The organism is Novosphingobium sp. (assembly GCF_965228995.1).
In the GTDB taxonomy this organism is placed as follows: Bacteria; Pseudomonadota; Alphaproteobacteria; order Sphingomonadales; family Sphingomonadaceae; genus Novosphingobium.
In genome coordinates this window covers 3592187-3649348 of record NZ_OZ245852.1, presented here as the reverse complement: position 1 = coordinate 3649348, position 57162 = coordinate 3592187, and the positions used below count along the sequence as shown (strand labels likewise).

Sequence of the window (57162 nt, the reverse complement as noted above, 5' to 3'; positions counted from 1 at the left end):
GATCGCGCGCCGCTGCGGCAGTCGCCGGGGCGTGGATATAGGCCGGCGCGGCATGCGATTGGCCGAGCCCGAAGTAATCGGGCGCCAGCAGAATATAGCCGCCCCCGGCAAACAGCGCGGCGGGGAGCAGCCCTTCCTGATCGCCCGGCGCGGAGGGGGAGGCAGTGCGGTCCGGGCTGGTGCCGTGGAGATACATCGCCGTGCCGCGGGGCGCCGCGCCGCCCAGCGTGCGATAGGGTACAGCCATCAGGCCCGAAGCCTCGACCGGCTGGCCCCCGGCCTGCGACCAGTAGCGCACGCGCAGCAGTTCTGCGCCGTCCGAAATCGGGGCGCGCACGGGCAGGGCCAGCATCAGGAGCCCGGTCAGCACCAGCCGGTTGTGCCCGCCGACCCGCTCCACCGCGATGACCGACCCGGGCGTCTTGCCGGTAAAGCGCAGGCCCGCAGGATCGGCATAGCGCGGCGGGGACAGGACCCACGCGGTGGCGCCCGCAAGGACGACAAGGGCGAGCAGGACATAAGCGAGCTTGCGCAGCATGGGCACGGCTCCGGCAGGCAGGGGGTCTGCAATGTTGAGCATTTTGCCCGCAGGGTGGCAAGCATGGCCGCATTCCGGCGCTTTTCCCCCGTGATCCACAGCCCCCGGCCTTGCCAGGCGTGCGCATTTGGGCGAATCCACCGCGATGCTCCCGGCGATCTTTGGCCTATCGGGCCTGACTCTCAGCGATGACGAGCGCGCCTTCTTCCGCGATGCCGATCCGGCGGGCTACATCCTGTTTGGCCGCAATGTCGAAAGCCGCAACCAGCTGCGTGCGCTGACCGATGAACTGCGTGCGCTCCACGGGCGGGAGCGCACGTTCATCTGCATCGATCAGGAAGGCGGCCGCGTCGCGCGGATGAAGCCGCCGGTCTGGGCCGCCTATCCCCCCGGCGCGGCGTTCGACCGGCTTTACGAGCGCGCGCCGATCAGCGCGATCGAAGCCGCACGCGCCCATGCCGAGGCGCTGGGGCTCGATCTGGCCGAAGCGGGGATCAGCGTCGATTGCCTGCCGCTGCTCGATGTGCGGCAGGATGGCGCGCACGATGTGATCGGGGATCGCGCCCTGGGGCACGAGCCGCTGCGGGTGGCGGCGCTTGGCCGGGCGATGCTGGAAGGCCTTGCGCGCGCGGGCGTCGGCGGCGTGATCAAGCACATGCCGGGCCATGGCCGCGCCGGGGTGGACAGCCACAAGGAACTACCGACCGTGACCGCGAGCGAGGCGGAGCTCGAGACCGACCTCGCCCCCTTCCGCGCGCTGAAGGACAGCCTGATCGGCATGACCGGCCATGTCCGCTACACGGTGTGGGATAATGCAAACCCGGCCACGCTGTCCTCGACGGTGATCCGGGAGGTGATCCGGGGGCGCATCGGTTTCGATGGCCTGCTGCTGACCGACGATCTCGACATGCAGGCGCTCGGCGGCGCAGTGCCGGACCGTGCGGCGCGCGCGCAGGCGGCGGGCTGCGATATCGCGCTCAACTGCTGGGCGAAGATGGACGACATGATCGGCATCGCCAGCGCGCTTGCGCCGATGTCCGCTGAAACCGCGACGCGGCTCGAACGCGCGCTCGCCGCCACAAGTGATTTCACCGCCCCGGTCGACCACGCGCGGCAGGCTGAGCGTACCGAAACGCGCGACCGATTGCTGGCATTGGCGGCGTGATCGAGGAAACCGCCCTTGCCGTGCCGTTGGCAGGCGATGACTGGGACGAGACCCCGCTCGATGTGCCGCCCGAAGCGCGCAGCGGGGAGCCGGACACGCTGACGCTGGCCATCGACGGCTGGGAAGGGCCACTGCACCTCCTGCTCGATCTGGCGCGGCGGCAGAAGGTGGATCTGCTCAAGATCTCGATCCTTGCGCTTGTCGATCAGTACCTCGAATTCGTGGAACGGGCGGGCGCGCAGCGGCTTGAACTGGCGGCGGATTACCTCGTCATGGCAGCCTGGCTGGCGTGGCTCAAATCGCTGCTCCTCCTGCCGCGCGATCCCGAAGTCCAGCCGAGCCCCGAGGAACTTGCGCTGCGGCTGCAACTCCGGCTCCAGCGGCTCGGCGCGATGCGCGAGGCCGGCGCCCGGCTGATGGCGCGCGACCGGCTTGGCCGCGATGTCTTCCCGCGCGGTGCTCCGGAGGGGCTGCGCATCGAACGGCAGGTGCGCTGGCAGTGCGATCTCTTTGCGCTGATGCAGGCCTATGGCCATGTCCAGTATCGGGGGCGGCCCGTGGTCCACATGGTCCGCGCGCGGCCGGTGATGACGCTGGAGGCGGCCATCGCGCGGGTCGAGGCGCTGATTGGCGCGGCGATCGACTGGACCGAGCTTAGCCTGTTCCTCCCGGAGCAGGAGCCGGGAGCCGATCCGCGCCTCGCCCGTTCGGCGCTGGCGTCCAGCTTCGTTGCGGCGCTTGAACTGGCCAAGCAGGGCAAGGTCGAACTGGCGCAGGAAGCGACGTATGCGCCGCTGATGCTGCGCCGGGGTCGCGGATGAGCCCGCAGGACGAGATCGAACGCGCGGTCGAGGCAGCGCTGTTCGCCGCCGAAGCTCCGATGAGCGCGGAAGACCTTTCGCGCCATCTCGGCGGCGCCGATGTCGGACCTGCGCTTGAAGCGCTCGCCGCGCATTATGCCGGGCGGGGCGTCGAACTCGTCAGGCGCGGGGATCGCTGGCACTTCCAGACCGCGCCCGATCTCGCGCACCTCCTGCGCCGTGAGCGCGAGGACGTGCGCCGCCTTTCCCGCGCGGCGACCGAGGCGCTGGCGATCATTGCCTATCACGAACCTGTCAGCCGCGCCGAGATCGAGGCGATCCGCGGTGTGCAGACTGCCAAGGGCACGCTCGACGTGCTGATGGAAGCGGGCTGGATCAGGATCGCCGGTCGCCGCGAAGGCCCCGGCCGCCCGACGATCTACGCGACGACGCCGGAGTTTCTTGCGCACTTCGGTCTCGAATCGCGGCGTGATCTGCCGGGGATCGAGGAACTTCGTGCGGCGGGGCTGCTTGATCCGGTCGAGGCGGTGTTTGCGGGTGAAGCGGACGAGGAACCCGATGGAGCGCACGACGAAACAAACGAAGCTTGACGAATCTTCGCGAGCTTGCTGGCAGTTTCGGCCAAGATGTCCTATCTGAAGGGACATAAAGGAGAATACCCATGGGCGCTCTGTCCCTTCCGCATCTGATCATTCTGGCGCTGGTTGTCCTCATCCTGTTCGGCCGTGGCCGCATTTCCGAGATGATGGGCGATTTCGGCAAGGGTATCAAAAGCTTCAAGCAGGGCATGAGCGAGGGCACGGATACGCCGCTCGTCCAGCCTCCGGTGCAGATCCAGCAGCAGCCGGCAGCCCCCGTCGCGCCTGCGACGCAGCCCGAGCAGACCGGCTCCGGCCCCGCAGCCTGATCCAGCACACACCACAGGGCTGATACGATGTTCGGCATTGCGCCAGACGAGATGCTTCTCGTCGTTATCGTGGCGATCATCGTCATCGGTCCAAAGGATCTGCCGCTGGCGCTGCGCACTGCCGGGCGCTGGATCGGCAAGATCCGCCGCGTTTCTGGCCACTTCCGCACCGGTCTCGAAACCATGATCCGCGAGGCGGAGATGGAAGAGATGGAGCGCAAGTGGAAGGAGCAGAACGCCGCGATCATGGCGGCTAGCCCCGCACCTGATCCCGCCGCCGGGCAGACTGCAATCGCTGCGATCGACCAGAACGATCCTCCGCCGCTCATGCAGTCGCTGCCCGCTCCCGTCGCTGTTCCGATCGATCCCGAAATCGCCGCCGTCGCGCCGACGGAACCTGTCGGCGAAATGCTCCCCATTGCCGAACGCCCCGCCCGCGCCCGCGGACCGGCGGAGGGGGCTGCATAATGGTGAGCGATATCGACGAATCGCAGGCCCCGCTGCTCGATCATCTGCTTGAGCTGCGCACGCGGCTGCTGCGCTGCGTCTATGCCATCGCGGTTGCGTTCGTGGTGTGCTTCTTCTTCGCCAACCAGATCCTTGGCATTCTGGTCCACCCGCTCGTGCTCGCGTTTCCGGCGGGCCAGGGCAAGCTCATCTACACCAAGCTCTATTCGGCGTTCTTCGTCGATCTCAAGGTCTCGCTGTTCGCGGCGTTCCTGATCAGCTTCCCGGTGATCGCCAACCAGCTCTGGGCGTTCATCGCGCCCGGGCTCTATGCGCGCGAGAAGAAGGCCTTCCTGCCCTTCCTGATCGCGACGCCGATCCTTTTCACGATGGGCGCGAGCCTTGCCTATTTCATCGTGATGCCCACAGCTTTCCGCTGGTTCATCGGCTTTCAGGGGGATCGCGGCGGCCTGCAGCTTGAAGCGCTGCCGGGGATCGAGGAATACCTCAACCTTGTGATGCAGTTCATCTTCGCGTTCGGGATCAGCTTCCTGCTGCCGGTGCTGCTCATGCTGCTGAACCGCGCGGGGATCGTCACCCGCGCGCAGCTCGTGGCGGCGCGGCGCTACGTGATCGTCGGCATCACCGCGCTCGCCGCGGTGATCACCCCGCCCGACGTGCTCAGCCAGCTGATGCTCGCGATCCCGCTGATGATCCTCTTCGAAGGCACGCTCATCGTGATGCGCTTTGCCGAGAAGAAGGACGCCGAGGAAAAGGCCAAGGCCGAGGCCGCGACTTCAATCTAGGTCAAGTTGACACGGTTGACACAGTCCTGAGCGGAATATGCGGCGGAGGGCTTCGTGCTGCGGGCCAGGCGCGCGCGATAGTGCCGCGCGGCGCGCGGCGCGCGGCGGATGCTGGGAAATTCACGAGGTTCAAGGAGCAGATGTGGCCCCATGCCATAGGACGGTGCGTGTAGGACAGCCCGTACCTGCGGGATGCAGGGTCAGAGCGTTGACCAGCTAACGCTGGTGATGCGCCAGCCGGACCCGGTTCGGATCAGCGCGAAGGTGAAAACGCCTTTTTCTTCGGTTGGCTTGCCATTGGCCAGAAATGTCTCCGTGGTGGGCACTACGGCATAGGCATGGTCATCGGTCACGTCGGTGGTGCTGGGCGCGGCGAGGGCGATGTGAAAGTCCGTCACCCCGTTTGCCTTGAAGAAGCGGTCGCCGTCCTTGATCCAGTCTGCGAACGAAGACCAGTGATAGGGGGCAAACGAATCCGTGATCGCGGCTGCCGGTGCAAAGGCGATCGCCGCCCTGCTCATCTCGCCTGAACTCATCCCTTCAGCAAAGGTCTGCAACGGTGCAAATACGGCTGGATCGACCTCCTCGGCCAAGGCCGGCGACGTGCCAGCCACCAGCAGCGAACCCACGATGAACAGCATTCCGATAGGCTTCATAATCCGATCCCCGGCTGAGAGGTGCCGCGACACCTGATCCTGACGTTCCCGGCCAAAGCGCCCGCCGCCTTGTGCCTCAATCCCCCCGCTTCACCCCGAAACCGTGCCGGGGGAAATGCACGTTGACCGCGCCGGTCAGCGCATGTTCGCGCCGGATGACGATGCTATCGGTGTCGCAGTGGAGCAGGGTGCCGCGGCTTGGCATCACGCCGTAGTCCACCGGGGCGACATCGACGGTGGTGCCGGGCGGGATGCCGGGCAGGTCGCTCGTCAGGTCGATGGCAAGCGGATCGGCCTCGCGCGCAATGGCGAGGGCCTCATCGGCCTCGATGTCCTCCCCGCCATGCTGTCCGAAGGCCCGCATCCGGTCCATCCAAGCCGAGATATGGGCTCGGCTGGCCAGCCAGTCTGCCATGCCGCCGCCAGCGTGGATGAACCACAGCATGTGATAGACGGCGAAGTCGGCCACGCTCCACTCGGCGCCGAACAGGTAGGGGCGGCCATCGCCAAGCTGCGCCTCCATTTCAGCGAGGAACCGGGCATAGCGCGCCTTCGCTTCATCGACCGGGGGGCGCCGCACTTGCGCGCCTTGCGCGAAATTGGCGCGGTCTTCGGCAAAGGCCTGTGCGCTGGCGGGATCGGCGAAGAAGCCGCCCATGTTCTCGGGCAGGAAGCGCAGGGTAACCGCCGCCCAGAACAGTTCGGTATCGACCCAGCGCGCAAGGGTCTGCGCGGCGAGGCGGTTGCCGGCCGGAAAGAGGCTCGGGCCGCTGCCCATGTGGTCCAGGTATTCGGCAATCAGCGCGGTGTCGCAATAGACGTCTGCGCCAACCTGCAGCACGGGAATGCGCCGATAGCCGCCGGTGAGCGCAATCGTCGCCGGGCGGGGCATGACCATCGAGACCTGCAGCGAGCGCCATGGCAGCCCCTTGGCGCCAAGGATGGCCCGGACTTTTTCCGAGAAGGGCGATTCCGGGTAATGGTGCAGGATCAGTTCGGCCATCGCTTTGGTCCCTACTTCTTGACCGGCTCAGCCCCCGCTGCGCCGCCATCTGGCTTGGCCGCATCCCACACCTTGCCGCCGCCGACCCAGGTTTCGAGTACCCTGGTCTTGCGGATTGCATCGGGCGCAGCGGTCATCGGATCGGTATCGACGAAGATGAAATCGGCGCGCAGGCCCGGGGCGAGGCGGCCAAAGCGCTTTTCGGCGAACCCGGCATAGGCGGCCTGCGCGGTATAGCCGGCCAGCGCCGTCTCGCGGTCCACGCGCTCCTGCGGCTGCCAGCCTTGCGGGGGCTGGCCGTTCTCGTCCTGGCGGCTGATCGCGGCGGCAAAGCCGGCCCAGGGGTCGGGGAGTTCGACCGGCGTGTCCGATCCGAACGCCAGCACCGCGCCGGTCGCCTTGGCCGAGGCCCAGGCATAGGCCCCCGCGAGCCGGTTCGGCCCGAGCCGCGCTTCGGTCATGAGGCGGTCCGAGGTTTGGTGCACGGGCTGCATCGAGGCGACAAGGCCGACCGATTTCGCCACGCGCGCGGCAATCGGCCAGTCGGCGGGGTCGATCACTTGCGCGTGTTCGATCCGCCAGCGGCGATCACCCTTGTAGGTCTGCGCAAGGTCTTCCATCGAGCCGAGCAGCACGGCATTCGCTTCGTCACCGATGGCGTGCACGGCGATCTGGTAGTTGTCCATCGCGGCGCGGCTCATCAGATTGCCGAGCTGGGTCTGCGTCAGGCGGGGAAGCCCGCGCGTATCAGGCCTGTCCGCATAAGGCGCCTTGAGCCACGCCCCGCGCGAACCGAGCGCGCCGTCCATATAGAGCTTCACGCCATTGAGGCGCAGCCGGTCGGCATAGAGCCACGGGGAGGGGCCGGGCCCGCCGATCTGGATCGTGTTCTCGATCCCGGCGCCATAGGCCATGATCCGCACGTAGAGCGTGTTGAGATCGCCTGCGCGGCGGAAGGTCTGCCAATCTTCCATGGTCGAGCCCATGTCGGCGACGGCGGTGAGGCCGCGCCGGTAGAACTCGCGCTGGGCGAGCGCGAAGGCGGCGTCATAATCGCGGGCCGTCGGCGGCGGAACATGCGCGCCGACGAGAACGGAAGCGTTGTCGACCAGCACGCCCGCCGGGCTGCCATCGGCAAGGCGGATGATCTCGCCGCCAGTGGGGGCCTGGCTCGCGGCGGTCACTCCGCCAGCCTTGAGCGCGGCCGTATTGGCCCAGCCGGCATGCCCGTCCGCTCGTTCGAGCCAGACGGGGCGGTCGCTCACGGCGGAGTCGAGTTCGGCAGCGGTCGGGAAGCGGCCAAGCTTCCAGCGTTCCTGATTCCAGCCGCGCCCGATCAGCCACGGCCGGTCCGGATGCGCCTTGGCATAGGCGGCGATCTTCGCCAGCGCTTCTGCGAGGCTGCCGGTTTCCGAAAGATCGAGCGTCAACGCGGCAAAGCCGGTGCTCATGACATGGACATGCGCATCGATCATGCCGGGCAGCATGATCCGCCCCATGCCGTCGATGCGGTACTGGAAGCCCTTCTTCGGGGTCTTCTCACCTTCGTGGATGAGCGCCTTCACCACGCCGGCATCGTCCATCAGCATGGCCTTGAAGCGCTCGACATGGCCGTCCGCGCCGATGGTCTGACCGGACACGTTGTCGATGAGGGTGTCGGCATGGGCGGGAGCAGCGACGAATGCCGCCAGCGCCGCCATAACCAACGGGCGCATCATCACGCGCCGCCTCGGCGCGGCAGGCGGCGGATCAAGGCGCTGGTATCCTGCCGGCCGCCACCCAATGCCTGCACATCGGCATAGAACTGGTCGATGAGCGCGGTGGTGGGCACGCTCGCCCCCACGCTGCGTGCTTCCTCGATCGCGAGGCCGAGGTCCTTGCGCATCCAGTCCACCGCGAAGCCGAAATCGAACTCGTCCTTCGCCATGGTGTGCCAGCGGTTGTCCATCTGCCACGATTGCGCGGCGCCGCCCGAGATCGCCTCGAACACCTTGTCGAGATCGAGCCGCGCCGCCTGCGCGAAGCGGATCGCTTCGGAAAGACCGGCAATGGCGCCCGCAATGCACATCTGGTTGGCCATCTTGGCTGTCTGCCCCGCGCCAGGTTTGCCGACATGGACCACGCGCTTGGCATAGGCGGCGAGCACCGGACGCGCCGCGTCGACGGCCTTGGCACTGCCGCCGCACATGATCGAAAGCGTACCCGCCTCGGCACCCGATTGCCCGCCGGTGACAGGCGCATCGACGCAGAGCAGTTCCTTGTCGCGGCCTTCGACCGCAATCTGGCGGGCGATGCGCGCCGAAACGGTGGTGTGATCGATGAACAGCGCGCCGCGCTTCAAGGTGGAGAACGCCCCGGTCGGGCTGAGCACGACGTCCGAGAGGTCATCGTCGTTGCCGACGCAGGTGATCACCACATCCGCGCCTTCGGCCGCTTCCGCCGGGCTTGCCGCCACGCGCCCGGCAAGCCCCGGGTTTGCGGCCTGCCACGCTTCCACGCGCGCCGGGCTGCGGTTGTAGATGGTGAGATTGTGCCCGGCGGCGCCAAGATGGCGGGCCATGGCCCCGCCCATCACGCCAAGGCCGAGGAACGAAACGTTGAGCCCTGAGGGCTGGGATGTCGGAGCTGCGTCGGTCATGCCCGGCGTTCTAGCCGCTTTGCCGCGCGCCGCCAGCCAGAATCGCGAGGGGTCGGCGCAAACGGCGCTTGCCGCCCATGGGGCGCGCGGGGTAGCGGCGAAGCCATGTCTCGCCCCTCCGGATTCGCCGCGCTCGCCATGCCCGTGTTCTGGCTCTGCCTGATCGGCGCGGTGACGCTGGCCCTGCTGCCCCAGCCGCCGGGCATTCCCGGCCTTGGTGACAAGTCGCAGCATATGCTCGCCTTCGGAACGCTCGCGTTTCTGGGCGCGATTGCCTTTCCGCGCTTCCCGAGGGTGCATCTGGCGGAGCGGCTATCGTTCCTGGGCGCGCTGGTCGAGGTCATGCAATCGATCCCCTCGCTCCACCGCGATTGCGATATCCGGGACTGGATCGCCGATACGATAGCCATCGTGGTCGTGCTGCTGCTGCTCCAGATCATCAATTTGCCGCGCCGGCCGCGCTGAACGCAACGAAGGTTCCCTTGAGGGCAGGTTTCGATTAGGGGCCGTAGCCCATGAACACGACCACCACCGCCTCCGCAATGACTGGCGCCTCGCTGTTGACCCTTGACGATGTGCGCGCCGCTGCTGCGCGGATCGCCGGGCAGATCGTGCGCACGCCCACGCTTTACAGCAAGACGCTGAGCGAGATGACCGGCGCGGAGATCTGGCTGAAGTTCGAGAACCTGCAGTTCACGGCAGCCTACAAGGAGCGCGGCGCGCTCAACGCACTGCTGCAGCTATCGGACGAGCAGCGCAGTCACGGTGTGATCGCCGCATCGGCGGGCAACCACGCGCAGGGGCTTTCCTATCACGGCACCCGGCTCGGCATGCCTGTCACCATCGTGATGCCGCGCACCACGCCGACGGTGAAGATCATGCAGACCGAAAGCGTCGGCGGCACGGTCGTGCTCGAAGGCGAGACCTTCGACGAGGCCTACGCCCATGCCCGCAAGCTCGAGGCCGAGCGGGGCATGACCTTCGTCCATCCGTTCGACGATCCGCAGGTGGCCGCAGGGCAGGGCACCGTGGCGCTCGAAATGCTGGAGGACGTGCCCGAGCTTGAAACGCTTGTCGTTCCCATCGGCGGCGGCGGGCTGCTTTCGGGCATGGGTACCGCAGCGCGCGCGCTCAAGCCTTCGATCGGGCTGGTCGGCGTGCAGGCCACGCTGTTCCCCTCGATGTATGCCAAGCTCAAGGGTCTCGATCTGCCTTGCGGCGGCGATACGATCGCGGAAGGCATCGCAGTGAAGGAGCCGGGCACGTTCACGTCCGCCGTGCTTAAAAAGATTGTCGACGATATCGTGCTGGTGAGCGAGCCGGCGCTGGAAACCGCCGTTGCGGTACTGCTGCAGATCGAGAAGACCGTGGTTGAAGGTGCGGGCGCAGCCGGGCTGGCCGCGGTGATGACGCACCGCAAGCGCTTTGCCGGGCGCAAGATCGGCCTCGTGCTGTGCGGCGGCAATATTGACACGCGCCTGCTCGCCAACGTGCTGCTGCGCGATCTCGCCCGCTCGGGCCGCCTTGCCCGCCTCAGGCTCACCTTGCAGGACCGGCCGGGCGCGCTGTTCAAGGTGGTCGAGGATTTCAACCGCCATCAGGTCAACATTCTGGAAGTCTGGCACAACCGGATCTTTACCTCGCTGCCCGCCAAAGGCCTTACCGCAGAGATCGAATGCGAGGCGCGCGACCGTGAGCAGATCGACCTGCTGGTCGCGAGCCTGCGTGCCAAGGGCTACGATGTGACGCAAGTCGAGCTCGGTTAAGCCTGTTTCCTCACATTTCGGGTCCGCCGCATCCCGTTTCGGTACGCCGCGCGGCCGCTTCTCGTTTCCGGGGCAAAATCGCTGCTGATTAACTACCTTTGATGGTTAATCGCTCTTTCACCAATCGCCGGGGTGAGGCATGTTGCCCTTGTCAGCGCTCCCGGATGGTCCGGAAGCACGACAATAGGATACCGCCCCGGCCGTGACTGCGCCCGTCCGCTTTCCCCGCTTCTTCGTGACCAGTCCGATGCCGTGCCCCTATCTGCCGGGGAAGACGGAGCGGAAGGTCTTCACGGAGCTCAAGGGCCCCAATGCTGACGAGCTCAACGATGCGCTGGGCCGCATCGGTTTTCGCCGCAGCCAGACCGTGGCCTACCGCCCCAGCTGCATCGATTGCACGGCCTGCATTTCGGTGCGCGTGGCGGCGAACGAGTTCGTGCCCTCCGCCACCCAGCGCAAGAACATGCGCCGCAACAGCGATCTCGTCGTCAGCGCGTGCAAGCCGTGGTCGACGCCGGAACAATTCGAGCTGCTCCAGCGTTATCTGGCGGCTCGCCATCCCGGTGGCGGCATGGCCTCGATGGACGAGATGGATTTCGCCGACATGGTCGAGCACACCCCGGTCCAGAGCTTCGTGATCGAATATCGCGAACCTGGTATCGACGGGAAGCCCGGCCGACTCGTCGGCGCATGCCTGACCGACCGTCAGGGCGATGGGCTGTCGATGATCTACAGCTTCTACGAACCCGATCATGCCGAGCGGCGGGGGCTTGGCAATTTCATCATTCTGGACCACATCCTTCATGCCACCCGGATCGGTCTTCCCTATGTCTACCTTGGATATTGGGTCGAAGGGTCGGCGCGGATGCAGTACAAGGTTCGCTACCGGCCGCTCGAACGGCTGGGGCGCGAAGGATGGGAACGCTTTGACCCCGATGAGCAGGCCCGCGCGATCGATCGCGCTGCGACCGCAAGGGGAGCGGACCGGCGAATCGCGGACGATACCGGCAAGGACGGGCTTGCCGCAGCCCAGGCGCAATACCGCCACATTTGAAGCACTGCGGGCGCTGCTGCCGGCCGTTCTGCTCGCCATTCTGCCGCAATTGGCGCACGCCCAGTCGCGTGAGGCGGATCAGGCGCTCGAGGACCTGATCCCCGATTCCGCGATGGACGACCCCAAGGCCTGGGCGAACCAGACCGACGCCGCCAAGGTTGCCGTACCTGACCCTGCCACGCTGCTTTCACCCGATGCGATTGCGCCGCTGACCGGCATTCCCGCGATCACTCTGGCCTGGCCCGATGCTTCGGAACTGCCTGCCATAACGCCGCTCACGCCCGATCCCGATATCGGCGCGGCGGCCGAGCAGGCGAAGGCCGCGGGCGAAGCGCTTGCCACCGATGTCGATCCGGGCAGCGGCCGCGGCATCGGCCAGATTCCGGGCGCGAGCATCTACCCGATCACTCCGCAGCTTGCGCTCGCGTTCCCGCCGGATGAAGAAATTCTGCCCGAGCGCGAGGCTGTCACGGCGCGGTTCGGCGCGCTTGCGACACTGCGCAAGTTTGGCAACGAAGAAGACAACCTCGCCCAGCTGACGCGCCGGGCGCGGCAGGATACCGATCTGCTCCAGCAGGTGCTCCGGGTCTACGGGTACTACGATGCCGAAATCTACCATAGCACCACCGGCTATGCCGCACCGGCTGAAGGCAGCGGACCCGCGCCGGCGATCGATCTCAAGAAAGTCGGCGTGCGCTTCGATGTGCGCCCGGGGCCGCGCTACACGTTTGCAAGCATCAGCCTGGGCGATATCGCCGCCGCGCGCGATGCGGATGCGCTGAAGCGCGCCTTCGCGCTCGCGCCGGGCGATCCGGTCAATTCCGACCGCATCGTTGCCGAACGCGATCACCTGATCACCGCGCTGGGTGAGGGCGGCCATGCCTTTGCCAAGGTGGGCGAACCCGATCTTGGGATCGACCATGCCCTGCGCACCGGTGATCTCACCTTGCCCGTCACCAGCGGCGGGCAATATGTGATGGGCGATATCCACAGCTCGCTGCCCGATTATCTCTCCTCCCGCCACCTTTCGCGCATGGCCCGGTTCCGGCCCGGCGATCCCTTCCGCAAATCGCGGGTCGATGATCTGAGGCAAGCGATCCTTGCGACCGGCCTCGTCTCCTCGGTCACGGTCACCCCGCGCGAAGTCACGCCCGCGGCGGACCCGCAGCCGGGCATCGCCGATGTGGACGTGACGCTGGCCAAGGCGCCGCAGCGCACGATTGCCGGGCTTATCGGCTATTCGAGCGGCGAGGGCGTGCGGGTCGAGGCGAGCTGGGAAAACCGCAACATGTTCCCGCCTGAAGGCCTCGTGCGGTTCCGCGGCGTGGCCGGTACCCGCGAACAGCTGGCGGGCGCGACTTACCGCCGCAACAACTTCTTCGGGCGCGATCAGGTGCTCACCGCCGATCTCTATGCCCAGACCCGGCGCACCGACGCGTACAATGCGCGTACCATCTCGTTCTCGACGGTGTTCGAGAAGCAGACGACGCTGATCTTCCAGAAGGCTTGGGTCTATTCGGCGGGTGTCGAACTGCTCGCGACCAGCGAATTGCCCGCCGCCGCCGGCTCGACCCGCACCACCTATTTCATCGGCGCGCTGCCCTTGCGCGGGGCTTATGATGGCAGCGACGATCTGCTCGACCCCAAGCGCGGCGTGCGCGTTTCGCTGCGGGTAAGCCCGGAAATCTCGGTGCAGAACGGGATGCGTTCCAACTACGTGCGCGCGCAGTTCGATGCGAGCGCCTACCAGCCCGTCAGCCACAGCGTCGTGCTGGCGGAGCGCGTGCGGATCGGTTCGATTCCGGGCGCCAACGTGAACAGCATCGCACCTTCGCGGCGGTTCTATGCCGGCGGCGGGGCCTCGGTGCGCGGTTTTGCCTATCAGGCAGTGGGGCCACGCGATGCGCTCGGCAATCCGAGTGGCGGGCGCAGCCTGTCAGAGTTCTCGCTCGAGGCCCGCGTCAAGACCGGGCTGATGGGCGGCGCGGTGAGCGTGGTGCCGTTCGTCGATGCAGGCACGGTGGGCACCACGGCCTCGCCCACGGTCAACGGCCTCAAGGTCGGCGTGGGCCTTGGCCTGCGCTACCAGACCAGCTTCGGCCCGATCCGCATCGACCTTGGCACGCCGCTCAATCCGGCCAAGGGCGATAGCCGCGTCGGCGTCTATGTTTCGCTGGGGCAGGCGTTCTGATGGCGAGCAGCCCGCCAGACGCGGTGCCGCCACCGGCCATGCCGCCGCGCCGGGGGGCGATCCGCCGTCTGCTCGGCTGGGGGCGCGGGCTGGTGCTGGCAGGGCTGCTGTTCCTGCTGGCGATGGGCGGGGCGGTGGTCGTGCTCGATTCCTCGCTGGGCCACCGCTTCGTGGCCGACCGCATTGCCGCGATCGAAGCCGCATCGGGGCTCAAGATCCGCATCGGGCGGATCGACGGCACGCTGTTCGGCGCGATGAGCCTGCACGAGGTGGTGCTGAGCGATGGCGAGGGGCGCTTCATGGTCGTGCCCGAAGCCACGCTGGACTGGCGCCCGCTCGCCTGGTTCGGGCTCGACCCGCGCTCAGGCCTGTTCAAAGGTCTCGATATCCGCTCGCTGGTGCTCAAGCGCGGGACGCTGCTGCGCGCACCGCAGCTGAAGCCGGGGGCTCCGGACGAGCCGATCCTCCCTGATTTCGACATCCGCATCGACAAGTTCGCGGCGGAAAACCTTGGCGTCGAGCGTAGTGTGATGGGCGAGCGTCGGCGCATCGATTTTGCCGCGCGCGCCGATATCCGGGGCGGTCGGGCCTTGATCAGCCTTGGCGGGCGGCTCGGCGGGCGCGACCGGCTGCGCCTGCGGCTCGATAGCGAGCCCGATCGCAACCGCTTCGCGCTCGACTTCATCTACAACGCCCCGAAGGACGGCCTGCTGGCGGCGCTCACCGGAGTGAAGCGCAATATTGCCGCGCGCGCGGGCGGCAAGGGCACGTTCCAGGAATGGCATGGCTGGGGCGCTGCCAGCGACAATGGCCGCAAGCTCGCCGCATTCCAGCTCGAGAACCGGTCCGGGCGCTACACGCTCGCGGGGCAGGTGTTCCCCGGCGATCTCTTCGGTGCGGCAGCGCGGCGCGTGAGCGGCGAGAAGCTCTCTCTCGTGGCGGAGGGTAGCGGCAGCGGCGGCGTACTGCGCGGCCGCGCATTTGCTGGCGGCGCGGCCCTCGCTGGCACGGCGCAAGGCGCGCTCGATCTCATCAACAACCGCGCCGAGGCGGTGAAGGTCCATGCTGTGCTCGTCCGGCCCGAATTGCTGCTGGCGGGCTCCGGCGTCGACATCAAGGGCGCGCAGCTCGATGCGACGGTCGACGGCCGCTTCACCGCACTTGCGATCATTCATGACCTGCGCGCCGCGCGGCTCGCCAGCGGGCCGGTGCTTGCGGAAGGGTTGCGCACCGCCGGCACTGCCCATTGGGACGGCAAACGCCTGCGCATTCCGCTCGCGCTCACGGCGCAGCGGCTGAAGACGGGGCAGGCGATGGTCGATCCGCGGCTGCCGGGCGCGCGGCTGACGGGCGATCTCGTGCTGGCGGGCGGCAAGCTGACCTCGGACCGGATCGACGTCACGATGAAGGGTGCGTCGGCGCGGTTGGCACTCGATGGCGATCTGGTGCACGGCCGCTATGCGCTTTCGGGGCCAGTCACGGTGCGCGGCATTGCACTGCCCAATCTGGGGCTGGCCGATGGCGACGCGCGGATCATGCTCGGCTTCGGGGGCGGCGGGCCGTGGCTGCTCACCGCCGACGGTGCAGGGCGCATGGCCCGGATCGACAACGCGACGCTCGCCAATCTCACCGGCGGCAATGTGCGCGCGCGCGGGGCGATCTCGCTGGGCGGCAACCAGCCGCTGATCGTGCGCCGGGGCGAGCTGACGTCTGCCAAGCTCACCATGGCGCTGCGCAGTTGGACCCAGGCGAACGGCGTCACCACGCTCTCGGGCCAGGGCCGCCATCAGGACTACGGACCTTTCACCTTCGATGCGGCGCTGGCCAAGGATGGCCCGCGCGCCACGCTCGTGCTCGCCAATCCGCTGCCTGCCGCCAGCCTCAAGGACGTGCACCTCGCACTCGCGCCTGAAGGCGACGGATTCCGCATCGAGACCAACGGCGATTCGCGCCTCGGCACATTCAGCGGCCAGCTCATGCTCACCGCGCCCAAGGACGGGCCGGTGCGGCTCGGGATCGAGCAGTTCACCGTCTACCAGACGAAGATCACTGGCGCTGTCGAGATTGCCAAGGCGGGCGTGACAGGCAGCCTTGCGCTTGCTGGGGGCGGGGTGGCCGGGACCGTCGATCTGGCGCCCGATGGTGCAGGGCAAGCGCTCAAGGCCGCGATTACCGCCAAGGCGGCGCGCTTCGGGGGCGATAATCCGATCGCGGTCGGCAATGCCGAGATCACCGCCGAGGGCCGCATCGAAGGCGGCGACACCACGCTTCAGGCCTCGCTCAAGGCCGAGGGGATCAGCGCGGGCAAGCTCTTCATCGGCCGCCTGATGGCGGATGCCGCGCTTGTTAACGGCTCGGGCAGCGTCACCGCGTCGCTCGCCGGGCGGCGCGGCACCAGCTTTGCGCTGCAGGGCACCGCCGCGTTCTCACCCGACAAGGTCGTCGCCTTCGTGGCGGGTGATTACGCCGGGCGCGCGATTTCCATGCCGCGCCGCGCGGTGCTGGAGCGCGAGCCTGGCGGGGTCGGGAGCGGCGAGGCTGGCGGATGGCGGCTCCAGCCGACACAGATCGATTTCGGCCGGGGCAGCGTGATCGCCAGCGGCCATGTCCTCGGCGGAGCGACCAAGCTCAAGGTCATGCTCTCGCGCATACCGCTTTCGGTGCTCGATATCCTGCTGCCCGATCTGGGTCTCGGCGGCCTCGCCTCGGGCGTGATCGACTACGAGAACGATCACCTCGGCGCGCCCTCGGGCCACGCTGCGGTCGAGGTCAAGGGCCTGACGCGTTCGGGCCTTGTGCTGACCTCAAGGCCGCTCGACCTTGCGCTGGTGGCCGAGCTCGATCCCGCGGCGCTGCAAGTCCGCGCGGTGGCACGCGAGGGGGCGGCGATGCGCGGCCGGGTCCAGGCGCTGGTGTCTGATCTGCCGCGCGGCGGCACCATGCTCGAGCGGCTGCGCGGCGGCACGCTCAAGGCCGAGCTGCGCTACAGTGGGCCGGCGGAGTCCCTGTGGCGGCTCGCGGCGATCGAGGTGATCGATCTCACCGGCCCGCTTGGCGCGGCCGCGAGCGTGACGGGATCGATCGACCACCCGGTTATCACCGGCGCGGTCGCCACGCGCGCGCTGCGGGTGCAGTCGAACCTCACTGGCTCCGATGTCCGCGATGTCGAAGCGCTCGGCAGCTTTGCCGATGCCCACCTCAGCCTCGCGCATTTCAGCGGGACTACGCCGGGCGGGGGCACAGTGAGCGGCAGCGGCACGGTGGACCTCTCCAACGTGACGACCCACGGCGTCGGGCTCGACTTGCGCCTTGCTGCCACAAATGCGCTGCTGATCAACCGCGACGACATGGCTGCCACGGTCACCGGGCCGCTGCGGCTGATCTCTGACGGCATCGGCGGCACCATCGCCGGGCGCGTCCATATCGACCGCGCGCGCTGGACGCTGGGCCGCGCCAATGTGGCCGAGCAGCTGCCCTCGATCACCACGCACGAGACCAACCTGCGCGCCGATATCGCCCCGCCGCGCGTGGCCTACACGCCGTGGAAGTATCTGATCGACGCAGCCGGCAGCGACCGCATCGACGTGCGCGGGCTCGGCCTCGAAAGCGAGTGGGGCGCCGATGTGCGTTTGCGCGGCGATACCGCCAATCCGCAGATCTTCGGTTCCGCCGATCTGGTCCGCGGGGGCTATGAATTTGCCGGGCGGCGCTTCGATCTCACTCGCGGGCGCATCCGCTTCGTCGGTGAAGTGCCGGTCGATCCCCGGCTCGATATCGTCGCCGAGGGCGATGCCAACGGGGTGAGCGCCAAGATCGCGATCACCGGATCGGCGCTGAAGCCCCAGATCACGTTCAGCTCGGTCCCCGCCTTGCCCGAGGAAGAGCTTTTGAGCCGCATGCTCTTCGGCAGTTCGATCACCCAGATCTCGGCGCCTGAAGCGGTGCAGCTTGCGTCCGCGCTTGCCAGCTTCCGCAGCGGAGGAGGGCTCGATCCGATCAACAAGCTGAGGAATGCCATCGGGCTCGACCGGCTGCGGATCATCAGTGCGGATGCCTCGATCGGCCGGGGCACTTCAGTGGCGGTCGGCAAGTACCTCGGGCGGCGCGTGTTCGTCGAACTCATCACCGACGGGCACGGCTACAGCGCAACGTCCGCCGAGTTCCGCATCACGCGCTGGCTGGTGCTGCTGGGCACGATCTCGACGATCGGCGACGAGAGCCTCAACCTCAAGGCATCGAAGGATTATTGAGGCAATCGGGCCAAACAAAAACCCCGCGCTACCTGAGCAGCGCGGGGTTCTGTTTCAGCCATCACGCAAGGGTCATGCCCCCGCGATGGTCTTCAGTTCCATGAAGTCCTTCAGGCCATAGACGCCGCCTTCGCGGCCATTGCCCGATTGCTTGTAGCCGCCGAAGGCACCGCCCTTGACGCCGCCCCACTGGTTGACCGCAACGAGGCCCGCGCGCAGGCGGCCGACAATGCCCTTGGCCGTCTCGACATCGCCGGTGACGACTGCCGAAAGCCCGTAGGCCGTGCGGTTGGCCAGCTCGATGCCATCCTCGATGCCGTCATAAGTGGTGATCGTGGCGACCGGGCCGAAGGTTTCCTCGCGGAAGATCGTCATGTCGGGTGTCACGTCGGAGAACACCGTCGGGCGGATGTAGTAGCCGCGATTGACGTTGTCGGGCAGGCCCGGGCCGCCTTCGAGCAGCGAGGCGCCCTCGGCAATCGAGGTATCGATCAGCGACTGGATCTTGGTCCACTGCGCCTTGTTGACCACCGGGCCGATATGCGCGCCGTCCTCGGCCGGATTGCCGACCTTCACCGCCGCGAAGTAGTTCTTCACGAAGGTCTCGGCCTCTTCCTTGCGCGACTTGGGGACGAGGATGCGGGTCGGCGCGATGCAGCTCTGGCCGGTGTTGGCGACCACGCCTTGCAGCGTGCCCGGCAGCGTCGCGGCAAAATCCGCGTCCTCAAGCACGAGGTTGGGCGACTTGCCGCCCAGTTCCTGATGCACGCGCTTCACGGTGTCGGCCGCGTTCTTGGCGATCTGGATGCCGGCGCGGGTCGAGCCGGTGAAGCTCACCATGTCGACATCGGGGTGCACGGTAAGTGCGACGCCGACGCCCAGGCCATCGCCCTGAACCAGATTGAACACGCCCGCAGGCACGCCGGCCGCATGCATGACCTCGGCAATGATCACCGCGTTCGAAGGGCATTCTTCCGAAGGCTTGAGCACGATCGTGTTGCCCGCGGCGATGCACGGGGCAATCTTCGCGCAGATCTGGTTGAGCGGCCAGTTCCACGGCGTGATCGCGGCGACGACGCCGATGGGTTCATGGACGAAGCGGGCGTTGGCGCCGGGAACCGGCGATTCCCATTCGAAGCCGTCAAGCGCCTCGAGCGTGCCGAGGATGTAGCCGATGCCCGCACCCACTTGCGCGGTGCCGGCAAAGCCGATCGGCGCGCCCATTTCTTCGCTGATGACCTTGGCAAAATCGGGAATACGCTTCTTGTATTCATCGAGAATGCGCACGAGCAGCGCCTTGCGCTCTTCCACCGGGGTGGCTGCAAAGGCGGGGAACGCGGCCTTGGCGGCGGCGACAGCCTTGTCGACATCGGCCTGGCTGCCAAGCGTGATCGCCGCGCAGGCTTCCTCGGTGGCGGGATTGATCACTTCGTGGCGCTTGCCGCCTTCGCTGGGGGTCCACGCGCCGTTGATATAGTGCTGCAGATGCTCACGCATCGGAGTTCTCCCGATATGGTTAGGTAGTCAAACGGTTAAGGGTTTATCCCCGACCTTGGCAAGTCGGGTACGCAATTGCAACGCATTTGGCGACGGGCGGGCCCCTGCCGGAAAAATCCGCCGGGAAGCGCATGCTAACCTTACAAATCTGCTGCATTTCCGTCAGAAAATAAGCATTTCGCACGGTGTTCCATAGGCGGCGCTAACCGTTTCTTTCCATCCTGCCGGTAAATCGGGTGCGATGGGTCTGGATCACAGCAGCCGCGGCCTTGGCACGCGATCGTCCGTGCGCAATTTGCGCACAGGATGGATCGCGCTTGCGACGTTCCTCGCGCTGATCGGCCTATCCGCGCTCCTTGTCGCCGTATTCGCCGGTTCGACTCGCATTGCCGACGAACTGGCGCGCGAAGATGAGCGCGTGCTCGTCCGGCGTTATCTCGACCAGCTCGGCAACTCGGTCGTGGCGGCGCAGAAGGTGCAGCTGACCTGGGACGACGCCATGCGCAATGCTGTGCTGGCGGACAACGAGGCCTGGGCGAACCACTTCCTCGGCGATTTCGTGTGGAACAACCTCGATACCGACGCGATGTTCCTCGTCCGGCCGGATGGGTCGCTAGTCCACGGCTGGGCGCAAGGGCGGCCGACCGATTCCGGCTATCAGGAAGTGCGCTGGCCGGTCGAGGATCTGATCAAGCAGGCCAAGCACAATGTGCCGCTGGGCGGCCGGATTGCGGCGATGAAGAAGCTGGCCGATATAGAGTGGCCGGTGGCGGATTCCGGTCAGCCGCTCAACCGCTGGGCGGCCATGCCCGTGCTGCGCCACGGCCGTCCGGCGTTTCTGTCCGTCGTCTCGATCGTTCCCGACAACAACTACAACCTGCTGAAGCGAGAGCCGAACTATGTTGCCACCTTGCGCTATCTCGATGGGTCGATCCTCGCGAAGATGGGCGGCGATCTGGTGCTGCGCGATATCAGCTTCGTGCCCGATGAAGCGCGGATCGGCTCCGCCAATGCCGTTCCGCTGAGCAGCGCACGGGGCGACAACATCGGCTGGATCACGTGGACGGCCAAGGTACCCGGCCCCAAGATTGTCGAGCGCACCGCGCCGGTGCTGGCGACTTTCATCCTGTTCTTTCTCGGTGTCGTGGCGGGCGGCTCGATCATCGTGCGGCGCATGCGGCTTACCGCCAATGAGCTGAAAGCCAGCGAAGCGCAGGCCCAGCACAATGCGCTCCACGATGCGATGACCGGCCTGCCCAATCGCGTCTATTACATGCAGCGTCTGCGTGCCCTGCTGAACGAGTTCATCGAGGGGCAGGCGAAGGGCAACCTCTTCGTCGCCTATATCGATATCGACGGATTCAAGCTGGTCAACGATACCATGGGCCACCATGTCGGCGATGAACTGGTGCGCCAGGTCGCGCACCGCCTTCGGGAGGCGCTGCCGCGCGAGTCCTTCATCGCGCGCTTCGGCGGTGATGAATTCGTGCTGCTCCACGCCAGCGAAGATGGCGCGCGCGCGGCAGACCGGCTGGGCAGCAAGATCATCCACCTGATGCGGAGGCCGTTCGTCATCTCGGGCAACACGCTCGAGGTTTCGGTCAGCTGCGGGATCAGCTGGGGGCCGGAGCAGAGCGAGGACCCCGGCGAACTGCTGCGCCGCGCCGATATCGCGCTCTACCGCGCCAAGCAGCGCGGCCGTGGGCGCTATCGCCGCTTCACGCCCGACATGGATGCCAGCGTCAAACTGCGCCGCGAAATGGAAATGGAGCTGCGCCTCGCGATCACCCGCGGCGAGCTTTCGATTGCCTACCAGCCGGTGGTCGATACCGGTACCGGCGTGATCAACGGCTTCGAGGCCCTGCTGCGCTGGAACCACGCCGAGCGCGGCGAGATCCGTCCGGACCTGTTCGTGCCGATTGCCGAACAGGGCGGCCTGATGATCCCGCTCGGCACCTGGGTGCTGCGCCATGTCTTCACCGAGTGCCGCGATTGGCCGGATTGCGACATCTCGGTCAATCTGTCGCCGCTCCAGATCATGGCGGGCGATTTCCTGCCGATGCTGGCGGGCCTGCTCGAAGAGACCGGCATGGACCCCGAGCGGCTGGTGTTCGAAGTGACCGAAGGCGTCATGCTCGATCGCAGCGCGCATGTGATCGGGGTGCTGCGCGAGCTCAATCGCATGGGCATCCGCGTCGCGCTCGATGATTTCGGGATCGGCTATTCCTCGCTCTCGTACTTGCGCTCGTTCCAGTTCGACCGGATCAAGATCGACCGCTCGTTCGTGCAGAATATCGAGCGCGACCGCGATGCGCACTCGATCCTTTGCGCGATCACCACGCTGGGCAAGACCTTGCGGATGAAGGTCGTGGCGGAAGGCGTGGAAACCGAAGTGCAGCGTCTGCTGGTGCAGGCGGCGGGCTGCGAACTGGTGCAGGGTTACCTGTTCTGGGCCGCGGTGCCGGCTGAGGAAGCGCGCGGCCTGCTGGTCGAACGGGATGCCGAGGCCGTGCTGCGCCGCGCGTCCTGATGGCCCTGCTTAGGGTTTGGCGTTCTCGGGATCGGGCAGGATCGTCATGTCGGAGGCCTGCCAGGCGGGCGCGACGCTCACGGTAAATTCGAGCCTGCTGTCGGCATCGATCCGGTGCGGCACGCCCGGCGGCAGCAGCACGACCGACCCTTGCGCTACATCCTGAACCGTGCCGCCGATGGTGACGCGGCCCTTGCCGGCGGCCACGACCATCACTTCGCTGCCTTCGCGCGTCACCGTCAGCGGGATCGCGGCGCCTTTCTGGAGCACGAACCGCGCGACGCTGATCGCTTCGGAATGCTGCGGCGCGGTGCGGCCGACGAGTTCCTCCACCGCTACCGGGGGGACGAGCGCGGGCTTCGGAGCGGCATTGCCGGCGGGGCGGCGAGCGGATTCGCCGCGCGTCAGCTCGGTGATCTCGCGCGCAAACTTGGGATAGAGCGCGGTGAGCTCATCGCGGTAGCCCGGTTCGTAATCGGCATATTCGAAGCCGGGCGAAAGCGTGTTGGCGCCGAAGCTCCAGGCCGTGGCGGGATCGCCGATCGGGCGCGCGCCCATCCATGTGCCGCGCGGCACCATGATCTGCGGCTCCTCACCCTTCAAGACATTGCTGCCCCAGATCCGTGTCTCGCCATGGCCATCGGGATAAAGCAGCAGGATCTGCGCCGGGCTGCCGCCGTAGAAATGCCAGAGCTCATCAGTGGTGAGCCGGTGCATCGCCGAGAAATCGCTGCGGGTGAATACCGCGTAGATCGCGGTATAGGCCCAGCGCTTGCCCTTGTAGCGCTCGGCCAGCGCGCCTTCGATCACGTCGTCGCTCTTGAAGGTCTGCAGGAACCACGGTCCTTCGTGGGGGATATTCTGCATGTGATAGTGATCGATGATCGCGCGCGCGGCGGGCGGCATCGGATCAACGGCAGCGGGCTCTGCGGCTGCGGCGGAGCACCACAGCAGGGCGACTGCGGCAAATATCGGTCTGATCATGGGGAAGCGTGTTGGCAAATCGGCAGGGACTTGCCTACTCGAAAAGTGCTGGCCGAAATCCGCTGGCCGAAATCCGCTGGACGTCTCAGCCAGCCTTCGCGGCGGTTTCGGCACTTGCCGTTACGGTGCGCGGATAGATGAAACCCTTGGCCGCGCTCGGGCGCAGGCCAAGCGAGCGGGTGGGGGCATACCACACGCGAACTTCGCTCCAGTCACCGGCGGCAGACACGTCTACCGCCATCACGCCGCGCTCGACCATGCCGGGGCGCGACCAGTTGGCGTGATTGATCAGGATATGGCGCTGGTCAACGACCTTGCTCACTACCGCGACGTGGCCATAGGGCATCGAACGCGTACCGGCGAAGGCAAGGACGGCTCCGGCCTTGGGCGCCTGGCCGCGCTCGTAACGGCCTTCGGCATGGCTCCACCAATCGCGCGCATTGCCGCTGAGCTGCACCTCGGAAACCTGCCGCGCGTATGTAACGCACTGGAGGCGGGCCTGCGCTGCGGAGGGCAGGGCGAAGACCGAAAGGAGTGCGAGAAGGGCTGCGACCACGTTCTTGTGCATGTGCAGCATCACTAAGGATTTGGGCCGATTCGAGGAGTCCGCCGGCCTTCCGTTCATCCTGCGGCCATCTCCGTTCATCCCGAGTCCATGTGGGGCTGTGGAAAAAATCACAGCAGAGCGGATGCGAGGGTTTCGGCGAGCGGCGCTGGCGCTCAGGGACTCTTCCACAGAAGCATGAGCGATCCGCCATGCAGCGCTTCGATAACTTCACGCGTGCGCGAAAGCTCCAGCGCGGTGCATCCATCGCTCCGGCCAATCCGGCCAGTGTTGGCGATCCATTCGGGCGACACGTAATCGGCGCCGTGCATCACCACAAACCGATCGCGGGCGTTCGAATTGCTCGCCTCCAGCCCATCGAGGCGCATCGATTTGCCATGCTTGCCGTCGTAGATTTCAGCGCAGTTATAGACCCCAAGCGACGAGCAATTCGAACCCGGCGTGTTGCTGAATATCACGGCATAGCCATCGTCGGCTGTGCCTTCTGAACCGACCCCGTGTGCACAGAGATAGGCCACGGTGGTTCCGTCCACCCGATCAAACAGGAAAAGGCGTGGCTTCGCCGAGTGGAGGTCAAAATTGACGATCGCCCAAAAGCGGGGATTGCTGCCGGGGCGGTTCTGATTGCGAAAGGCAAGCAGGCGGTTCATCGCAGGGATCACACCGACATCCGACGCCAGCTTGAGCAGAACGCTCTCGTCGTGGGCCGGCGTGGCCGCCAAGAAGTTCGCTGCCAGCACCGCAGGTTGAGCTTCCACCACGCGCGGCCACGCTGCGTGGACATGTGTGGTGTGCCCGGCGTCGCCCGGCCCTAGCACCTCGGTCGCGCCCAAGGTCCGGCAAAGCTTCTTGAAAGCCGGCACCTTTGTGTGGGCCGCGTTCACACCCACACCATCGATTACGTTGAAATCGGCTGAAATTCCCAGGTAATGGCGCGAATTGGCGGTGTGACTGCCTCCGACTATCTCGGAGATCGAGAACGTATAGGTCTCGGCAAGCTCCAGAATTCCGCTAAGCAATCGGGTATCGAGCGGGACAGTGCCGCCAATCGCAGTGCCATAATTGCTGCGTGTTGCGGGCTTTCCCGCAGCGGTGTCGATCATGTTCTGGCGAGCATTCGCCTGATCGACGACGCCCGATGGATGCACCGTGGCGAGCGTGATCCTGTTGCTCGCGAGAATTTGCGCGGCGAGCGCTGCGGCGGTCTGGGTTGCCGCCGACACAACAGGTTCAACGGCGGACAGCGGAGCAAGATCGACATCCGACGGCAGCTCGGTTTCGCCGTGGAATTCGATAACCTCCTCCTCCGGCTTCGGTATCTTGATCGCGCTGAATGTGGAAGTTGCACCGCCATCGTCCACGGGGGTCCCGTTGGCGATGATCGGTACGATCGACAGGTCCCAATTGCCGAGATTGATTTCCCGAAGCAGGTCCTTGGTCCGATAGGCGCTCGGGCGGACGTCCGGGTTGCTGTTGTTCATCAGCCAAGTGTTGCGGATCGTAACGTACTGAAGAATCCACGCCTTTTCATCGCCACCTTGTGCGGGTGGCTTCTCCGGAAACCGAGAGCGCAACAGCGGCAGGATGCTTCCGCTATGGATGAAGGAGTCGTAGATGACGAGCATCGACAGCGCCTGACTGAAGCCATTGGCGTCCGCCCATTTTCGTGCAGGCGTAAAGTAGGCCTTGTCAAAGAACGCATCCTGTGTCGCGCGCATGACGGGATCTTCGTCTCCGGCCCTCTTCAAAAGATCCTTGAATGTCGCATTATCCACCAAAGCGACCTGGCCAATTTTTGGAGCATAGGAACCCAGCTCGGTGGAGTACTTGCCGCCAGCCGCAACATACATCTCGACCAGTTGGCGTAGATTTCCGTATTCCGTTGTCTGCGAACGGCCGTAGGTGATCTGCCGGATCCTGTTCGGTCCGTCACGATAAATGCTGATCGCGCCATATTTGCCTGCCGGCGTCCCGGTTTCGAAAACATTTATGACCTGTTCGCAAATGCGACGTTGCTGGTCGGTGAGCTTGATCATGAATTCCTCCCTGAAGCTGCTGCCGACTGCCGCTTGCTCGAGCAAATTCTAGTTCAGGCGACGCGTTGTATGGTGGCGCAGGATTCAAGAATAAAATGAATCCATCAAAACTTCCTGATTCTCAAATAGAAAGAATCAAGGTCAGATATTTGTTTAATAAAATCCCAAATAAGTCATCTGTCAAGTAGATCGACCTTGCCTCACAAGTCAAAGCTTGGCCCGGACGTCCGCAGATTCCCCTCTGGATGGTTCCGGTTTCGCATATTGAACGGAGAAATTGTCAAAAATCTGTCTATTGCCAGCATGTTAGGCCGTAAGGTCATCAACCTCGCCATTTAGGCGTCCCTCAGTGATTGGACCAAACCGGTCCATTTCTGCGTCGGAAAGGTTCGAGATATCGACATATCCCTGTTCCTTTCCCCCTTGCACTGAGCCGCTTTGCCTAAAACCTTGTTGGCGCGATTTATGAGTTCGCCGCCCGGGGATTGCGTGCGGTCGCCACTGTCTCATTCGCCAAAGGAAAAGGGCGCCCGGACCGAAGTCCGGACGCCCCTTTCTAGCCAAGCGCTGACCCCTAGGATCAGGCGCTGTAGTACATGTCGAACTCGACGGCCGAGGGCGTGGTTTCCCAGCGCATCACTTCGGGCCACTTGAGTTCGATATAGGCTTCGATCTGGTCCTTGGTGAACACGCCGCCCTGAAGCAGGAAGTCGTGGTCGGCGACCAGTGCGTCGAGCGCTTCGCGGAGCGAACCGCAGACGGTCGGCACTTCGGCGAGTTCGGCCGGGGGCAGATCGTAGAGGTTCTTGTCCATGGCTTCGCCCGGGTGGATCTTGTTCTTGATCCCGTCGAGGCCGGCCATGAGCAGCGCCGAGTAGCACAGGTATGGGTTGGCCATCGCGTCAGGGAAGCGGAATTCCACGCGCTTTGCCTTGGCGCCCGAACCGTAGGGAATGCGGCACGAGGCCGAACGGTTGCGCGCCGAGTAGGCGAGCAGCACGGGGGCTTCGTAGCCCGGCACCAGGCGCTTGTAGCTGTTGGTGGTCGGGTTGGTGAAGGCGTTGAGGGCCTTCGCGTGCTTGATCACGCCGCCGATGAAGTAGAGGCACATGTCCGAAAGGCCGGCATAGCCGTTACCGGCGAAGAGCGGCTTGCCACCATCCCAGATCGAGATGTGGGTGTGCATGCCGCTGCCGTTGTCGGTCTTGATCGGCTTGGGCATGAACGTTGCCGTCTTGCCATAGGCCTGCGCGACCTGGTGCACGACGTACTTGTAGACCTGCATGCGGTCGGCGGTCTGGACGAGCGTGCCGAAGGTGAGGCCGAGCTCGTGCTGGGCCGAGGCCACCTCGTGGTGATGCTTGTCGCAGGGCAGGCCCATGTCGATCATGGTGCGGACCATCTCGCCGCGGATATCGACGCAGCTGTCGACCGGAGCGACCGGGAAGTAGCCGCCCTTGGCGCGCGGACGGTGGGCAAGGTTGCCGGCTTCGTAATCGCGGTTCGAGTTGGTCGGCAGCTCGATATCGTCGATCTTGAAGCCGTTGCCGTCGTAGCCGTCGTAGAACTTGACGTCGTCGAAGATGAAGAACTCGGCTTCGGGGCCAACGTAGACGGTGTCGCCCACGCCGCTCGACTTGACGAAGGCTTCGGCGCGCTTGGCGGTCGAGCGCGGGTCACGGGCATAGAGCTCGCCGGTCGAAGGCTCGACGATGTCGCAGCAGATGATCATCATCGGGGTGGCCGAGAACGGATCGACGTAGACTGCATTGAGGTCCGGCTTCAGGATCATGTCGGACTCGTTGATGGCCTTCCAGCCCTCGATCGACGAGCCGTCGAACATCAGGCCGTCTTCCAGTTCGTCCTCGCCGAGCACGGTGGAGACCATCGTGAGGTGCTGCCACTTGCCCTTGGGATCGGTGAAGCGCAGATCAACCCATTCGATTTCCTCGTCCTTGATGCGAGCGAGAATTTCCTTTGCAGTAGCCATCGCTGGTCCTTTAACTGGCCCCCGCCCATGCAGGGGCGCTCAGTGAACAAAAACGTGAGGTCACAAGTCTGGAGAAGCCGCCGGCCCGCAGCCACCCCGGTTGAAGTGTGATCCGCTTCTAAATGGCGTCGTTATCGCGCTCGCCAGTGCGGATGCGCAGGGCGCTTTCCACCGCGAAAACGAAGATCTTGCCATCGCCGATGCGCCCGGTCTGCGCCGCTGAGGCAATCGCCTCAACCACACGCTCGACCATCGCGTCTGCCACCACCACCTCGAGTTTTACCTTGGGCAGGAAGTCGACGACATATTCGGCGCCGCGATAGAGTTCGGTATGACCCTTCTGCCGGCCAAAGCCCTTGGCTTCGGTGACGGTGATCCCGGAAACGCCGATTTCGTGCAGCGCTTCCTTCACCTCGTCCAGCTTGAAGGGCTTGATGATCGCTTCGACCTTTTTCACTCGATCAATCCCTGCAGGCAAACCGGTTCATGGGCCTTGGCCCTGTCCGGCGGTTGGTATTCGTACGGAGCCCGATACCTGATGTGCTATCCAAGAATCGTGCCACGCGGGTACACCGCATCACTAGGACAGGAATGGGCGGCGCGAAAGCAGGAAATCCGCGGCTCCGGCAAGATTGCAAGGCGCGCGCACGGCTCTACATTGCGCAAGTTGCGCGCCTGTGGGTGATTGTTGCACAAGATTTGCGCAAGCCCTGCCTTATTTTTAGGCAGATAGCCCCTCCGTCAGCCCTGCGGGCTGCCACCTCCCCGTTTGTGCTTCGCAAAAATGGGGAGGACCTGAAGTGCCTCTTTATTGGTCCTCCCCATTTTCACGAAGTGCAAATGGGGAGGTGGCCCGCCGCAGGCTGGTCGGAGGGGTTCTTCTATCCCGCGTAGGGCGGACGGTGCAGCCCGGCCGGGCTCAGCGTGAAGATTTCGCAGCCGGTTTCGGTCACGCCGATCGAATGTTCGAACTGCGCAGAAAGCGAGCGGTCGCGCGTCACCGCCGTCCAGCCGTCGTCGAGCAGCTTCACGCCCGCCTTGCCGAGGTTGATCATCGGCTCGATGGTGAAGAACATGCCGGGGCGCAGTTCGGGCCCGGTGCCCTTGTGCGCGGCGTGGATCACTTCGGGCGCATCGTGGAACAGGCGGCCAAGGCCGTGCCCGCAGAATTCGCGGACCACGCCGTAGCGGTGGCGTTCGGCATGGGCCTGGATCGCCGCGCCGATATCGCCGAGCCGCGCGCCGGGGCGGACCTGCTCGATGCCGATCATCAGGCACTCGTACGTCACGTCGACCAGCCGCCGCGCCTTCAGCGCGACATCGCCGACAAGGTACATGCGGCTGCAATCACCGTGCCAGCCATCGAGCAGCGGGGTCACGTCGATATTGACGATATCGCCTTCGCGCAGGATGCGCGCCTCGGACGGGATGCCGTGGCACACCACGTGGTTGATCGAGATGCAGCACGAATGGGTATAGCCGCGGTAGCCGAGCGTGGCGGGAACCGCGCCGCCATCCAGCGTCATCTGCCGCACCGTATCGTCGATCGCGGCGGTCGAGACGCCGGGGCGCACCAGCGGCACAAGCGCATCGAGGATCTCGGCGGCAAGGCGCCCGGCCTTGCGCATGCCTTCAAAGCCCGCGGGGCCATGCAGCTTGATCGTGCCGTCACGCGGCATCACATCGGTTTCGTCGGCGATCACATAGTCGGTCATCCCGGCCATGTAGCGTGTCTTGCCCCGAATTGCGAGATCACTGCGCGACAAAGGCTGCCTTGTATTCGGGCTTGGCGGCAGCGACCACGGCGGCGGTGACCGGCAGGGTCACTTCATAGCTGCCTTCCGCATAGGGCCCGGCGGCATAGGGCGAGATCAGGAAGCCGATCCGGTCAAAGCCCGTGTGGCCCTTTGAACCGAGGATGACGGTCTGGTCGGTGGGATCGATGCACTTGTTGAATTCGCCTACGGGATCGCCAACCTCTTCGCCCGCGCGCTTTTTCGCGCGCTCGCGTTGGAGCTGCACGCAAAAGGCCTTGAGCACCGCCGCCTTGAGCGCCGCTTTGGAGGCGAACAGATCGGTTGCGGTCCGCTTCTGGTTTGCCGCCTTGTCCCACAGGATCGTGTCGAAACCGTAGTTGGGGTGCGCGCCGCCGGTGTAGCTGCCGACCAGCGTAGAGAGGCTCAACCAGCCGGGCAGATCGGTGACCACCTGCCACTGGCTCGAGGCGGTGTAGGCATTGAACGGAAAGCCTTCGGCCTTGGCGTCCTTGCGGGCTTCGCCTGCATCGGAGGCGAGGCCAGCCTTGGTGCGGGCGAGATCGGCTTCCAGCCAGTCGCGCAAGGCGGGGATCGCGGCAGCGGCGGCGGGATAGCTATAGGTGAATTCGTAGAGGTCGGTCTTCTCGTTCACCTTGCGCGCTGCGGCGGTGGGCGCTGGCGCAGGCGCGGGCGGGGCCGGGGGCTGCGCGGATGCGCTGGCAGAAGCTTCGGTGGGCAGTCCCGCGGGTGTGGCAGATTGCTGGCAGGCGGCCAGCGCGAGGAGCAGGGCAAGCGCCAGGGTATTGGAAGCAGGCGGGCAGTGCATGCAGTTTCCTCTCGCACTCACCGCGAAGCTGCGGCAAGGATCATGGCCACGATGAACCAGCTTGATGCACTGATCCAGCCCGATCGCGGCCAGAGGGCCATTCCGCTCCATTTGACCGACAAGGCGAGCCTTGCCGGCTGGCTTGCAGGCCTGACCGCTGCGCAGCGCGCCGTGCTCGCCGGGCAAGGCTTCGAGGGGGGCGCGGGCGAAACCGCGATCGTCCCCGATGCTGCCGGGGCGGGCGAGGGGTGGTTTGCGGTGGCGGGCGTGGCCGATCCGGCGAAGCTTTCGAGCTGGTGCCTGGCCCCGCTTGCAGACCGGCTGCCCGCAGGCACGTACCGGCTTGCCAATCCGGGTGCCGAAGGCCCTGCGCTCATCGGCTGGCGGCTCGCGCAGTACCGCTTCGATCGCTATCGCAGCGACCCAACCGAGAAGGGCGCGCGCCTGCTGCTGACGGGCGCGCTGGCTGCGATGAATGCGGCGCTGGCCGAAGCCGATGCCGTGATCCGCGTGCGCGATCTGGTCAATACTCCGGCCGAGGACATGGGGCCCGCACAGCTTGAAGCCGAGGCGCGCTCGCTCGCCAAGGCGCACCACGGGGTGATCCACGTCGTTTCGGGCGATGGCCTGGAGCGTGATTATCCGATGGTCCATGCAGTCGGCCGCGCCGCGGCGCGCAGCCATGCGCCGCGGATGATCGAGATCGAATGGGGCGATCCGGCGCACCCGCGCCTCGCCATTGTCGGCAAGGGGGTGTGCTTCGATTCCGGCGGGCTCGATTTGAAGCCGAGTTCGGGCATGGCACTGATGAAGAAGGACATGGGCGGCGCGGCGCATGCGCTGGCGCTCGCGGGGCTCGTGATGGGCGCGGGCCTGCCGGTGCGGCTGCAAGTGCTGGTTCCCGCGGTCGAGAATGCGGTGTCGGGCAATGCCTTCCGCCCGGGTGACGTGCTACGCTCGCGCGCGGGGCTATCGGTCGAGATCACCAACACCGATGCCGAGGGGCGGCTCGTTCTCGGCGATGCTCTGGTGCGGGCATGCGAAACCAGGCCCGAACTGCTGATCGATTTCGCCACACTGACCGGCGCGGCGCGCGTGGCGCTCGGGCCCGATCTGCCCGCGATGTTTGCTCGCACCGATGAAACGGCGAATGGCCTGTTGACGGCGGGCCTCGAACGCGATGATCCGTGCTGGCGCCTGCCGCTCCACGATGGCTACCGCGAGATGCTGAAGTCGGACGTTGCGGACTTGCAGAACAGCCCCTCGGGCGGGTTCGCCGGGGCGACCGTGGCGGCGCTGTTCCTCGATCGGTTCGTGGCCGAAGGGGTGGACTGGGCGCATTTCGATACGTTCGCCTGGCGCCCTGTTGCCAAACCCGGCCGGCCCAAGGGCGGCGAGGCCCTGGGCCTGCGTGCGGCCTGGGGGCTGATCCAGTCCCGTTTTGGAAAAGAGCGCGCGCCTTGAACCCGGAGCCCGATGCCTCTAAGCGCCCGGCTTTCGCATTTGCCCGAAAGCCTGACGTGACCGATCTGATCCTGCCCGCCTTGAAGACGTCGCATGCGCTGACGGGCCCCGCGCCCAAGGTCGATGTCCACGCGCACACCCGCGCGGTCCGCGGTGATCTGGCGCATGTGCGCTACGCCGGGCAGGTCTTCGTCTCGCACTACGCCGTGCCGATGCCGCACACGGTGGGCAGCGCCGGGGCAATCTTGCGCGCAGCAGGGCGCGACGATGCCGACATGATCGGTACGCTCGCTGCTGGCGAGGCATTCAATTTGCTCGATAAGGCAGGCGGCTGGGGCTGGGGGCAGCAGGGCGAGGATGGCCTTGTCGGTTATCTGCCGCTGACGGCGCTGGAACCGTGACCGCGCAGATTTTCATCGACGGGGCGGCGGGCACGACCGGCCTCGAGATTGCCGACCGGCTGGCGGGCCGCAGCGAGTTCGCCCTGATCGCGCTGAGCGATGCCGAGCGCAAGGATGCGGGCGCCCGCGCCGAGGCGCTCAATGCGGCGGATGTCGCGATCCTGTGCCTGCCCGATGATGCGGCGCACGAGGCAGTCTCGCTGATCAAGAATGACCGCACCCGCGTGATCGATGCCTCGACCGCGCACCGGGTTGCGAGCGGCTGGACGTATGGCTTCCCCGAAATGGTCGGCCGTGAGGCGGTGGCGAATGCGAGGCGGGTCTCCAATCCCGGTTGCTACCCCACTGGCTTTCTTGGCCTGCTCGTGCCGCTGCTGCGCGCCGGGCTGCTCCCGGCGGACTGGCCCTATACCGTCAATGCCGTCTCCGGCTATTCGGGCGGCGGCAAGGCACTGATCGCGCGGTTCGAGGATGATACCGACATCGCCTACCGCGCTTATGGCCTTGGCCTTGCGCACAAGCACATCGCGGAAATGCAGGGGCATGCGGGCCTCACCCACGCCCCGATCTTTGCTCCTGCGGTGATCCCCGCGCATCGAGGCATGGTCGTTGAAGTGCCGGTGCCGCTGGCCGCCATCCCCGGCGCTGCAGCGCCCGATGCCCTGCGCGCGGCGCTGGCCGCGTTCTACGATGGCAGCCCGCTGGTGCGGGTGTGCGATGGCGTGCCCGACGAACTGCTCCTGCGCCGCTCCGACGCGCCGCGCGACGGGCTCGATCTCTATGTTTTCGGCAGCGAGGACGGCGGCCAGGCGCGGCTTGTCGCGCTGCTCGACAATCTCGGCAAGGGCGCCAGCGGCGCGGCGGTGCAGAGCCTCAACCTGATGAACGGCCTGCCCGAAACGGCTGGGCTGCGCCTCTGATGTGGCCGAAACCTGATCCGGTCCAGCCGGGGCAGGAAAGCGTGTGGGACTATCCGCGCCCAGCCGTGGCGCGGCCATGCTCTGCACATGTGGTAATCGAGCATCGCGGGCAGATCATCGCCGATACGCGCCGCAGCGTGCAGACGCTCGAGACCAGCCATCCGCCGAGCTACTACATTCACCCCGATGATATCGCACCGGGCGTGCTGCGCCGCGCATCCGGCTCGTCGCTGTGCGAATGGAAGGGCGCGGCGGTCTATTGGGACGTGGTGGTCGCTGGCGCGGTGCTGCCGCATGTCGGCTGGAGCTACCCGGGCCCGACGCGCAGCTTCCTTGCGCTCAAGGATCATGTGGCATTTTATGCCGCGCCGTTTCACCGGTGCAGTGTGGATGGCGAGACGGTGATCCCCCAGCCGGGTGAATTCTACGGCGGGTGGATCACCAGCACGGTGGCCGGGCCCTTCAAGGGCGGGCCGGGCAGCAGGGGCTGGTAGGGCGCGCACCACCAGCGCCAAGAGAATGCGGATTGAAGCGAACGGCAGAAATGTTCGCCGTTGATTGGTTTCGAAAATTCGAAAAACCGTATCAATTGGTATGAAGTTCTCGAGCTATATACTTCAATCGTACCATTCGGGATGATGTTCTTTTAGGCGATGACCCCGCTTGAGGCGGGTAAGGGCGCTTGCCCTTGGCGTCGTCATAAGTAAAAAGACTGCATGCCATCCGATATCGAAATCTCGCGCGCGGCAACGCTCCAGCCCATCCTCAAGATCGCGGAGCGCGCGGGCATCCCCGCCGCGGCGGTCGAGCCCTATGGCCACTACAAGGCGAAGCTCGATCTGGCGCTGCTGGAAGGCCAGGCGGACAAGGCTCCCGGCAAGCTGATCCTCGTCACCGCGATCAATCCGACCCCGGCGGGTGAGGGCAAGACGACCACCTCGGTCGGCCTCGCCGATGCGCTGAACCGGATCGGCAAGCGCACCATGCTGTGCTTGCGCGAACCCTCGCTCGGCCCGTGCTTCGGCACCAAAGGCGGCGCGACCGGGGGAGGCTATGCGCAAGTCGTGCCGATGGAGGATATCAACCTCCACTTCACCGGCGATTTCCACGCGATCACCAGCGCGCACAATCTGCTCGCCGCGATGATCGACAACCACGTTTACTGGGGCAACACGCTCGATCTCGATGTGCGGCGGATCGTGTGGCGGCGCGTGCTCGATATCAACGACCGCGCGCTGCGCGATATCGCGCAAGGGCTGGGCGGGCGCGCCAATGGTTTCCCGCGCGAATCCGGGTTCGACATAACGGTCGCTTCGGAAGTGATGGCGATCCTGTGCCTTGCCGAAAATCTCGAGGATCTAGAGGCGCGGCTGGGCCGGATCGTGATCGGTTATACGCGCGGCGGCCGCCCGGTCACCGCGCGTGAACTCAAGGCCGATGGCGCGATGGCCGTGCTGCTGGCGCAGGCGATCAAGCCTAATCTGGTGCAGACGCTGGAAGGCAATCCCGCGCTCGTCCACGGCGGGCCCTTTGCCAACATCGCGCATGGCTGCAATTCGGTCCGGGCGACGCGCGCGGGGCTCACTCTGGCGGACTATGTCGTGACCGAGGCGGGTTTCGGCGCAGACCTCGGTGCGGAAAAGTTCTTCGATATCAAGTGCCGCCAAGCGGGCCTGAAACCGGCGGCCGTGGTGATCGTCGCCACCGTGCGCGCGCTCAAGATGAACGGCGGCGTTGCGAAGAATGCGCTAGCGCCCGCCGACGTCGACGCGGTGCGGCGCGGCGGGGTCAACCTTGCGCGGCATATCGAAAACGTGCGCCAGTTCGGCGTTCCGGCGGTCGTGGCGATCAACCGCTTCCACACCGATAGCGACGAGGAAATCGCCGCGATTCAGGCCATCGCGGCCTCTCATGGTTCGGAAGCACTGGTCTGCACGCATTGGGCCGATGGCGGCGCTGGCGCGGTCGACCTTGCGGAGCGCGTGGTCGCCATGGCCGATGCGCCTTCGCAGTTTGCGCCGCTCTACGATGACGACCTGCCGCTGTTCGACAAGATCAACACCATCGCCACCCGCATCTACCGCGCCGAATCCGCGATTGCCGATCCGGCGGTCCATGCGCAGCTGGCCGCTTGGGAAGCGCAGGGGCACGGTGCGCTGCCGGTCTGTATCGCCAAGACGCAGTACGGCTTCTCGACCGATCCCGCTGCACTTGGCGCGCCCACCGGTCACGTGATCTCGGTGCGCGAGGTGCGGCTTTCGGCGGGCGCGGGCTTCGTCGTGGCGATCTGCGGCGAGATCATGACCATGCCCGGCCTCCCGCGCGTGCCGATGGCGGAGGGCATCCGCATCGATGCCGACGGGCAGATCGAGGGGCTGTTCTAGTCGGGCAGGCCCTACTTCTTCTCGAAATTCAGGGCCGGCTTTTCGGCATCCGGCAGCGAACCGCCCATCAGTTTGGCCAGTGTCGGCGCAATCGCGCGCATGTCGATCTCGCCCAGCTTGCGGCCTGCGGGGATGCCCTTGCCCATGATCATGAACGTGGAGCGCATCTCAGGCGCGGCGGGGAAATAGCCGTGCATGCCCTTGACCGGTGAGGGGAAAGCGAGCGGCAGGTTGCCGTTCACGAAGGGACCGGCCACCGCGCCGATCTTGAGATTGACGTAGAAGCTCGCGTCGGGATTGCCGCCTAGTGCGGCAATCGCGGGACCTTCGATCACCTGATCGAACTTCGCGGCCGGATCGGTGGCGAGCTTGTCGAGCACGGCCTTGACCTTGGCCTTGAGCGCCGCATCCTTGGGCCGCGCCAGGCGGATCGCGAATGAGCCGCCAGAACCCCAGGGTGTCGCGTCGGCGGAGGCGATCTTGCCATCGGGCCCCAGCGTGACGAGGCCCGCGTCGATGAACGGGCGGTAGAGGTTGATCACGGTATCCACCGGCGCGAAGCCATGATCGCTGACCAGTGCGATCACCGCATCGGGATGGACCTGCTGTTCCGCCGCGATCAGCTCACCGACAAAGCCGTCGATCTGTTCGAGCGTCGCATGCGATTCGGCCGAGCCCGGGCCGGTCTCGTGCTCGGTGTGATCGAGCGATGCGAAATACATCGTCATGAAACCGGGCTGATGCTGCACGATCATTTCCACGCCGAAATCGGCGCGGATCTGGTCGCCCAGCAGGTCTTCGGCCTTGCCATCGGCATAAGCAGCGCCGGTCTTGGCTTCGAGTTCATCGATGAGGCCCGGGGTCGCGAGGGCTTTGACCAGCTTGCGGTCGTCGTCATGGCCGGTGCGCCAGATCTGCGGCAGGTTCCATGTCACGTTGGTGGCCGCGACGGAGACCGGCCAATGCACGTTGGCGGTGGTTAGCCCGGCATCGTGGGCCGCATCCCACAGAGTACGGGCCTTGTTGTCCGCGGCATACCAGAACCAGCCGCCCTGGTTGATCTGCAGGGGATCGTATGTCGTGTTGTTCACGATCCCGTGCAGCGCAGGCGATACGCCGGTGATCAGCGTGGTGTGGCTGGGATAGGTCACCGTGGGCAGCACGCCGACTACGCCGGTGGCGTACGTGCCCTCTTCCACGAAGCGGCGGAGATTGGAGACCCTGAGGCCGCGGGCTTCGGCATCGAGAACGTCGCCGGGCCGCAGCCCGTCGATCGAGATGAGCAGGACGGGAGCGGCGCGCGCTTCCCCTGCCGCTGCGGCAGAAAGCACGGGTGCAAGAAGCGCAAGGGCGAGGGGAAGCGCGCGGCGCATCAGAAGCCTACCTTCACGGTCGCGAAGACCTGACGCGGGGCGCCGGCGAGCAGCGTCTGGTTGTCGCCGCTGTTGCCGAAGCCGTTGGACCCGATCGTGGCGACGTAGCGCTTGTCGAACAGGTTGGTGGCGTTGACCTGCAGTTCCACCGGCTTGCGCAGACCAAGGTCGAACCGGTAGCCAAGCGTCGCATCGACGAGCGCGCGGCCGGGGACCGACTGGTCGTTGGTGTAGGTGAAGTAGCGCTTGGACATGTAGTCAACCCCGACGCGGCCATAGAGCGGGCCTTGATCGTACGAAACTTCGCCGTGCACAAGATGCTTGGGGCTGTCGGTCACCGTCTTGCCCGAGGTCGGGATCGTGGTGACAGTGCCATTGGCCCGGATGACGACGTCGTTGCGGTAGGTGTTGTCGTTGTAGCTGTAGGACAGCAGCGCCGAGACACCGTGGCCGAAGCGCAGTTCGCCGCTCGCCTCGATGCCCGCCGAGCGGACGCCGCCGACGTTCTGCAGCGCATTGGCCGCGCCCACGATGCCGACCGAGGTCGGGATCGCCAGCAGGCGGTTGCGGAAGTTCACGAGGTAGCCTGCGAGCACGCCGTGGAACATGCCGCTTTCGAGACGCAGACCCGCCTCATAAGTGTCCGACTGTTCGGGTTTGAGGAAGGGCTTGATCGCGTCAAAACCTTCCTGGCTCGAGGAGAACGGACCCGCCGTGGTGGCCGAGGCGAAAGCGCGCGTCACCTGCGTGAAGCCGGCGAAGGCTTCGATTGCGGGGGTGAAGCGATAGCTGATGCCGGCGTGCGGCTGGAACCAGTCGGTGGTCGAAAGATCACCCTTGGTGCGCCCGCCCGCCACGATCGGATTGGCGTGGTTGTTCACCTGGAAGCCTTTCCAGCCGAGGCTGATCTTGGCGTCGCCCAGCTTGATCTCATCCTCGACGTAGTACTGGAACGTCTTGGTGTTGAAGGCGATGTCCCACTGCGTGAAGAACGGATCGTGCTGGAACTTCAGGTGGTCGCGGCCCGGATTGGTGCGGCTGGTATAGGCATAGAAGCGCCGCGCCTGATCGAAGTCGTTGTTCTCGTACCACGCGCCGACGGTGATGTTGTTCATCCCGAGATCGGCATTGAGGCTGCCGAACACGCCCTTGCGGTTGATATCGTATTCGGTGGTACGCAGCGCCAGCGGCACGCCGGTCGGGCTGTTGACATAGGGCGTGCCCCAGGTGCCCTGGCCCGAGTTCTTGTGAAGGTAGGTCTTGACCTTCAGCGTCACGTTCTGCGCCAGCGGCGCGGTGAGACCGACGGCGGCCAGCGTATCGCGGCGCAGGCCCGAGGCGTCGTAATAGGCGTCGTCCACGGTCTTGATCGGGCCGGGGTAGACCTTGCCGGCTGCCGGGTTGAGCGGCGTGGTGCCGCTATCGCCGCGGTTGGCGGCAATGTCGGCAACCTGCACGGCCAGCGCATACTTGCCCGGGCCGAAGTTGTCCCAATCGTAGCCGAGACGATTGATCTGATCGAGGCTGAGGTCCTGATAGTCCTGCTCGGCGCGGTCGGAGTAGCTGAAGTAGCCGTCGAGCGTCACGTCGCCGAGCGGCAGGATGCCCTTGGCATTGATGTTGAGCTGGCGCTGCTTGCCATCGCCCTTCCACTTGTCGGTGGTGGCATAGACGACCGACGCGAAGGCGCGCGCACCGTTTGCAGTGCCGATCCCGCCACGCAGGAAGCCGCGCCAGGTGTTGTTCGAACCGTACGTGCCGCTGGCATCGAGGCCGAGGGCGTTCTTCGGATCGATCGAATAGAAGTTCAGCGTACCGCCGAGGTTATTGGTCGACTGCGTATCGATCGCGCCCGAACCCTGGCTGACCACGGTCGAACCGATGTTCTCGGCAGTGATCGCGCGGCTGATGTGCAGGCCGTTGTAGTTGCCGTACGACATGTCGCCCAGCGGGATGCCGTCGAGGTTGAAGCCGAGCTGGTTCTGGTTGAAGCCGCGCAGCGTGATGCGGGTCGACCATTCATACGTGCCGAAAGCATCGGCCGACTGGAAGTTCACCGAAGGCAGCTTGGCGATCGCACGCAGCGGGCTGGTGCCGGCGGCCTGGATCGCGAGATCGGCGCCCGAAAGCTCCTGAACCTGGCGGGTCTTGCCGGTGCCGTAAACGACGATGGCTTCGGCGTCGCCGGAGTCCGCGGGAGCGGCAGTGTCGGTCGCGGCGGCAGCCGGAGCGGTCTGCGGTTCGGACGCGGCGAGCGCGGGTGTTGTGGCGGCGGCGAATGCCGTCGTGGCGAGCAGGATGGTAGCGAGGCGCATAGTTAACTCCCTCATGGCCTTATTAGTGCTGCGCCCGCTAAGAGGAATTTGTGACACTTTTGTGTTTATATTTTAGAATCTTACGACTTACCCCGTGTCATTTTATTGCAACGCGGAATAAGGTCCACATCGGTTTAAAATTCAGGAAGACCGGCGGCGAAACGATGTTACGGCACGATGGATCGCAGCGCATGGAGGCCGGGTTCAGGATGCGTTCAGCCTGCAGGTCGCCGCCTGCCGGCCCTCCGGAACCCTGCGCCTGAGCGTTCCTTCCGGCCTCCCGATGGCTCGAATCGCGCACGGCAAAACGCCCCGCACGCGTTGCCGCGGCGGGGCGCTTTTGCAATTCGGAGAAGGCTGCGCGCCGCAGCGCGCGCCTGCTCAGTCTTCCGGCGCGATCGTGACCTTGAGGCCGTCGAGATCGCCGGTGAGCTGCACCTGGCACGAGAGGCGCGAGGTGTCGTTGCGGTGATCCGAGCTCTCGAGCAAGTCGTTCTCGTCTTCGCTCATCTTCGGCAGCTTGTCGGCGAAGGCGGGGTCGACATAGATGTGGCAGGTCGCGCAAGAGCAGCACCCGCCGCACAGCGCGAGGAGTTCGTCAAAGCCGTTGTCGCGGATCGCTTCCATCACCGAAAGGCCGGCAGCGGCCTCGACAGTGGATTCTTCACCCGAGCGGTTCACCACGACAAGCTTCGGCATCGATCATGTCTCCTGTTGAGAGCCGCGGCTGCACGAGTCCGCGCTCTCTGGCCCCATTTGACCGGGGCTGCTATCGCGCGGGTGGTCATTTGGCAAGGTGCTGCGCTGCATCATGGCCTTAAAAGGAAAGCTGCCACGCATGGGCCTCACCGCCAGCCAGATTGCCGAAGGCCTAGACTATGTCGGCGCGAGGAACCCGAAGATCGCCGAGGCCGTCGCGCGCGTCGGCCATCCCGAGCCGCGTATCCGCCCGCGCGGCTACGCCACGCTGCTGCGCACGATCGTCGGCCAGCAGGTCAGCGTCGCCGCCGCCGCGTCGGTCTGGAACAAGCTGGAGGCATTGCTCGGCGATGCCATGCCGCCGCAGGACCTGCTCGAAGCCGATTTCGATTCCCTGCGCGCCTGCGGCCTTTCGCGTCAGAAGCAGGGCTACGCGCGCAGCTTGTGCGAACTGGTGGTGACGGGCGAGCTCGATCTCCACTCGCTGCCCGAGGATGACGAGGCCGCGATTGCGCAGCTCACCAAGATCAAGGGCATCGGCCGCTGGTCGGCGGAGATATACCTGCTGTTTGCCGAAGGGCGCCCGGATATCTGGCCGGCGGGCGATCTTGCCGTGCAAGCCGGCATGGCGAAACTGCTCGGCATGGCGGAGCGCCCGGACGAGAAACAGGCCCGCAGCCTGGCCGAAGATTGGCGCCCGCACCGCGGCGCGGCGGCCATTTTCACCTGGCATTGCTATAACAATCCGGCGCTGTAGTCTGGCCCCCAAGCGATAGCGATCAGGGTGTCAGGTTGTGGGCCAGAAGACGATCTTCATCACCGGCGGCGCCTCGGGCATTGGCCGCGCAGTTGCCGAGCGCTTCGGGCGTGCGGGCTGGTTTGTCGGCATTGCGGATATCGACGAGGACGGCATGGCCGGCACGGCTGCGCTGATCCCGGCGGGCTTCTCTTCACAGCACAAGCTTGATGTGCGTAACCGCGCCGCGTGGGACGTGGCGCTGGCCGATTGCGCGGCGGCCTCGGGCGGCAAGATCGATGTGGTATTCAACAACGCCGGCATTCCCATCGGCGGGCGCATCATCGATGTGAGTTCCGAAGAAATCGAACGCACGCTCGATATCAACCTCAAGGGCGTGATCTGGGGCGCGCAGGCGGCTTATCCCTGGCTCAAGGCTTCGGCGCCTGGCTCGTGCCTGCTCAACACCGCGAGCGCGGCCGGAATTTACGGTGTGCCGGGCGGTTCGATCTATTCCGCGACCAAGTTCGGCGTACGCTCGATCACCGAATCGCTCGATGCGGAATGGAAGATCGATGGCATCATGGTGCGGGATCTGATGCCCGGCTTCATCGAGACGCCGCTGCTCGACCACGCACCCAATCGCGCCTCGAACGAAGACATCCGCGGTCGCGTGCGCGAAGCTGGACTGGAGATCACGCCGGTGAGCGCGGTCGCCGAAGCGGCCTGGGCTGCCGTCCACGGCAAGAAGCTCCACACGCTGGTAGGCAAAACCGCCAGCCGCCTCGCTTTCGCCGCTCGCTGGATGCCGGGCGCGCTGCGCAAACAGGTGGGCAGCCAGAGTGGGCCGTTGGGGGGGTAGGGTGCCGCAGGTACGAGCCAAATCGGATCATTTGCCCTGCTGCAATACCTTTCGGCGCTGGTAGTCTCCTGGGGGCTTGGCGCTCCCGCGTCGCAAGGCCTTGGGGGGCAAGCGCGCGAAGATGGATGCAAAGACGATCCCGGCGGCCCAAACCGCCTCGGGCCATCTCATCCGCAGCCTCGGCTTCTTGGGGCTCGCATCGGTCGTATTCAACGGCGCAGTGGGCGCGGGCATCTTCGCGCTGCCGGGCACGGTCGCTCACTTTTCCGGAGGCTGGGCACCGCTTGTCATCATGGCCGTCGGATTGGCGATCCTCCCGACTGTTGTTGTGCTGGCGCAGCTCGCGGGCCTGTTCGATGAAACCGGTGGGCCCGTTCTTTATGTCAGCGCCGCCTATGGCCCGCAGGCCGGGTTTCAGATTGGCTGGATGCAGTGCCTCGCCGGCACTTCGTCCGTCGCAGCGAATGTCAACTTGCTGGCGGACTATGCGCTTGGCCTGGTTCCCGCAGCCAAGTCCGGCGCGGTAATGCATGCCGCCGTCGTTTTTGCAGCGATCGGCTTCATTTTATCGATCAATCTGCTCGATGCGAAGCGAAGCTCGGGCTGGATCAATCGCATTTCGGTCGTGAAGCTGCTTCCGCTGGCATTGCTCATCCTGCTCGCCTTGCCGCGGGTCGCGGGCGGGCACGCGCCCCGTCCGGCGACTGAATGGTCACTCGCGCAGGCGGCGATCCTCTCGGTCTATTCGCTCGGCGGTTTCGAGGGCGCGCTGTGCATCGCCGGTGAGGCGCGCGATCCCCGCCGTGATCTGCCGCGCGCGCTCATCAGCGTGTTCCTTGCTGTCGCGGCGCTCTATGCCCTGTTGACCTGGGGCTATGTGGCGACAGCTTACCAGCCGGGCCTCGAGGACAAGGCCTCGCTGGTCACTATGGCATCCGTGCTGGCCGGAACGGCGGGAACGACGATCATGGGTGTCACCGCGGTGATCTCGATTTTCGGGGTCACCATTGTGACGACTCTCGTGGTCTCGCGCCGCATCGTTGCGCTGGAAAGCATCCGCGGGCTACCGGCATGGTTCGGCGCAATCCGCGCCGATACCGGCCTTCCTCGCAATGCGGTGCTCGTCACCATTGGCGTGATCAGCGTGCTGGCGATGAGCGGCGGGTTTACCGCACTCGCCGCATTGACGGTGATTTCCCGCCTTACGGTGTATCTCGGTTGCGCTCTTTCGCTGCCTGCGATCCTCATCAGGCGCGGCCTTCCGGTTTCGCCTCTGGTGATGGGGATCAGCGCGGCCGCAGCGGCCATGTGCGTGGCGCTGATGACCCAATGCTCTCGCGAAACCTGGGCAGGCTTTGCCCTTGCCCTCGCCATCGGCCTTGCCGTGAAATGGATGGCCGGTCGGTCGATTGTGGCGGCTCCTCTCGCGGCGGGTTAAACCCCAAACTCGTCAATCGCTCTCGCCAGCGCCACGTCCCGCGCGCTCAGCCCGCCTGCATCATGTGTGGTCAGAGTGATCTCGACGCGGTTATAGACGTTGAACCACTCCGGGTGGTGATCGGCTTTCTCCGCCAGGATCGCCACGCGGGTCATGAAGCCAAAGGCCTCGGCGAAATCGGTGAAGCGGAAGGTGCGCGTGATCGCGAGGCTATCTTCGCGCAGCGCCCAGTGGGGCAGGGCGGCAAGGGCAGTGTTGCGCTCGGTTTCGGTCAGCTGGGCAATCGCCATAACTTAGGTCTCCTTGGCAGTGCGCCCGCTTTCCCCTATCGGCAGAGACGATGCAACCGTGCCGTCTCGCTGCCTATGATATTGCCTGCCGGCGCGGCGACCGGCTGCTGTTCAAGGGCGTGGGCTTCGAACTCACCGGCGGGGAGGCGCTGCACCTTGCCGGGCCCAATGGTATCGGCAAGTCCAGCCTTATGCGCATCCTCGCGGGGCTGCTGCGTGCCTATAACGGGCACGTCGAACACGAGGGTGCGCTCGCGCTTTCGGATGAACGGCCCGCGCTCGATCCGCATCAGCCGCTGGGTGAGGCGCTGGCGTTCTGGCGGCGGGTTGACCAGGCGGGTGAGGCGCGCGCGGACTTTGGCCTTGAAGACCTGCTCGATGTGCCGGTGCGCTACCTTTCCACCGGCCAGCGCAAGCGCGCGGCGCTGGCGCGGCTCGCGGCGAGCGGCGCACGGATCTGGCTGCTCGATGAGCCCCTGAACGGGCTCGACACGCATTGGGGCGCCAGCGCGCAGGCCGCGATCGAAGCGCACCGGGCGCTGGGCGGGATCGCCGTGATCGCCTCGCACCAGCCGCTGCAATTGCAGAAGCTGCGCACGCTATCGCTGCTGGAGTACCTGCCGTGAGCGCGCTCTGGACGATCTTCCGCCGCGATCTGACGCTGCTGCTGTTCGGCGCGCCGGGGCGGGGCGGGGCGCTGCTGCCGCTGCTGTTCTTCCTCGCGGTCGCCATGCTCTATCCCTTCGCGGTGGGGCCCGATGCCAAGCTGCTGGCGCGCACCGGCGCAGGCGTGATCTGGGTGGCGGCGCTGCTTGCCGCAATCCTCCCGCTCGACCGGCTGGTGGAGCCCGATCTCGAGGCGGGCTTCTTCGACCAGTGGGCGCTGCGCGGAATTGCCGAGGAAGGCGTGCTCCTGCTGCGCATTTTGGCCCACTGGCTGAGCTTCGGCGTGCCGCTGATGCTGGCAGCGCCGCTTTCGGCGGGGCTGCTCAATCTCGATGGCGCGCAGCTGTGGACGGTGGAGGTCGGCCTGCTGCTCGGCACCCCGGGCCTCGCTGCCATCGGCGTGACCATCGCAGCGCTGACGGCGGGCCTGCGCGCAGGCGCCGCGCTGGGCGGGCTGCTCGCCATTCCGCTGGCGGTGCCGCTGCTGATCTTCGGTGCCGGCTCGCTCCAGCCGGGCGGGGAGGGCGGCCTGCTGCTGCTGGCGGCCTCCAGCCTCGCTGCTTTGGCGATTGCGCCGTTTGCAGCGGCGGGGGCCATTCGCGCCGGGCGGGAGTAGCGAAGGGGTTTCGCGCCTCGCCGCAGGCTTTCATTCTGGTAGCAGGACGTCGGAGAGAGCGCGGCTGCGCCGCATGGTCAAGAACTCCGCGCCTCTGCGCCTCTGCGCGAAACAATCACGCTTCCGCCCCTGAAAGCGCAATTGCGTTGCGGCCAGCGCAGCGGGGCATTACCTCCCGCAGCATGACAAACACCGCGCCGCCACCCGCAATCGTAACGGATACGCTTTCGCTCATCGGCAACACGCCGCTCGTCCTGCTCAAGGGGCCGAGCGAGGCCGCGGGCTGCGAGATTTACGGCAAGTGTGAGTTCGCCAATCCCGGTGCTTCGGTGAAAGACCGCGCCGCGCTGTGGATCGTGCGCGATGCGGAAGGCCGCGGTGCGCTGAAGCCCGGTGGCACAATCGTGGAAGGCACGGCAGGCAACACCGGCATCGGCCTCGCGCTCGTCGCCAACGCGCTGGGCTACAAGTCGGTCATCGTGATGCCCGAAACCCAATCGCGCGAGAAGATGGACACGCTGCGCGCGCTGCGTGCAGAGCTCGTGCTTGTCCCCGCTGCGCCGTTTTCCAATCCGGGCCACTTCGTCCACACTTCGCGCCGCATCGCCGAGGAGACTGAAGGCGCCGTCTGGGCCAACCAGTTCGACAATATCGCCAACCGCCGTGCCCACATCGAAAGCACCGCGCCGGAAATCTGGGCACAGATGGAAGGCCGCGTCGATGGCTTCATCTGCGCAGCGGGCACCGGCGGGACGATCGCGGGGGTCGGCTTCGGCCTCAAGGCCTTCGATGAAAACGTCACCATCGGCCTCGCCGATCCGCACGGCGCTGCGCTTTACAACTATTACGCGCATGGCGAATTGAAGTCTGAAGGCTCCTCGGTCGCGGAAGGGATCGGGCAGGGGCGCATCACCGCCAACCTCGAAGGCGCGCCGATCGATACGCAGTTCCGCATTTCGGACGAGGAAGGCCTTGAATGGGTGCGCCGCCTCCTCGCCGAGGAAGGGCTGTGCCTTGGCCTTTCGAGCGGGATCAACGTCGCGGGCGCGGTCGCGCTGGGCAAGCAGCTCGGCCCCGGCAAGCGCGTGGCGACGATCCTGTGCGATACGGGTTTCCGCTACCTCTCCTCGCTTTACAACCCGGAGTGGCTGCGCGCGAAGGGGCTGCCGGTGTTCCCCTGGCTGGGTTGATCTTTCCCTCGCTGGCATAAGCGGCTAGAAACGCGCGGATGGCATTCTTCGGCCTCATTCCTGATCGCAGCCCGGCGCCAGAACCTGTGCCGACCGCTGGCGAATCCGCGGCGGAAACCGCGCGCCTTGCCGCGCTGCAGCCCGCCTATCCTGGCCCGCGCGAACTGCGCGCGCAGGCGGTGCATCGGCTCCAGATCGGGCTGTTCGGGCTTGCCGGCATGCTGCTGATCGTCAGCCTCGCCAACGTGATCATGGACCGCGCCAAGCAAGTCGAACGCACCACGTCCGGCACGCCCGCCGCCGCTGCCGCGAGCCCGAGCCCGAGCCCCAGCGCCGCCAATGATCCGCTGGTCGATATGGGCGTCGCGCCCGAACTGCCGGTTAACGGCGGGGGCGCAGGCGGCGCCAAGCCTGCACGTCAGGCGCCGCGTCCCAACGGCAACTGAGCTTTATTCGCAAGATTCTGATCCTGGCGATTGGCGCGCTGGCGGCCTGCAGCAAGCCGTCTCCGCCGCCGCCGCTAGGCCTCTTCACCAGCCTGCCGATCCTGTGGAGCGAGGCGGACGGTGTTTCCGCCCAGCTTGCCGCGCCAGCAAAGCCGCACTGGGCGCGTCCGGTGCTGGAGGAAGGCCGGCGCCTCGTCCCGCTCGATACGCTGCTTGCGCCCGGGCCGCTCGCCGATCTGCTGATCGCGCAGCCGCGTCCGCTGGAGCCAGCTGAAAACGTCGCGCTCGATGGCTGGGTGCGGAGCGGCGGGCACCTGCTGCTGTTCGCGGATCCTTTGCTGACGTTCGACAGCCGCTTTGCCCTGGGCGATCCGCGTCGCCCGGCGGGGACCGTGCTGCTCGGCCCGATCCTCGCGCATTGGGGCCTTGTGCTGCGTGAGAAGGCCGAAGCCGGGGAAAGCGCGGGAACGCCGTTTCCCGTCCAATCCCCGGGCGAACTGCTCCCCCTCGCGGGAGCGCCGCAGGAATGCCGGATCGAGGAAGCCGGGCTCATCGCGGATTGCCGGATCGGCAAGGGTTCCGCGCTGATCGTGGCCGATGCGGCGCTGTTCGACTCCGCTGACGGCCCTGACTCGGCAACGCGCGCGCGGGCCTTGCGCCTGCTGCTGCGGCGGGCCTTCGCGCGCTGACTGGCGCAGCACGGGAAGCCGCGGGAAACGGCTGCGGGAAATCACGGGAACGAGCAGAGCCACCCCGGGCAGGGTGTGGGCGAATCCCGGAATCTGGCGGAAATGCGTGATTTCGTCCGGGGTGCTCCGATGCAGCCTAAGCCTATGTGATTGCCCCGAGCAGAGATTCATCCACTGGAATCAACGTCTGGACGCAATTTCCCGCATTTTCCCCTTTTCGCCCGGACCCTCCCGCGTTAAGACAATACCCCATCAGGACGGACTCCATGACGCATCCGCGGGGGATGAGTCGGCCACGCGGGTGTGCGCGGCCGGGTTGGGAGGCTTTCGTCCGTTGCGGGGAAGCGGCACTTGGCTGGGGCGCAGTCGCAGTATTGGGGGCAGGGCTTTTCGCCGCGCGGCGAGAAGAACCGTTTTGTCCTCCCTGCGGACTTCCGCCAGACGGTCAAGGAAGCTTCACGCGGCAACCGCATCCTCTGCCTCGACAAGCACGCCAAGCATCCCTGCCTCGTCGGCTTTGGCGAATCCCGCGCGGACAGCTTTGCCGAGATGCTCGCGCATGAGGAACGCGTCGCGATCGAGCGCGGCGAACCTTTCGATATCGACGTCCGCGCCGCGCAGATCGCCGGCTTTGCCAGGATCAGCTTCGATGATTCCGGCCGTTTCGTGCTGCCCGAATATCTCGGCGAGCAGGCCGATATTGGCGATGCGCTCTATTTCCACGGCGGCATGCACCAGATCACGATCTGGGCGCCCGATGCGCTGTTTGCGATGGGCCCCGAGTGGGACTCGGTCAAATCCGCCTGCCGCGCCCGTATGGCCGAGTTCTCGGCCAAGGCAGCCCGCAAATGAGCGGCGCGCCCCATATCCCCGTGCTCCTCGATGAGGTGATTGCCGCGCTGAACCCCGCAGTCGGCAGCATGATCGTGGACGCCACCTTCGGCGCAGGCGGATACACCCGCCGCCTGCTCGGTGCCGGTGCCACCGTCCATGCCTTCGATCGCGACCCCGATGCGATTGCGGCCGGGCGGGCCTGGGGGGAAGTTTCAGAAATGCCGCCCCGGCTCGTGCTCCACCCGCGCCGCTTTTCGGAACTTGCCGAAGGGTTGGCCGAAGCGGGGGTGGCATCGGTGCAGGGCGTGGTGTTCGATATCGGCGTCAGTTCGATGCAGCTCGATCAGGCCGCGCGCGGGTTTGCTTTCTCGAGCGATGGCCCGCTCGACATGCGCATGTCGCAGTCCGGTGAAAGTGCTGCCGATTTCCTCAACGGTGCGAGCGAGGAAGCGATTGCCGATGTGCTCTATCAGTACGGCGAGGAGCGCCAGTCGCGCCGCATCGCGCGCGCCGTGGTCGCAGCCCGTCCGCTGACGAGCACCGGGCAGTTTGCCAATGTCGTGCGCAAGGCGCTCGGCTACCGGCCCGGCGCGCCCAAGGATCCTGCCACGCGCAGCTTTCAGGCGGTGCGCATTCACGTGAACGGCGAACTGGATGAACTCCACGCCGGTCTTGCCGCTGCCGAACGCGTGCTGGCGCCCGGCGGCCGCCTCGCCGTGGTCAGCTTCCACAGCCTTGAAGACCGGATCGTCAAGCAGTTCCTGCGCGAAGGCGCGGGCGCGGTGCCGGCGGGTTCGCGCCACCTCCCCATCAACGCACCCGCCGCTGCGCCTGTCTTTGAAAAGCCCTCTGCCGCGATCCGCCCCGGCGCGGAAGAGCAGGCGCGCAACCCCCGCGCGCGCTCTGCCACCTTGCGCTGGGCCGTGCGCACCGCCGCGCCTGCAAGGGGAGCATTGGCAGCATGATGGTCAGCGCCAACCGCTTCCGTTCGATCGGCTGGATCGCGCTGCTGCTCGTCTGCGCTGCGATCGTCATGGTGCTCGCCTTCCGCGTCAACGCGCTGCGCAGCCAGGTGCACCGCACCGAGCAGCAGATCGTCGCGCTGCGCAAGGAGAAGCTCTACCTCGAGACCGAGGTGGAGACCCGCGCGAACCAGCAGCAGCTCAAGCTCTGGAACGATGTCGAGTTCGGCTATGTTGCGCCCACCGCGGGCCAGTACCTTTCGAACGAACGCCAGCTTGCCGCCTTCGCCAAGCCCGACGGCCCCGATTCGCCGACCCCGATCCGCGTAGCGAGCGCGGACGATGCCGTCGCGGCTGAAGCGGCGTTTCCCTCGGTGATTTCCGACATTGCCGGTGCGGCCGATATCGCGGCGCCGGTGACCACCGCGGATGACGACGACAAGGCCGCCGCCAAGCCCGCCGATGCTGCCGATCGTGCCAGCGCCACGGCCAACCTCGGCGCGCGCCTCGCAATGGTTGCCCCGCTCAAGAAGGATGGCAAGGACAAGGCTGGCAAGGCTAAGGCCGACAAGTCCGGCAAGGCCAAGGACGGCAAGGCCGGCCTCGCCAAGTCCGGCAAGTCTGCCAGGGACGATGCCGCGCATCCCGGCAAGGGCGCCAGGCTCGCGGCAGGCAAGACGCAGGCAAAGCCCGGCAAGTCCGCCGGGGCCAAGGCTGAAAAGTCCGCCAAATCCGCGAAGCCTGCCAAGCCGGCGCATGGGGGGAGCAAGTCCGCCCCGTGAATTCGCTGACCGCCTCTGCCGCCATCGCCACCGGCCGGGTCCAGCTCGCCAACGTGCGCCAGAACGCGCTTGTCACCGCACGCGTGCGCGCGCTGTGGATCATGCTGCTGTTCGTGTTTCTGACGCTGACGGCCTGCGTGCGCATCGCCCAGCTCGGCCTGTTCGAGCAGACGCCCGAGCGCACCTCGCTGGCCGAAGCTCTGCTGCCTTCGCGCGGGGAAATCACCGATCGCAACGGCGTGGCGCTGGCCCGCGCCTTTGCCTCCTACTCGCTGTGGTTCAATCCCAAGGCGCTGGGTGAGCGCGGCGCGCCGCTGGTCAAGACGCCCGAGGAAGTCGCCCGCGCACTTGTCGGCATTTTTCCGGATGCCGACTACGCGGATCTCGTCGCGCGGCTCAAGGCTGGCAAGTCCTGCTACTTGCGCCGCCGGGTATTGCCGGAAGATGCCAACAAAGTCTTCGCGCTTGGCGAACCCGCGCTTGAATTCCCGCGTGAGGAGCAGCGCTTCTATCCGCAAGGCTCGCTCGCCGCCCATGTGCTCGGCTATGTCGATGAGGCCGGCAAGGGCCATGTCGGCATGGAACAGGTGCTGGAGCCGCGCCTGCTCGATCCCGCCTATCGCGGCACCCCCACCGCGCTCTCGATCGATGCGCGGGCGCAAGGCGCGCTGGAAGACGAGCTTGGCCGCGGCATGCTGGAAACCAACGCCAAGGGTGCGGCCGGGGTGATCCTCGATGCCGATAGCGGCGAAGTGGTTGCGCTTGCCTCGCTGCCCTCGTTCAATCCCAATCGTTCGGATCTTGCCTACAACGATCTCGTGTTCAACCGCGTGTCGAACCAGGTTTACGAGCTTGGTTCCACCTTCAAGCCGATCACAATCGCCTCGGCCATCGATGCCGGCGTCGTGACCGACATGGCCGAGCGGTATCCGTCGGTTCCGTTCAAGATGGGCAGCTTCACCATTCACGACAGCCACAACTTCGGCGCATCGCTCAATGTGCCCGAAGCGCTGATCCACTCTTCGAACATCGTTCTGGCGCATGTTGCCGACAAGCTTGGTCCGGTCGCGCTGAAGCGCACGATGGAGCAGCTCGCCATGAACGAGCGCCCGACGATCGAACTGCCCGCGCGCGGTTTCCCGCTGTGGCCCCGCGGCGGCGGCGAAGGCGGCAAGGGCGATTGGGCGCGGCTGACGACGATGACCGTAAGCTACGGCCACGGCATTGCGGTCACGCCGTTGCACCTTGCCGCAGCCTATGCCGCGCTTGTCAACGGCGGGATCTGGCGCCCGGCCACGCTCTACAAGGTCGATCCGGCGCACGTGGCTCCGGGTCGCCGCGTGTTCCAGGCCTCGACCAGCGCGCGCATCCGCCAGCTGCTGCGCATGATCGTGGTCGACGGCACCGGCCGCAAGGCGGATGCGCCCGGCTTCCGCGTTGGTGGCAAGACCGGTTCGGCGGAAAAGCCGGGCGGGGGCGGCTATCGCAAGACCTCGCTGATCGCCACGTTCGCGGCAGCTTTCCCGATGGACAAGCCGCGCTATGTGGTGATCGTGATGCTCGACGAACCCCAGGCCACCCAGCAGACCAGCGGCCAGCGCACGGCGGCGTGGAATGCCGCGCCCATCGTCGGACGGCTGGTGCCGCGCATCGGTCCGATGCTCGGCGTGGTGCCCGATGCACACCATGATGTGGACATTTCCGACCTCAGCCCGCTGGTCGGCTCCGGAGAAGGCGAATGAACCTTGCGGCCCTTGCCGCTGCGGCGGGTATCGCGCTGCCTGAGGGCACTGCTGTGCAAGGCCAGGCGAACGTCACCGGATTTGCCATCGATCACCGAAAAATCGCCCCGGGCACGGTGTTTGGCGCCTTTGTCGGCACGCGGGTGAATGGTGAGGATTTCATTGCAGACGCCGTCAGGGCGGGCGCGATTGCCGTTGTCGCGCGGCCCGAAGCCCGGGTGGAAGGCGCGGTCCATATCGCCGATTCCGCGCCGCGCCGGGCCTTTGCGCGCCTTGCCGCGCCGTTCTTCGCGCCGGTCCCTGAAACGCTCGTCGCCGTCACTGGCACCAATGGCAAGACCTCGACTGTCGAGATGACTCGCCAGCTCTGGCGCATGGCGGGATTCCGCGCCGCCTCGATCGGCACGCTCGGCGTGACCACGGCGGACGAAAGCGTTTCCACCGGGCTCACCACGCCCGATATCGTGACGTTCCTCGCCAATCTCGCCGGCCTCGCGCGCGAAGGGGTGAGCCATGTCGCCTACGAAGCCTCGAGCCATGGGCTCGACCAGTTCCGCAATGAGGGCCCTCGGGTCGCAGCCGGCGCCTTCACCAACCTCAGCCGCGATCACCTCGATTACCACGGCACGATGGATGCCTATTTCGCGGCCAAGATGCGCCTGTTCGGAGATGTCGTAGCCGAAGACGGCACGGCCGTGATCTGGGCGGACGATGCCTGGTCCGCGCAAGCGATTGCGGCGGCCAAGGCGCGCGGATTGAAGCTCATCACGGTGGGCGAACAGGGCGAGACGCTGAAGCTCCTTGCCCGCACCCCCACGCAGCTGGGCCAGACGCTGGAGCTCGCTTTCGAGGGCACCACCCGCAAGCTCGATCTGCCGCTCATCGGTGCCTATCAGGCGGCCAATGCGCTGGTCTCGGCAGGGCTCGTCATCGCGACGGGCGGCGATCCGGTGGCCACGCTGGCCGCGCTTTCGCGCATTCAGCCGGTGCGCGGGCGGCTCGAGCGCGCGTCGATCACGCGGCAAGGCGCGCCGGTCTATGTCGATTACGCGCACACGCCCGATGCGATCACCGCCGCCATTGCCGCGCTGCGCCCGCATGTCGGCAAGCAGGGGCGGCTGATCACCGTGTTCGGCGCGGGCGGGGACCGCGACGAAGGCAAGCGCCCCGAAATGGGCCGCGCCGCCTGTGCCGGTTCGGACGTGGTCATCGTCACCGACGATAACCCGCGCGGCGAGGATCCCGCGCTGATCCGCGCCGCCGTGATGGGCGGCTGCGACGCGCGGGCCCGCGAGGTGCCCGGCCGCCGCGAAGCCATCGCCGCCGCCATTGCCGCAGCGGGGGCAGGCGATATCGTGCTTGTGGCCGGCAAGGGCCACGAGCAAGGCCAGATCGTGGGACGCGGCGAGGCATCACGCGTCCTTCCCTTCGATGACGTGCAAGTGGCGCGGGAGTGCAGCCAATGAATGCCATGAGTGCCCTCCTGCAATGGCCGGCCGAGCCGAGCGATGCCATCGGCCTCGCGCTGTGGACGGCGGATGAAATCGCCGCGGCGACCGGCGGCAATGCCTCCGGCACGTTTGAAGTTTCGGGCTGCGCGACCGATAGCCGCGAAGTCCAGCCGGGCGACTTGTTCATCGCGCTCAAGGGCGCCGAAAGCGATGGTCACCGCTTCCTCGAAGGCGCTTTCGCGCGCGGGGCTGCCGCGGCGCTGGTTGAATACCCCGTGCCCTATCCGCATGTGCTGGTCGAAAGCACCACGCAGGCGCTCGTCGATCTCGGCCACGCCGCCCGCGCGCGGGTCGATGCGATGGACGCGGTGGTCATCGGTGTGACCGGCTCGGCGGGCAAGACCGGCGTCAAGGAAGCGCTGTTTGCCGCGCTCGATCGCGGCAGCCGGGGCCGTGCGCATCGCTCGGTCAAGAGCTACAACAACCACGTCGGCGTGCCGCTCAGCCTCGCGCGGATGCCCGCGCGCAGCCGCTTCGGCGTGTTCGAGATGGGGATGAACCACGCTGGCGAGCTTGCGGCGCTGACCCGGCTGGTGCGCCCGCACGTGGCCATCGTCACCACCATCGCGCCCGCGCATATCGGCCACTTCTCGGGCGAGGAAGCCATAGCCGAGGCCAAGGCGGAAATCTTCGAAGGGCTCGAAGCTGGCGGCACTGCGATCATCCCGGCAGACAGTCCGCACTTTGCGCAGCTGCGGGAAGCCGCGGCGCGCCATGCAGGCGAAGTCGTCAGCTTCGGACGCGGGGCGCATGCCGATGCGCGCCTGCTTGATGCGGTGCCCGCGCCGGGAGGCGGCACGCTCGTGACGGCTGCGTTCTCCGGCCCGCTGGGTGCGCGCAAGCTGTGCTACACGATTGCCCAGCCGGGCGCCCACTGGGTGGACAATTCGCTCGCTGTCATGGCCGCGGTTGCCGCCGCCGGGGGCGATCTCGGTGCGGCGGGGCTTGCGCTGGCGGAGATGGAAGGGCTGGCCGGGCGCGGCGCGCGCCATGTGATCCCTGCGCCGGGCGGCGATGGCTCGGGCAAGGCCCTGCTCATCGACGAGAGCTACAACGCCAACCCCGCCTCGATGCGCGCGACCATTGCCTCGCTCGGTGAAGTGCCCGCGCGCCGCCGGATTGCCGTGCTCGGCGCGATGAAGGAACTGGGTGATGCGTCAGGCGACTACCACGCCGGCCTTGCGCAGCCGCTGATCGCCGCGGGCGTCGAACGGATCATTCTGGTTGGCCCCGAAATGGCCGTTCTTGTCGCCGAACTGGGCAGGGCACTGGGGAAAAACGCAGACCCCGCGCTTGCCGCGCGAATCGAACTCGACCATGCCGGAAGCGCTGCAGAAGCGGCGGAATGCCTGGCTGCGGACGCACCGCAGGGCGGCGACGCCATTCTGGTGAAGGGGTCGAATTCGGTCGGGCTCGCAACACTTGTGCGCGCGCTCACTGCAAAGGCCAAAACGGGCGGGGCCAAGACGGCCGGGGAAAACTGAATGCTCTATGTTCTGGCGCATTGGCTGCATTTCGAGGGCATCGCCAATCTGATCCGCTATCAGTCGTTCCGTTCGGGCGCGGCACTGATGACCGCGCTGATCATCGGCCTCATCATCGGCCCGCGCTTCATCAACATGCTGCGCGTGCGCCAGGGCAAGGGCCAGCCGATCCGCGCCGATGGCCCGCAATCGCACCTCGCCAAGCGTGGCACGCCGACGATGGGCGGGCTGATGATCGTGATCAGCCTCGCGATCTCGCTGCTGCTGTGGATGGACCTCACCAGCAAGTTCGTGTGGGCCTGCCTCGTCGTTACGCTGGGCTTCGGGCTGATCGGCTTTCTTGACGACTACGCCAAGGTCACCAAGTACGCCCATGCCGGGCTTTCCGCGCGCATTCGCCTGCTGGCCGAATTTGCCGTCGCAGGCATCGCGCTCGCGCTCGTGGTGACGGACACCAACCTCTACCTCCCCGTGTTCAGCAATCTCTACGTGCCGATGGGTCCGACCTACTACCTGTTCGCCGCCTTCGTCATCGTCGGCGCGGGCAATGCGGTGAACCTGACTGATGGGCTCGACGGACTGGCCACGATGCCGGTGATCATTGCGGCGGGCACTTTCGCGATAATCGCCTATCTCGCGGGCCGCGTCGACTATGCGCACTACCTCGGCATCCAGCACGTGCCGCGCGCGGGTGAGCTTTCGATCTTCTGCGGCGCGGTGATGGGCGCGGGCCTTGCTTTCCTGTGGTTCAATGCGCCGCCCGCTGCGGTGTTCATGGGTGATACCGGCAGCCTCGCGCTCGGCGGTACGCTGGGCGTCATCGCGGTTTCGATCCACCATGAGATCGTGCTCGGGATCGTCGGCGGCCTTTTCGTGATGGAGGCGGTTTCGGTCATCGTGCAGGTCTTCGTCTACAAGCGAACCGGCAAGCGCGTGTTCCGCATGGCGCCGATCCACCACCATTTCGAGCAATTGGGCTGGAAGGAATCGACCGTCGTGATCCGCTTCTGGATCGTCTCGATCGTGCTCGCGCTGCTCGGTCTCGCCACGCTGAAGGTACGGTAAGCGTGCCGTGGCAAAGCCCATGATCGTCTCCCCCGCCTTTGCCGGCAAACGCTACGCAGTCCTCGGCCTTGCGCGGTCGGGGCTTGCGAGCGTCGATACGCTGCTGGCAAGCGGGGCCGAAGTTACCGCGTGGGACGGTCGCGAGGACGCGCGCGCCGCTGTCGAAGGGCGCGCCACTATCGCCGATCCGCTGGCGATCGATCTCACCGGGTTCGACGGCATGGTCGTCTCCCCCGGCGTACCCCTGAATCGTCACCCCATCGCTGCCCATGCCCGCAGCTTCGGTGTTCCGATCATCGGCGATATCGAGCTTTTCGCGCAGGCCCGCGCCAGCCTGCCGCCGCACAAGGTCGTCGCGATCACCGGCACCAACGGCAAATCGACCACTACTTCGCTCGTCCACCATATCGTCAAGGAAGCGGGCATGCCGACAGTTATGGGCGGCAATATCGGCCTGCCCATCCTCGGCCAGCCGCCGCTGCCTGAAGGCGGGGTCTACGTGCTCGAACTGTCGAGCTACCAGATCGACCTGACGTATAGCCTGCATGCCGATCTCGCCGCCTTCATCAACCTCAGCCCCGATCACCTTGACCGCTACGATGGCTATGAAGGCTACGGCGCGTCCAAGGCGCGGCTGTTCCAGATGCAGCAGGCGGGCCAGTTCGCGGTGTTCGGCTGCGGCGATGACGATACCCGGCGCATCGCTGCCGAGATCGCGGCGCACCGCCCCGAAGGCGATATCGAAGTGGTCGATCCTTCCGCGCTGACGGGTCAGGCCGAGTGGCCCTCGCTGCAAGGTCCGCACAATCTCCAGAACGCAGCAATTGCGGTTGCGATTGCCAAGCGCCTCGGCATTGGCGAACCCGTCTGGCGCGCCGCGCTTGGGAGCTTCGTCGGCCTCCCCCACCGCATGGAGCGCGTGGCGGAGGCGAACGGCATTCTCTTCATCAACGACAGCAAGGCGACCAATCCCGCTTCCACTGCGCCAGCGCTCGGCGCATGGCCGCGCGTCCACTGGATCCTCGGCGGCCTGCCCAAGGGCGACGACCTTGATGCCTGCGCCCCCTATTTCAGCCATGTCGTGCAGGCCTACACGATCGGTGAGGCCGGCCCCCGCTTTGCCGATATCCTCGAGCCCGTCATGCCGGTCCAGCGCAGCGAAATGCTGTGCGACGCGGTGCGTCAGGCAATGGACGCGGCTGAGCCCGGCGATGTCATCATGCTCTCCCCGGCCTGCGCGAGCTTTGACCAGTTCCGCGATTTCGAGGCGCGGGGTGACAGCTTCCGCCAGATCGTCACCGCGCTGATCGCCGAACAGGGCGCCGGGAGTTCACAGGCATGAACGCGCACCAGCCCACCCGGCAGGTCGCCACCCCGCTGCCCGGCGGCGGTGTGCGGATCGCGCCGCGCACCAATCGCTATCGCCGCACGCGCCGCAGCGAGCTCGTGATCTGGTGGCGCGAGATCGACCGCGTGCTGCTCGCGCTCGTGCTCATGCTTGTCACGGTAGGCACGGTGGCGGTCGCGGCCTCGTCTCCGGCCAGCGCCCACCGGCTCTCGACACCGGGCAAGACGCTGGGTGATCTCTACTTCTTCTGGCTGCACTTGCGCTGGCTCACCGTCGGGCTTTTCGCGATGTTCGTCGCCTCGCTCCTGCCCAAGGAAACCACCCGCCGCCTCGCCATTCTGCTGGCGGCGACCATGCTGGTTGCGCTCGTCTTCGTGCCGATCCTTGGCAGCGAAGTGAAGGGCGCCAAGCGCTGGCTGTGGATCGGTTTCAGCCTGCAGCCTTCCGAATTTCTCAAGCCCGGCTTTGCCGTTGCGGTCGCGTGGATCCTCTCGTGGCGTGTGCGCGATCCCAATATT

The 57162-nt window shown here is 66.2% G+C and carries 51 protein-coding genes (2 of these 51 only partly in view); 34 read left to right on the top strand and 17 right to left on the bottom strand.

Translation table 11 applies throughout. From position 1 onward, the window contains the following. Nucleotides 1-538, bottom strand: the start of a protein-coding gene (locus ACO056_RS16710; RefSeq protein WP_421848755.1) for a hypothetical protein. The gene continues 686 nt to the left of window position 1, outside the view; only the first 538 of its 1224 coding nucleotides appear in the window; it begins with the start codon at nucleotides 536-538; the stop codon falls past the left edge of the window. A 145-nt stretch (nucleotides 539-683) separates the two neighbouring features. On the opposite strand from ACO056_RS16710, the gene nagZ reads away from it, so the two are divergent. The 6 genes from nagZ to tatC all read left to right on the top strand — a co-directional run bounded on the left by nagZ (nucleotide 684) and on the right by tatC (nucleotide 4684). Beyond that, nucleotides 684-1703 (top strand): beta-N-acetylhexosaminidase, encoded by a 1020-nt coding sequence (gene nagZ / locus ACO056_RS16705; RefSeq protein WP_421855566.1) that lies wholly within the window; start codon nucleotides 684-686, stop codon nucleotides 1701-1703. Beyond that, nucleotides 1703-2524 carry a segregation and condensation protein A gene (locus ACO056_RS16700; RefSeq protein ID WP_421855563.1) on the top strand — a complete coding sequence of 274 codons (822 nt, stop codon included), beginning with the start codon at nucleotides 1703-1705 and terminating at the stop codon, nucleotides 2522-2524. Before nagZ ends, ACO056_RS16700 begins: the two co-directional genes overlap by 1 nt. Continuing rightward, nucleotides 2521-3114, top strand: a complete 594-nt coding sequence (gene scpB, locus ACO056_RS16695; RefSeq protein ID WP_421848753.1) for an SMC-Scp complex subunit ScpB — start codon at nucleotides 2521-2523, stop codon at nucleotides 3112-3114. The genes ACO056_RS16700 and scpB overlap by 4 nt, the downstream gene beginning before the upstream one ends. 71 nt (nucleotides 3115-3185) lie before the next feature. Next, nucleotides 3186-3431, top strand: a complete 246-nt coding sequence (gene tatA, locus ACO056_RS16690; protein WP_421848751.1) for a twin-arginine translocase TatA/TatE family subunit — start codon at nucleotides 3186-3188, stop codon at nucleotides 3429-3431. Nucleotides 3432-3458: 27 nt separating this feature from the next. Then, entirely contained in the window at nucleotides 3459-3899 is a 441-nt protein-coding gene (gene tatB / locus ACO056_RS16685; protein WP_421848749.1) for a Sec-independent protein translocase protein TatB, read from the top strand. After that, a complete protein-coding gene (tatC, locus tag ACO056_RS16680; protein WP_421848747.1) occupies nucleotides 3899-4684 on the top strand; it encodes a twin-arginine translocase subunit TatC in 786 nt (261 codons plus the stop codon). The genes tatB and tatC overlap by 1 nt, the downstream gene beginning before the upstream one ends. Nucleotides 4685-4884: 200 nt before the next feature. Here tatC and ACO056_RS16675 read toward each other — a convergent pair whose 3' ends face one another. From ACO056_RS16675 to ACO056_RS16660, 4 genes are all read right to left on the bottom strand, one after another. Further along, a complete protein-coding gene (locus ACO056_RS16675; protein WP_421848745.1) occupies nucleotides 4885-5325 on the bottom strand; it encodes a nuclear transport factor 2 family protein in 441 nt (146 codons plus the stop codon). Between the two features lie 91 nt (nucleotides 5326-5416). Beyond that, entirely contained in the window at nucleotides 5417-6343 is a 927-nt protein-coding gene (locus ACO056_RS16670; RefSeq protein WP_421848743.1) for a glutathione S-transferase family protein, read from the bottom strand. A gap of 11 nt (nucleotides 6344-6354) precedes the next feature. Next, nucleotides 6355-8058: an amidohydrolase gene (locus ACO056_RS16665; protein WP_421855560.1), complete on the bottom strand. Its 1704-nt coding sequence runs from the start codon at nucleotides 8056-8058 to the stop codon at nucleotides 6355-6357. Nucleotides 8059-8060: 2 nt separating this feature from the next. Next, nucleotides 8061-8981 carry an NAD(P)-dependent oxidoreductase gene (locus ACO056_RS16660; protein WP_421848741.1) on the bottom strand — a complete coding sequence of 307 codons (921 nt, stop codon included), beginning with the start codon at nucleotides 8979-8981 and terminating at the stop codon, nucleotides 8061-8063. Between the two features lie 105 nt (nucleotides 8982-9086). On the opposite strand from ACO056_RS16660, the gene ACO056_RS16655 reads away from it, so the two are divergent. The 5 genes from ACO056_RS16655 to ACO056_RS16635 all read left to right on the top strand — a co-directional run bounded on the left by ACO056_RS16655 (nucleotide 9087) and on the right by ACO056_RS16635 (nucleotide 18242). After that, entirely contained in the window at nucleotides 9087-9446 is a 360-nt protein-coding gene (locus tag ACO056_RS16655) for a hypothetical protein (protein WP_421848739.1), read from the top strand. A 50-nt stretch (nucleotides 9447-9496) separates the two neighbouring features. Beyond that, nucleotides 9497-10747 (top strand): threonine ammonia-lyase, encoded by a 1251-nt coding sequence (locus ACO056_RS16650; RefSeq protein ID WP_421848737.1) that lies wholly within the window; start codon nucleotides 9497-9499, stop codon nucleotides 10745-10747. A 202-nt stretch (nucleotides 10748-10949) separates the two neighbouring features. Beyond that, complete coding sequence (locus tag ACO056_RS16645; RefSeq protein ID WP_421848735.1) at nucleotides 10950-11801, top strand: arginyltransferase; 852 nt, start codon at nucleotides 10950-10952, stop codon at nucleotides 11799-11801. Continuing rightward, nucleotides 11767-13992, top strand: coding sequence for an autotransporter assembly complex protein TamA (locus tag ACO056_RS16640; protein WP_421848733.1), 2226 nt, complete (start codon nucleotides 11767-11769; stop codon nucleotides 13990-13992). Before ACO056_RS16645 ends, ACO056_RS16640 begins: the two co-directional genes overlap by 35 nt. Next, nucleotides 13992-18242 carry a translocation/assembly module TamB domain-containing protein gene (locus tag ACO056_RS16635; RefSeq protein ID WP_421848731.1) on the top strand — a complete coding sequence of 1417 codons (4251 nt, stop codon included), beginning with the start codon at nucleotides 13992-13994 and terminating at the stop codon, nucleotides 18240-18242. The genes ACO056_RS16640 and ACO056_RS16635 overlap by 1 nt, the downstream gene beginning before the upstream one ends. Before the next feature lie 72 nt (nucleotides 18243-18314). On the opposite strand, the gene ACO056_RS16630 is transcribed toward ACO056_RS16635, so the two are convergent. Next, a complete protein-coding gene (locus tag ACO056_RS16630) occupies nucleotides 18315-19739 on the bottom strand; it encodes an aldehyde dehydrogenase family protein (RefSeq protein WP_421848729.1) in 1425 nt (474 codons plus the stop codon). A 286-nt stretch (nucleotides 19740-20025) separates the two neighbouring features. On the opposite strand from ACO056_RS16630, the gene ACO056_RS16625 reads away from it, so the two are divergent. Then, a complete protein-coding gene (locus ACO056_RS16625) occupies nucleotides 20026-22269 on the top strand; it encodes a bifunctional diguanylate cyclase/phosphodiesterase (protein WP_421848727.1) in 2244 nt (747 codons plus the stop codon). A 9-nt stretch (nucleotides 22270-22278) separates the two neighbouring features. Here ACO056_RS16625 and ACO056_RS16620 read toward each other — a convergent pair whose 3' ends face one another. The 7 genes from ACO056_RS16620 to ACO056_RS16590 all read right to left on the bottom strand — a co-directional run bounded on the left by ACO056_RS16620 (nucleotide 22279) and on the right by ACO056_RS16590 (nucleotide 30427). Beyond that, nucleotides 22279-23253, bottom strand: coding sequence for a cupin domain-containing protein (locus ACO056_RS16620; protein WP_421848725.1), 975 nt, complete (start codon nucleotides 23251-23253; stop codon nucleotides 22279-22281). 85 nt (nucleotides 23254-23338) lie between these two features. Continuing rightward, a complete protein-coding gene (locus ACO056_RS16615; RefSeq protein ID WP_421848723.1) occupies nucleotides 23339-23821 on the bottom strand; it encodes a CHAP domain-containing protein in 483 nt (160 codons plus the stop codon). Between the two features lie 152 nt (nucleotides 23822-23973). Next, nucleotides 23974-25854: a murein L,D-transpeptidase catalytic domain-containing protein gene (locus ACO056_RS16610; RefSeq protein WP_421848721.1), complete on the bottom strand. Its 1881-nt coding sequence runs from the start codon at nucleotides 25852-25854 to the stop codon at nucleotides 23974-23976. Nucleotides 25855-26434: 580 nt separating this feature from the next. After that, a complete protein-coding gene (gene glnA, locus ACO056_RS16605) occupies nucleotides 26435-27844 on the bottom strand; it encodes a type I glutamate--ammonia ligase (protein WP_421848719.1) in 1410 nt (469 codons plus the stop codon). 118 nt (nucleotides 27845-27962) lie between these two features. Then, nucleotides 27963-28301: a P-II family nitrogen regulator gene (locus ACO056_RS16600; RefSeq protein ID WP_421848717.1), complete on the bottom strand. Its 339-nt coding sequence runs from the start codon at nucleotides 28299-28301 to the stop codon at nucleotides 27963-27965. A gap of 424 nt (nucleotides 28302-28725) precedes the next feature. Next, nucleotides 28726-29559 (bottom strand): type I methionyl aminopeptidase, encoded by an 834-nt coding sequence (gene map / locus ACO056_RS16595; RefSeq protein WP_421855557.1) that lies wholly within the window; start codon nucleotides 29557-29559, stop codon nucleotides 28726-28728. 37 nt (nucleotides 29560-29596) lie between these two features. Further along, nucleotides 29597-30427 carry a PdaC/SigV domain-containing protein gene (locus ACO056_RS16590; RefSeq protein WP_421848715.1) on the bottom strand — a complete coding sequence of 277 codons (831 nt, stop codon included), beginning with the start codon at nucleotides 30425-30427 and terminating at the stop codon, nucleotides 29597-29599. A 51-nt stretch (nucleotides 30428-30478) separates the two neighbouring features. Between ACO056_RS16590 and ACO056_RS16585 the strand changes: the two genes are divergently transcribed. From ACO056_RS16585 to ACO056_RS16565, 5 genes are all read left to right on the top strand, one after another. Next, the gene (locus tag ACO056_RS16585) at nucleotides 30479-31891 is read left to right on the top strand and encodes a leucyl aminopeptidase family protein (protein WP_421855554.1); all 1413 of its coding nucleotides are present in this window, start codon (nucleotides 30479-30481) and stop codon (nucleotides 31889-31891) included. A 56-nt stretch (nucleotides 31892-31947) separates the two neighbouring features. Then, a complete protein-coding gene (locus ACO056_RS16580; RefSeq protein ID WP_421848713.1) occupies nucleotides 31948-32292 on the top strand; it encodes an SH3 domain-containing protein in 345 nt (114 codons plus the stop codon). Beyond that, entirely contained in the window at nucleotides 32289-33212 is a 924-nt protein-coding gene (gene argC, locus ACO056_RS16575; RefSeq protein WP_421848711.1) for an N-acetyl-gamma-glutamyl-phosphate reductase, read from the top strand. Before ACO056_RS16580 ends, argC begins: the two co-directional genes overlap by 4 nt. Then, nucleotides 33212-33706 (top strand): DUF427 domain-containing protein, encoded by a 495-nt coding sequence (locus ACO056_RS16570; protein ID WP_421848709.1) that lies wholly within the window; start codon nucleotides 33212-33214, stop codon nucleotides 33704-33706. The genes argC and ACO056_RS16570 overlap by 1 nt, the downstream gene beginning before the upstream one ends. Before the next feature lie 222 nt (nucleotides 33707-33928). Next, complete coding sequence (locus ACO056_RS16565; protein ID WP_421848707.1) at nucleotides 33929-35596, top strand: formate--tetrahydrofolate ligase; 1668 nt, start codon at nucleotides 33929-33931, stop codon at nucleotides 35594-35596. Between the two features lie 11 nt (nucleotides 35597-35607). On the opposite strand, the gene ACO056_RS16560 is transcribed toward ACO056_RS16565, so the two are convergent. From ACO056_RS16560 to ACO056_RS16550, 3 genes are all read right to left on the bottom strand, one after another. Then, nucleotides 35608-36969: an alkaline phosphatase family protein gene (locus tag ACO056_RS16560; protein WP_421848705.1), complete on the bottom strand. Its 1362-nt coding sequence runs from the start codon at nucleotides 36967-36969 to the stop codon at nucleotides 35608-35610. Further along, nucleotides 36969-39284 carry a TonB-dependent receptor domain-containing protein gene (locus tag ACO056_RS16555; RefSeq protein ID WP_421848703.1) on the bottom strand — a complete coding sequence of 772 codons (2316 nt, stop codon included), beginning with the start codon at nucleotides 39282-39284 and terminating at the stop codon, nucleotides 36969-36971. Before ACO056_RS16555 ends, ACO056_RS16560 begins: the two co-directional genes overlap by 1 nt. Before the next feature lie 381 nt (nucleotides 39285-39665). Continuing rightward, nucleotides 39666-39983 carry a ferredoxin gene (locus tag ACO056_RS16550; protein WP_421848701.1) on the bottom strand — a complete coding sequence of 106 codons (318 nt, stop codon included), beginning with the start codon at nucleotides 39981-39983 and terminating at the stop codon, nucleotides 39666-39668. Between the two features lie 139 nt (nucleotides 39984-40122). Here ACO056_RS16550 and ACO056_RS16545 point away from each other — a divergent pair, with 139 nt between their 5' ends. From ACO056_RS16545 to ACO056_RS16535, 3 genes are all read left to right on the top strand, one after another. Then, nucleotides 40123-40740, top strand: a complete 618-nt coding sequence (locus ACO056_RS16545) for a DNA-3-methyladenine glycosylase family protein (protein ID WP_421848699.1) — start codon at nucleotides 40123-40125, stop codon at nucleotides 40738-40740. A gap of 37 nt (nucleotides 40741-40777) precedes the next feature. Continuing rightward, nucleotides 40778-41581, top strand: a complete 804-nt coding sequence (locus tag ACO056_RS16540) for an SDR family oxidoreductase (RefSeq protein ID WP_421848697.1) — start codon at nucleotides 40778-40780, stop codon at nucleotides 41579-41581. Between the two features lie 121 nt (nucleotides 41582-41702). After that, nucleotides 41703-43019, top strand: a complete 1317-nt coding sequence (locus tag ACO056_RS16535) for an APC family permease (protein ID WP_421848695.1) — start codon at nucleotides 41703-41705, stop codon at nucleotides 43017-43019. Here ACO056_RS16535 and ACO056_RS16530 read toward each other — a convergent pair. Beyond that, nucleotides 43016-43309 (bottom strand): 4a-hydroxytetrahydrobiopterin dehydratase, encoded by a 294-nt coding sequence (locus tag ACO056_RS16530; protein ID WP_421848693.1) that lies wholly within the window; start codon nucleotides 43307-43309, stop codon nucleotides 43016-43018. The two genes, ACO056_RS16535 and ACO056_RS16530, sit on opposite strands and share 4 nt — an antisense overlap. Nucleotides 43310-43359: 50 nt before the next feature. On the opposite strand from ACO056_RS16530, the gene ccmA reads away from it, so the two are divergent. The 14 genes from ccmA to ACO056_RS16460 form a co-directional block, all read left to right on the top strand. Next, the gene (gene ccmA, locus ACO056_RS16525; RefSeq protein ID WP_421848691.1) at nucleotides 43360-43935 is read left to right on the top strand and encodes a heme ABC exporter ATP-binding protein CcmA; all 576 of its coding nucleotides are present in this window, start codon (nucleotides 43360-43362) and stop codon (nucleotides 43933-43935) included. Continuing rightward, nucleotides 43932-44591, top strand: coding sequence for a heme exporter protein CcmB (gene ccmB / locus ACO056_RS16520; protein WP_421848689.1), 660 nt, complete (start codon nucleotides 43932-43934; stop codon nucleotides 44589-44591). Before ccmA ends, ccmB begins: the two co-directional genes overlap by 4 nt. A gap of 182 nt (nucleotides 44592-44773) precedes the next feature. Further along, nucleotides 44774-45781 carry a cysteine synthase A gene (locus ACO056_RS16515; RefSeq protein ID WP_421848687.1) on the top strand — a complete coding sequence of 336 codons (1008 nt, stop codon included), beginning with the start codon at nucleotides 44774-44776 and terminating at the stop codon, nucleotides 45779-45781. Nucleotides 45782-45819: 38 nt separating this feature from the next. Beyond that, nucleotides 45820-46227: a hypothetical protein gene (locus ACO056_RS16510; RefSeq protein WP_421848685.1), complete on the top strand. Its 408-nt coding sequence runs from the start codon at nucleotides 45820-45822 to the stop codon at nucleotides 46225-46227. Nucleotides 46228-46397: 170 nt separating this feature from the next. Beyond that, entirely contained in the window at nucleotides 46398-46916 is a 519-nt protein-coding gene (locus tag ACO056_RS16505) for a hypothetical protein (RefSeq protein WP_421848683.1), read from the top strand. A gap of 351 nt (nucleotides 46917-47267) precedes the next feature. Then, a complete protein-coding gene (locus ACO056_RS16500) occupies nucleotides 47268-47768 on the top strand; it encodes a division/cell wall cluster transcriptional repressor MraZ (RefSeq protein WP_421848681.1) in 501 nt (166 codons plus the stop codon). Further along, complete coding sequence (gene rsmH / locus ACO056_RS16495) at nucleotides 47765-48715, top strand: 16S rRNA (cytosine(1402)-N(4))-methyltransferase RsmH (protein WP_421848679.1); 951 nt, start codon at nucleotides 47765-47767, stop codon at nucleotides 48713-48715. The genes ACO056_RS16500 and rsmH overlap by 4 nt, the downstream gene beginning before the upstream one ends. Continuing rightward, a complete protein-coding gene (locus ACO056_RS16490; protein WP_421848677.1) occupies nucleotides 48712-49494 on the top strand; it encodes a hypothetical protein in 783 nt (260 codons plus the stop codon). Before rsmH ends, ACO056_RS16490 begins: the two co-directional genes overlap by 4 nt. Then, nucleotides 49491-51236 (top strand): peptidoglycan D,D-transpeptidase FtsI family protein, encoded by a 1746-nt coding sequence (locus tag ACO056_RS16485; RefSeq protein ID WP_421848675.1) that lies wholly within the window; start codon nucleotides 49491-49493, stop codon nucleotides 51234-51236. Before ACO056_RS16490 ends, ACO056_RS16485 begins: the two co-directional genes overlap by 4 nt. After that, nucleotides 51233-52702: a UDP-N-acetylmuramoyl-L-alanyl-D-glutamate--2,6-diaminopimelate ligase gene (locus ACO056_RS16480; RefSeq protein ID WP_421848673.1), complete on the top strand. Its 1470-nt coding sequence runs from the start codon at nucleotides 51233-51235 to the stop codon at nucleotides 52700-52702. The genes ACO056_RS16485 and ACO056_RS16480 overlap by 4 nt, the downstream gene beginning before the upstream one ends. Next, nucleotides 52699-54231 carry a UDP-N-acetylmuramoyl-tripeptide--D-alanyl-D-alanine ligase gene (locus ACO056_RS16475; RefSeq protein ID WP_421848671.1) on the top strand — a complete coding sequence of 511 codons (1533 nt, stop codon included), beginning with the start codon at nucleotides 52699-52701 and terminating at the stop codon, nucleotides 54229-54231. Before ACO056_RS16480 ends, ACO056_RS16475 begins: the two co-directional genes overlap by 4 nt. Further along, on the top strand, nucleotides 54232-55296 hold the full coding sequence (gene mraY, locus ACO056_RS16470; RefSeq protein WP_421848669.1) for a phospho-N-acetylmuramoyl-pentapeptide-transferase: 1065 nt from the start codon (nucleotides 54232-54234) through the stop codon (nucleotides 55294-55296). A gap of 19 nt (nucleotides 55297-55315) precedes the next feature. Next, nucleotides 55316-56638, top strand: a complete 1323-nt coding sequence (gene murD / locus ACO056_RS16465; RefSeq protein ID WP_421855551.1) for a UDP-N-acetylmuramoyl-L-alanine--D-glutamate ligase — start codon at nucleotides 55316-55318, stop codon at nucleotides 56636-56638. Then, nucleotides 56635-57162 carry the start of an FtsW/RodA/SpoVE family cell cycle protein gene (locus ACO056_RS16460; RefSeq protein WP_421848667.1) on the top strand. Its footprint extends 705 nt past the window's final position, so 528 of the gene's 1233 nt are visible here — the first part of the coding sequence; its start codon is at nucleotides 56635-56637; its stop codon lies off the right edge, out of view. Before murD ends, ACO056_RS16460 begins: the two co-directional genes overlap by 4 nt.

What these genes read in the sequence shown, in the direction of transcription:
- nagZ (WP_421855566.1), top strand. Translation starts at nt 684, where the DNA reads ATGCTCCCGGCGATCTTTGGCCTATCGGGCCTGACTCTCAGCGATGAC.
- scpB (WP_421848753.1), top strand. Translation starts at nt 2,521, where the DNA reads ATGAGCCCGCAGGACGAGATCGAACGCGCGGTCGAGGCAGCGCTGTTC.
- tatA (WP_421848751.1), top strand. Translation starts at nt 3,186, where the DNA reads ATGGGCGCTCTGTCCCTTCCGCATCTGATCATTCTGGCGCTGGTTGTC.
- tatB (WP_421848749.1), top strand. Translation starts at nt 3,459, where the DNA reads ATGTTCGGCATTGCGCCAGACGAGATGCTTCTCGTCGTTATCGTGGCG.
- tatC (WP_421848747.1), top strand. Translation starts at nt 3,899, where the DNA reads ATGGTGAGCGATATCGACGAATCGCAGGCCCCGCTGCTCGATCATCTG.
- ACO056_RS16675 (WP_421848745.1), bottom strand. Translation starts at nt 5,325, where the DNA reads ATGCTGTTCATCGTGGGTTCGCTGCTGGTGGCTGGCACGTCGCCGGCC.
- ACO056_RS16670 (WP_421848743.1), bottom strand. Translation starts at nt 6,343, where the DNA reads ATGGCCGAACTGATCCTGCACCATTACCCGGAATCGCCCTTCTCGGAA.
- ACO056_RS16665 (WP_421855560.1), bottom strand. Translation starts at nt 8,058, where the DNA reads ATGCGCCCGTTGGTTATGGCGGCGCTGGCGGCATTCGTCGCTGCTCCC.
- ACO056_RS16660 (WP_421848741.1), bottom strand. Translation starts at nt 8,981, where the DNA reads ATGACCGACGCAGCTCCGACATCCCAGCCCTCAGGGCTCAACGTTTCG.
- ACO056_RS16655 (WP_421848739.1), top strand. Translation starts at nt 9,087, where the DNA reads ATGTCTCGCCCCTCCGGATTCGCCGCGCTCGCCATGCCCGTGTTCTGG.
- ACO056_RS16650 (WP_421848737.1), top strand. Translation starts at nt 9,497, where the DNA reads ATGAACACGACCACCACCGCCTCCGCAATGACTGGCGCCTCGCTGTTG.
- ACO056_RS16635 (WP_421848731.1), top strand. Translation starts at nt 13,992, where the DNA reads ATGGCGAGCAGCCCGCCAGACGCGGTGCCGCCACCGGCCATGCCGCCG.
- ACO056_RS16630 (WP_421848729.1), bottom strand. Translation starts at nt 19,739, where the DNA reads ATGCGTGAGCATCTGCAGCACTATATCAACGGCGCGTGGACCCCCAGC.
- ACO056_RS16620 (WP_421848725.1), bottom strand. Translation starts at nt 23,253, where the DNA reads ATGATCAGACCGATATTTGCCGCAGTCGCCCTGCTGTGGTGCTCCGCC.
- ACO056_RS16615 (WP_421848723.1), bottom strand. Translation starts at nt 23,821, where the DNA reads ATGCACAAGAACGTGGTCGCAGCCCTTCTCGCACTCCTTTCGGTCTTC.
- ACO056_RS16610 (WP_421848721.1), bottom strand. Translation starts at nt 25,854, where the DNA reads ATGATCAAGCTCACCGACCAGCAACGTCGCATTTGCGAACAGGTCATA.
- glnA (WP_421848719.1), bottom strand. Translation starts at nt 27,844, where the DNA reads ATGGCTACTGCAAAGGAAATTCTCGCTCGCATCAAGGACGAGGAAATC.
- map (WP_421855557.1), bottom strand. Translation starts at nt 29,559, where the DNA reads ATGACCGACTATGTGATCGCCGACGAAACCGATGTGATGCCGCGTGAC.
- ACO056_RS16590 (WP_421848715.1), bottom strand. Translation starts at nt 30,427, where the DNA reads ATGCACTGCCCGCCTGCTTCCAATACCCTGGCGCTTGCCCTGCTCCTC.
- ACO056_RS16585 (WP_421855554.1), top strand. Translation starts at nt 30,479, where the DNA reads ATGAACCAGCTTGATGCACTGATCCAGCCCGATCGCGGCCAGAGGGCC.
- ACO056_RS16570 (WP_421848709.1), top strand. Translation starts at nt 33,212, where the DNA reads ATGTGGCCGAAACCTGATCCGGTCCAGCCGGGGCAGGAAAGCGTGTGG.
- ACO056_RS16565 (WP_421848707.1), top strand. Translation starts at nt 33,929, where the DNA reads ATGCCATCCGATATCGAAATCTCGCGCGCGGCAACGCTCCAGCCCATC.
- ACO056_RS16560 (WP_421848705.1), bottom strand. Translation starts at nt 36,969, where the DNA reads ATGCGCCGCGCGCTTCCCCTCGCCCTTGCGCTTCTTGCACCCGTGCTT.
- ACO056_RS16555 (WP_421848703.1), bottom strand. Translation starts at nt 39,284, where the DNA reads ATGCGCCTCGCTACCATCCTGCTCGCCACGACGGCATTCGCCGCCGCC.
- ACO056_RS16550 (WP_421848701.1), bottom strand. Translation starts at nt 39,983, where the DNA reads ATGCCGAAGCTTGTCGTGGTGAACCGCTCGGGTGAAGAATCCACTGTC.
- ACO056_RS16545 (WP_421848699.1), top strand. Translation starts at nt 40,123, where the DNA reads ATGGGCCTCACCGCCAGCCAGATTGCCGAAGGCCTAGACTATGTCGGC.
- ACO056_RS16535 (WP_421848695.1), top strand. Translation starts at nt 41,703, where the DNA reads ATGGATGCAAAGACGATCCCGGCGGCCCAAACCGCCTCGGGCCATCTC.
- ACO056_RS16530 (WP_421848693.1), bottom strand. Translation starts at nt 43,309, where the DNA reads ATGGCGATTGCCCAGCTGACCGAAACCGAGCGCAACACTGCCCTTGCC.
- ccmA (WP_421848691.1), top strand. Translation starts at nt 43,360, where the DNA reads ATGCAACCGTGCCGTCTCGCTGCCTATGATATTGCCTGCCGGCGCGGC.
- ACO056_RS16515 (WP_421848687.1), top strand. Translation starts at nt 44,774, where the DNA reads ATGACAAACACCGCGCCGCCACCCGCAATCGTAACGGATACGCTTTCG.
- ACO056_RS16510 (WP_421848685.1), top strand. Translation starts at nt 45,820, where the DNA reads ATGGCATTCTTCGGCCTCATTCCTGATCGCAGCCCGGCGCCAGAACCT.
- rsmH (WP_421848679.1), top strand. Translation starts at nt 47,765, where the DNA reads ATGAGCGGCGCGCCCCATATCCCCGTGCTCCTCGATGAGGTGATTGCC.
- ACO056_RS16490 (WP_421848677.1), top strand. Translation starts at nt 48,712, where the DNA reads ATGATGGTCAGCGCCAACCGCTTCCGTTCGATCGGCTGGATCGCGCTG.
- ACO056_RS16480 (WP_421848673.1), top strand. Translation starts at nt 51,233, where the DNA reads ATGAACCTTGCGGCCCTTGCCGCTGCGGCGGGTATCGCGCTGCCTGAG.
- ACO056_RS16475 (WP_421848671.1), top strand. Translation starts at nt 52,699, where the DNA reads ATGAATGCCATGAGTGCCCTCCTGCAATGGCCGGCCGAGCCGAGCGAT.
- mraY (WP_421848669.1), top strand. Translation starts at nt 54,232, where the DNA reads ATGCTCTATGTTCTGGCGCATTGGCTGCATTTCGAGGGCATCGCCAAT.
- murD (WP_421855551.1), top strand. Translation starts at nt 55,316, where the DNA reads ATGATCGTCTCCCCCGCCTTTGCCGGCAAACGCTACGCAGTCCTCGGC.